Origin of the sequence: Rhodococcus sp. KB6 (genome assembly GCF_001445685.1) — a bacterium.
Lineage (GTDB): Bacteria > Actinomycetota > Actinomycetes > Mycobacteriales > Mycobacteriaceae > Rhodococcus_F > Rhodococcus_F qingshengii.
The window spans coordinates 114,689-155,589 of the sequence record NZ_LNAK01000006.1 but is presented as its reverse complement, the minus strand read 5'-3'; the positions used below and the strand labels follow the sequence as shown (position 1 = coordinate 155,589).

Annotated in this window: 38 protein-coding genes (1 of these 38 cut by a window edge); 17 read left to right on the top strand and 21 right to left on the bottom strand. The window is 62.7% G+C overall.

The features are described from left to right. Together ASU23_RS01410 and ASU23_RS01405 are read right to left on the bottom strand one after the other, a co-directional pair. On the bottom strand, nt 1-956 hold a 956-nt coding region (locus ASU23_RS01410; protein WP_156423045.1), incomplete at its 3' end, for an aldehyde dehydrogenase family protein. Nucleotides 957-1,034: 78 nt separating this feature from the next. Further along, a complete protein-coding gene (locus ASU23_RS01405; protein WP_030536659.1) occupies nt 1,035-2,351 on the bottom strand; it encodes an MFS transporter in 1,317 nt (438 codons plus the stop codon). 71 nt (nt 2,352-2,422) lie between these two features. On the opposite strand from ASU23_RS01405, the gene ASU23_RS01400 reads away from it, so the two are divergent. Both ASU23_RS01400 and ASU23_RS01395 read left to right on the top strand, forming a co-directional pair. Then, nucleotides 2,423-3,394, top strand: a complete 972-nt coding sequence (locus tag ASU23_RS01400) for a GlxA family transcriptional regulator (RefSeq protein WP_058037004.1) — start codon at nt 2,423-2,425, stop codon at nt 3,392-3,394. 30 nt (nt 3,395-3,424) lie between these two features. Then, a complete protein-coding gene (locus ASU23_RS01395; RefSeq protein WP_003943558.1) occupies nt 3,425-3,802 on the top strand; it encodes a DUF5313 family protein in 378 nt (125 codons plus the stop codon). Between the two features lie 7 nt (nt 3,803-3,809). Here ASU23_RS01395 and ASU23_RS01390 read toward each other — a convergent pair whose 3' ends face one another. Together ASU23_RS01390 and ASU23_RS01385 are read right to left on the bottom strand one after the other, a co-directional pair. Further along, nucleotides 3,810-5,537 (bottom strand): oleate hydratase, encoded by a 1,728-nt coding sequence (locus ASU23_RS01390; protein ID WP_082661277.1) that lies wholly within the window; start codon nt 5,535-5,537, stop codon nt 3,810-3,812. A 46-nt stretch (nt 5,538-5,583) separates the two neighbouring features. Further along, nucleotides 5,584-6,462 carry a TetR family transcriptional regulator gene (locus tag ASU23_RS01385; RefSeq protein ID WP_231782780.1) on the bottom strand — a complete coding sequence of 293 codons (879 nt, stop codon included), beginning with the start codon at nt 6,460-6,462 and terminating at the stop codon, nt 5,584-5,586. A gap of 163 nt (nt 6,463-6,625) precedes the next feature. Between ASU23_RS01385 and ASU23_RS01380 the strand changes: the two genes are divergently transcribed. The 3 genes from ASU23_RS01380 (at nt 6,626) to ASU23_RS01370 (ending at nt 11,052) form a co-directional block, all read left to right on the top strand. After that, complete coding sequence (locus tag ASU23_RS01380) at nt 6,626-7,579, top strand: cyclase family protein (RefSeq protein WP_007735859.1); 954 nt, start codon at nt 6,626-6,628, stop codon at nt 7,577-7,579. Next, entirely contained in the window at nt 7,576-9,225 is a 1,650-nt protein-coding gene (locus ASU23_RS01375) for a class I adenylate-forming enzyme family protein (protein WP_058037001.1), read from the top strand. Before ASU23_RS01380 ends, ASU23_RS01375 begins: the two co-directional genes overlap by 4 nt. Nucleotides 9,226-9,603: 378 nt before the next feature. Continuing rightward, on the top strand, nt 9,604-11,052 hold the full coding sequence (locus tag ASU23_RS01370; RefSeq protein ID WP_003943593.1) for a histidine-type phosphatase: 1,449 nt from the start codon (nt 9,604-9,606) through the stop codon (nt 11,050-11,052). On the opposite strand, the gene ASU23_RS35220 is transcribed toward ASU23_RS01370, so the two are convergent. Both ASU23_RS35220 and ASU23_RS01360 read right to left on the bottom strand, forming a co-directional pair. After that, nucleotides 10,998-11,276, bottom strand: a complete 279-nt coding sequence (locus ASU23_RS35220) for a helix-turn-helix transcriptional regulator (protein WP_216637108.1) — start codon at nt 11,274-11,276, stop codon at nt 10,998-11,000. The genes ASU23_RS01370 and ASU23_RS35220 overlap by 55 nt on opposite strands. Nucleotides 11,277-11,533: 257 nt before the next feature. After that, the gene (locus ASU23_RS01360) at nt 11,534-11,992 is read right to left on the bottom strand and encodes a hypothetical protein (protein ID WP_003943607.1); all 459 of its coding nucleotides are present in this window, start codon (nt 11,990-11,992) and stop codon (nt 11,534-11,536) included. A gap of 171 nt (nt 11,993-12,163) precedes the next feature. On the opposite strand from ASU23_RS01360, the gene ASU23_RS01355 reads away from it, so the two are divergent. Beyond that, complete coding sequence (locus tag ASU23_RS01355) at nt 12,164-13,060, top strand: oxygenase MpaB family protein (RefSeq protein WP_003943533.1); 897 nt, start codon at nt 12,164-12,166, stop codon at nt 13,058-13,060. Nucleotides 13,061-13,080: 20 nt separating this feature from the next. After that, nucleotides 13,081-13,578, top strand: coding sequence for a hypothetical protein (locus tag ASU23_RS01350; protein WP_058036999.1), 498 nt, complete (start codon nt 13,081-13,083; stop codon nt 13,576-13,578). A gap of 7 nt (nt 13,579-13,585) precedes the next feature. Here ASU23_RS01350 and ASU23_RS01345 read toward each other — a convergent pair whose 3' ends face one another. Together ASU23_RS01345 and ASU23_RS01340 are read right to left on the bottom strand one after the other, a co-directional pair. Then, nucleotides 13,586-14,194 (bottom strand): hypothetical protein, encoded by a 609-nt coding sequence (locus ASU23_RS01345; protein WP_003943589.1) that lies wholly within the window; start codon nt 14,192-14,194, stop codon nt 13,586-13,588. After that, nucleotides 14,191-14,655 carry a GNAT family N-acetyltransferase gene (locus ASU23_RS01340; protein WP_003943603.1) on the bottom strand — a complete coding sequence of 155 codons (465 nt, stop codon included), beginning with the start codon at nt 14,653-14,655 and terminating at the stop codon, nt 14,191-14,193. The genes ASU23_RS01345 and ASU23_RS01340 overlap by 4 nt, the downstream gene beginning before the upstream one ends. A gap of 148 nt (nt 14,656-14,803) precedes the next feature. Here ASU23_RS01340 and ASU23_RS01335 point away from each other — a divergent pair, with 148 nt between their 5' ends. Next, entirely contained in the window at nt 14,804-15,379 is a 576-nt protein-coding gene (locus ASU23_RS01335) for a hypothetical protein (RefSeq protein ID WP_064073637.1), read from the top strand. 10 nt (nt 15,380-15,389) lie between these two features. On the opposite strand, the gene ASU23_RS01330 is transcribed toward ASU23_RS01335, so the two are convergent. From ASU23_RS01330 to ASU23_RS01320, 3 genes are read right to left on the bottom strand one after another with little or no spacing between them, the layout of a single operon-like run. Next, on the bottom strand, nt 15,390-16,334 hold the full coding sequence (locus tag ASU23_RS01330; RefSeq protein WP_054780978.1) for a tyrosine-protein phosphatase: 945 nt from the start codon (nt 16,332-16,334) through the stop codon (nt 15,390-15,392). 51 nt (nt 16,335-16,385) lie between these two features. Further along, complete coding sequence (locus ASU23_RS01325) at nt 16,386-17,549, bottom strand: hypothetical protein (protein WP_003943541.1); 1,164 nt, start codon at nt 17,547-17,549, stop codon at nt 16,386-16,388. After that, nucleotides 17,546-18,754 carry a phosphotransferase family protein gene (locus ASU23_RS01320; protein WP_050656388.1) on the bottom strand — a complete coding sequence of 403 codons (1,209 nt, stop codon included), beginning with the start codon at nt 18,752-18,754 and terminating at the stop codon, nt 17,546-17,548. Before ASU23_RS01320 ends, ASU23_RS01325 begins: the two co-directional genes overlap by 4 nt. Before the next feature lie 124 nt (nt 18,755-18,878). Between ASU23_RS01320 and ASU23_RS01315 the strand changes: the two genes are divergently transcribed. Together ASU23_RS01315 and rraA are read left to right on the top strand one after the other, a co-directional pair. Beyond that, nucleotides 18,879-19,502 carry a TetR/AcrR family transcriptional regulator gene (locus tag ASU23_RS01315; RefSeq protein ID WP_003943532.1) on the top strand — a complete coding sequence of 208 codons (624 nt, stop codon included), beginning with the start codon at nt 18,879-18,881 and terminating at the stop codon, nt 19,500-19,502. Nucleotides 19,503-19,532: 30 nt separating this feature from the next. Then, on the top strand, nt 19,533-20,009 hold the full coding sequence (gene rraA, locus ASU23_RS01310) for a ribonuclease E activity regulator RraA (protein WP_003943552.1): 477 nt from the start codon (nt 19,533-19,535) through the stop codon (nt 20,007-20,009). 15 nt (nt 20,010-20,024) lie between these two features. Here rraA and ASU23_RS01305 read toward each other — a convergent pair whose 3' ends face one another. Next, nucleotides 20,025-20,252, bottom strand: coding sequence for an RNA-binding S4 domain-containing protein (locus ASU23_RS01305; protein WP_003943569.1), 228 nt, complete (start codon nt 20,250-20,252; stop codon nt 20,025-20,027). Between the two features lie 88 nt (nt 20,253-20,340). Between ASU23_RS01305 and lysX the strand changes: the two genes are divergently transcribed. The 4 genes from lysX (at nt 20,341) to ASU23_RS01285 (ending at nt 26,694) form a co-directional block, all read left to right on the top strand. Continuing rightward, a complete protein-coding gene (gene lysX / locus ASU23_RS01300; RefSeq protein WP_058036997.1) occupies nt 20,341-23,697 on the top strand; it encodes a bifunctional lysylphosphatidylglycerol synthetase/lysine--tRNA ligase LysX in 3,357 nt (1,118 codons plus the stop codon). A gap of 13 nt (nt 23,698-23,710) precedes the next feature. Continuing rightward, entirely contained in the window at nt 23,711-24,601 is an 891-nt protein-coding gene (locus ASU23_RS01295) for an alpha/beta fold hydrolase (protein ID WP_003943576.1), read from the top strand. A gap of 78 nt (nt 24,602-24,679) precedes the next feature. After that, nucleotides 24,680-26,089: a diguanylate cyclase gene (locus ASU23_RS01290; RefSeq protein ID WP_003943555.1), complete on the top strand. Its 1,410-nt coding sequence runs from the start codon at nt 24,680-24,682 to the stop codon at nt 26,087-26,089. Between the two features lie 5 nt (nt 26,090-26,094). After that, on the top strand, nt 26,095-26,694 hold the full coding sequence (locus ASU23_RS01285) for a histidine phosphatase family protein (protein WP_003943544.1): 600 nt from the start codon (nt 26,095-26,097) through the stop codon (nt 26,692-26,694). Here the strand turns inward: ASU23_RS01285 and ASU23_RS01280 are convergent, their stop codons facing one another. The 6 genes from ASU23_RS01280 to ASU23_RS01255 form a co-directional block, all read right to left on the bottom strand. After that, the gene (locus ASU23_RS01280; RefSeq protein WP_042453339.1) at nt 26,695-27,684 is read right to left on the bottom strand and encodes an ABC transporter ATP-binding protein; all 990 of its coding nucleotides are present in this window, start codon (nt 27,682-27,684) and stop codon (nt 26,695-26,697) included. It abuts the gene before it with no gap. Continuing rightward, on the bottom strand, nt 27,684-28,781 hold the full coding sequence (locus ASU23_RS01275) for an ABC transporter ATP-binding protein (protein ID WP_003943600.1): 1,098 nt from the start codon (nt 28,779-28,781) through the stop codon (nt 27,684-27,686). The genes ASU23_RS01280 and ASU23_RS01275 overlap by 1 nt, the downstream gene beginning before the upstream one ends. Next, on the bottom strand, nt 28,778-29,872 hold the full coding sequence (locus ASU23_RS01270; protein ID WP_230359944.1) for an ABC transporter permease: 1,095 nt from the start codon (nt 29,870-29,872) through the stop codon (nt 28,778-28,780). The genes ASU23_RS01275 and ASU23_RS01270 overlap by 4 nt, the downstream gene beginning before the upstream one ends. After that, nucleotides 29,865-30,821, bottom strand: coding sequence for an ABC transporter permease (locus ASU23_RS01265; RefSeq protein WP_058036996.1), 957 nt, complete (start codon nt 30,819-30,821; stop codon nt 29,865-29,867). The genes ASU23_RS01270 and ASU23_RS01265 overlap by 8 nt, the downstream gene beginning before the upstream one ends. A 127-nt stretch (nt 30,822-30,948) precedes the next feature. After that, a complete protein-coding gene (locus ASU23_RS01260; protein WP_058036995.1) occupies nt 30,949-32,568 on the bottom strand; it encodes an ABC transporter substrate-binding protein in 1,620 nt (539 codons plus the stop codon). Nucleotides 32,569-32,750: 182 nt separating this feature from the next. Next, nucleotides 32,751-34,346 carry a Na+/H+ antiporter gene (locus ASU23_RS01255; protein ID WP_030536674.1) on the bottom strand — a complete coding sequence of 532 codons (1,596 nt, stop codon included), beginning with the start codon at nt 34,344-34,346 and terminating at the stop codon, nt 32,751-32,753. Between the two features lie 26 nt (nt 34,347-34,372). Here ASU23_RS01255 and ASU23_RS01250 point away from each other — a divergent pair, with 26 nt between their 5' ends. After that, nucleotides 34,373-34,693 carry a UBP-type zinc finger domain-containing protein gene (locus tag ASU23_RS01250; protein WP_003943615.1) on the top strand — a complete coding sequence of 107 codons (321 nt, stop codon included), beginning with the start codon at nt 34,373-34,375 and terminating at the stop codon, nt 34,691-34,693. Nucleotides 34,694-34,985: 292 nt separating this feature from the next. Continuing rightward, nucleotides 34,986-37,298 (top strand): pyruvate dehydrogenase, encoded by a 2,313-nt coding sequence (locus ASU23_RS01245; protein WP_058036994.1) that lies wholly within the window; start codon nt 34,986-34,988, stop codon nt 37,296-37,298. Between the two features lie 73 nt (nt 37,299-37,371). On the opposite strand, the gene ASU23_RS01240 is transcribed toward ASU23_RS01245, so the two are convergent. Beyond that, the gene (locus tag ASU23_RS01240) at nt 37,372-38,991 is read right to left on the bottom strand and encodes an ABC transporter substrate-binding protein (RefSeq protein ID WP_003943604.1); all 1,620 of its coding nucleotides are present in this window, start codon (nt 38,989-38,991) and stop codon (nt 37,372-37,374) included. A gap of 174 nt (nt 38,992-39,165) precedes the next feature. After that, nucleotides 39,166-39,456 (bottom strand): putative quinol monooxygenase, encoded by a 291-nt coding sequence (locus ASU23_RS01235; protein ID WP_003943546.1) that lies wholly within the window; start codon nt 39,454-39,456, stop codon nt 39,166-39,168. 71 nt (nt 39,457-39,527) lie between these two features. Here ASU23_RS01235 and ASU23_RS01230 point away from each other — a divergent pair, with 71 nt between their 5' ends. Further along, on the top strand, nt 39,528-40,430 hold the full coding sequence (locus tag ASU23_RS01230) for an SDR family NAD(P)-dependent oxidoreductase (protein ID WP_003943614.1): 903 nt from the start codon (nt 39,528-39,530) through the stop codon (nt 40,428-40,430). Between the two features lies 1 nt (nt 40,431). Here ASU23_RS01230 and ASU23_RS01225 read toward each other — a convergent pair whose 3' ends face one another. Further along, nucleotides 40,432-40,901, bottom strand: the 3' portion of a protein-coding gene (locus ASU23_RS01225) for a hypothetical protein (RefSeq protein WP_058036993.1). 256 nt of this gene lie beyond the right edge of the window; only the last 470 of its 726 coding nucleotides appear in the window; its start codon lies beyond the right edge, outside the window — the gene reads right to left on this strand; its stop codon occupies nt 40,432-40,434.

Below are 40,901 nucleotides of genomic sequence, written 5' to 3'. Positions count from 1 at the left end.
GCGGCGAGGTTCATCTTCTTGACGCGGTCACCGAACATACGGATGAACTCGGGTGCGATGGACTCTTCGACGTAGATGCGCTCGATGGAGATGCACAGCTGACCGGAGTTGGAGAAGCACGCACGCACAGCGGCGTCGGTGACCTCGCGCAGGTCTGCGCCGGCGGCGACGATCATCGGGTTCTTGCCACCGAGTTCGGCGGAGAAGCCGATCAGTCGACGGCCGGCCTGCTCGGCGAGGAGCTGACCGGTCGCGGTAGAACCGGTGAACATGAGGTAATCGGTGTTCTCGACCAGCGCGGTGCCGACGACGGAGCCCGGCCCGGGAACCACGGCGAAGAGGTCGCGAGGCAGACCCGCCTTGTAGAGCAGTTCGACGCAGGCGAGCGCGCAGTACGGCGTCTGGCTGTCCGGCTTGAGGACAACGGCGTTACCGGCGAGCAGCGCGGCGATGGCGTCGGACACGGCCAGCGTCATCGGGTAGTTCCACGGCGAGATGACGCCGACGACACCCTTGGGCTGGTAGCGGACGACGGTCTTCGTCAGACCCGGGAGCATGCCGGAGACGCGACGCGGGCGCAGCAGCTTCGGCGCCACACGTGCGTAGTGACGCGACGTCATCGAGATGTCGAGGACTTCTTCCTGAGCTGCGGTACGCGACTTTCCGGTCTCGGCCTGAGCCATGTCCATGAGGGCGTCGCGGTTCTCGAGGATGAGATCGCGGTAGCGGTGGAAGACGGCGGCGCGATCGAGGACGGAGCGCTTGGCCCATTCCTTCTGGGCGACGCGGGCACGGGCGATGGCCGCAAGTGCGTCGTCGGCGGTGCCGACGGGGATGGTCGCCAGCTCCTTGCCGGTGAACACCTCGGTGATGGACTTCGTCGGGCGATCGGCAACATTGTCGATGGCGATCAGATCGGCGAGCCGCGAGAAGGTCGCAGCGGACGGAGCAGGCATTTCAGTACCCCTACTGGTGAGTAGTTCTTGGAGTTACACACAACTTACCCCGTCGGTGGTACCGATCACAGTGCCGAATCAGACAGAGTCAACCAATACTGCCTCTTTCGGACGTTTTGCGATCAACAACGACATGACTGCAGCGATCGCGCAGAGCGCGCCGGCCACCAAGAAGGCAGCGTCGTACGAGCCGATCTGATCACGAACGAGACCGGCCAAGAAGGCCACCAGACCCGCACCGATCTGGTGCGATGCCAGCACCCAACCGAACACGATGGGGGCGTCGGCGCCGAAGTGTTGACGGCACAGTGCGACGGTCGGCGGAACCGTCGCCACCCAATCGAGCCCGTAGAAGATGACAAACGCGATCATCGGCGGATTCACGGTGTTGGCGAGCAACAACGGCAGGAAGAGCAGCGAGATTCCGCGGAACAGGTAGTAGATGCCGAGAAGTTTTCGCGAGTCCATCCGGTCGGTGAACCAACCCGAAGCAATGGTGCCGACCATGTCGAGGATTCCGATCAACGCCAAGAGGGACGCGGCCGTGGTGATCGGCATTCCGTGGTCGTGCGACGCCGGGACGAAGTGCGTGCCGATCAGGCCGTTGGTGCTCGCGCCGCAGATCGCGAAGGTACCGGCGAGAAGCCAGAACACCTTGGTCTTCGACGCCATCACCAGCACCGAGATCGCCCGGCCTCCGGCACCGCCGCGCTGGTAGACAGGCTTGGCTGGTGGGGCGTAATCGGCGGGCGCTCCGTAAGGCGTCGTACCCACGTCTGACGGATAGTTACGCAGGAACAGCAGAACGAACGGCACAACGGCCAGTGCGGCAAACGAAACTGTGAAGGCGACGCTCTTCCAGTCGTACGTTTCGGCGATCTTCGCCAGGACCGGAAGGAACACCAGCTGACCGGCAGCACCACCGGCCGTCAGGATGCCGGTCACGAGACCACGCTTCTCGACGAACCAGCGATCGACGACGGTGGCGACAAACGCCAGCGCCATCGAACCGGTACCGAGACCGACGAAGACACCCCACAGCAGAATGAGCTGCCAACTCGAGGTCATGAAGATCGTGAGACCACTGCCGAGCGAGATGAGCGCCAACGCCGAGGTGACGACCGCCCGGATACCGAACCTCTCCATCAAGGCAGCAGCGAACGGCGAGGTCAACCCGTACAGAATCAGGTTGACCGAGACGGCCGCCGAGATGCTGGCGCGCGACCACCCGAAATCCTCGTGCAGCGGATCGATCAGCACCGATGGGGCAGCGCGGAAGCTCGCCGCACCGACCAACGCCAGGAATGCCACGATCGCGACGGACCAGGCGCGGTGAAAGCGCGGCGGGCTCACCTGCTGTTGGCCTGATTCGGGGAGAGCGGTCTCAGAAGTCACAGAGAGAATTCTGCAGTTCGGATTCGATCGAGAACAGTGGCCAGATTGCCAATATATGAAAGAATCAAGCCATGTCTGGTCCGCATCGCGTCGTCGTACTGGCTCTGAATGGAGTCATCCCCTTCGAACTCGGCATCCCGGCGCGCATCTTCGGACGTGCCCTCGACGTCGAGGATCGGCCGCTGTACGAGATCCTGACGTGCACAATCGACGGCAATCCCGTGCAGACCGACGCAGACTTCAGCATCTCGGTCGACCACGGGAGCGAGTTGCTCGCCACCGCCGACACCGTCGTCATACCCGCGTCGTACGAGTTGGGTCCGGCCTACGAAGACGGCTACCTCTCCCCCGAGTTGGCCGCGGCTTTCCAACACATCCGGCCGGGCACTCGGCTGGTCTCGATCTGCACCGGGTCGTACATCCTCGCCGCGGCGGGTTTGCTCGACGGACTCCGCGCCACGACGCACTGGCGCAACACCGACCATTTCCAGCGTGTCTATCCCAAGGTGAACGTGGATCCCGACGTGCTGTTCGTCGACGAAGGCCACATCCTGACCTCGGCCGGGGTGGCGTCGGGAGTCGACCTCTGCCTGCATATCGTCAGGCGTGACCACGGCATGGAAGTGGCGAACACCGTCGCGAGGCGTTGCGTCGTACCGCCGTGGCGCGACGGTGGCCAAGCTCAGTACATCCGACGCCCCCTGGCCGACAAACCTTCGGAATCGACTGCCGACGCTCGGCACTGGGCCCTCGAACATCTCGACGACCCGATCACCCTGGCGGACCTGGCGACGCGCGCCAACATGAGCGTCCGCACGTTCAGCCGTCGATTCCGCGACGAAGTCGGAACCACACCGAACCGCTGGTTGACCAGCAGACGCGTCGATCGGGCGCGGGAACTACTGGAGGAATCCGATCTGTCGATCGATGCGGTTGCTGCTCGAACCGGCTTCGGGACTGCGACATCCATGCGTCAACACATGAACGAGGCCCTCGGCGTTTCACCGAGCGCCTACCGACGCACGTTCAAGGCACCGGTGTAAGCGGCAGTACCAGGCACTATCCTGGATGCCATGGCCGAACAGACTCGCCCGAACTTTCCTCAGTACTGCGGATACCTCCTGGGGAAGACGCTCCCCGACCGGTATCAGGACTGGGTACGGAACGATCTGGTCGGCCCGGGCGCCCAGGCCCGCTACATCATCCGCTTCACCGTGCCGGCGACGCTGATCCTTCTGCTGTTCCTCTTGATCCCGGGACCGATCTGGATTCCCTTGGCCATGATGGCCTTGTTGCTCATCCCGCTCGCGTACTTCGTCGTGGCGCTCGGGACCATCTACCGCCGTCACCGCCTGCTGAGCCACGGACTCGATCCCGAACTGCTCGACGAGAAGGCCCAGCGCCGTGCCGATCGCACTCGCGAGGACTACGAGAAGCGGCACGGTCGCTGAGCACCCCTCAGCGGAACATCGTCACTGCGGCCTTGGCGAGGACCTTCGGATCCTTCTCGTAGTGATGCATCTTGGTGAGCTTGTCTTCCGGAATCCCCAGGAACTTGTAGACGGCTACCTGAGCGCAGCGCACCGAGTACTGCTCGGTGAACACCATGTCGAACGGCAGCTCCGCGAACTGACTGATGAACGCCAGGTTCTTGGAGTGCTTCGGCACCACCAGCGGCCGGTCGCCGACGGCGCGCCGATTGAACAGCGCACTGGCGTAAGGCATATGGCTGGGTATCGAATTCACGACGCTGTCCATAATCTCTTGTCGACGCGCGGCGAGCGCACCGCTCTCGTCGAGCGCCTCGAGGTGTCCGAGCGTCTCTTCCAGCATTTCCCGCCCGGTCATCTCGATGAACGGCTTCTTCACGTAGTCGCCGTCCTTGCGCGGGAACAGACAGTAACCCCAGAAGACTCCTTCGTTCTCCTTCTGCGCGTGGTAGTGCGGCTGATGGTGGACCACGATCGAGAGAAGCACGTTCGAGTCCACGAATGTGTTGAGCGCATTTCCGGGGAGTTGCTTGGTGATTCGGGAAATCTCGTTGATGAGCTCGTGTGACGAAGTGGTGACGGTGAAGCTGGTCCACTCACTCTGCGCCCGGTCCCCGAAGAACTTGTCGGGATTCCCGAGATCGTAGAAATGCTCGGTGGCCTGCTTCCACAGCAGCGCACTCGGTGCGTATCCCATGTCTTCGACGATCGGGGTGTCGAGATCGCCGATCGAAGAACTGTCGGTGATGCTGCCGTTGGTGTCGAAGACGAAATCGCCCTCCGCCACGTCGATTCGGCCCTTCTCACCGGTGCGGACGTTTTCGTAATCGAGTCCCGTCACGATGATCTCGTCTCGTAGCGGGGTGTCCTTGAACACGAACTCCGTGATCTTCAGTTCGTTGACGAACTTCACGCCCTTGCCTTCGAGGAAGGCCCGCATCGGCAAGATGATGCTCTCGTACTGGTTGTACGGGGATCTGGTGACACCGGCAAGAGTTTGAATGCGACTGAACTCGAGAATCATTCGGTTCATGTACCGGCGCAGCTCCATCGCCGAACTCACCCGCTTGAAAGCAAATGTGGTCTCCCACATGTACCAGAAGTTGGTGGTGAAGAAGTGCGGAGTGTCCTCGAACCACTGCTCGATACTGATGTCGTCGAGTTTTGCCTCGTCCGACTCCGGCATCGTCATCAGCTTCGTCAACAAGTACCGATCCTTGTTGTCGAATTGCATGTGCTTGTAGTCGTTTTCACCCTTGTTGCGAATGCCGTCGCGATCGATCAATCGTGCGACGTCGTGCGTTGGATGCGCGTGGTCGAAATCGAGAATGTCATCCGTCACCGATTTTCCCGGGTTGTCCAGCGACGGAACCACACTCAGCACGTCCCAGAGGTTCTCATAGGTCTCCTCGTTGAGCATGCGACCGCCACGATTGATGAAGCCCGCGTCGTTGCCCAGCTCGCGATGACCGTACTGGTGCTGGAAGGTAGCGGCAGATTCGCCGTCGTTCGCTCCATGCATGTCCAGCCCCATGATGGTGATGTCCTCACCGCTCCCCTCACCGTCTCGAATCAAATAGACGGCAGCCGAGAGGTTTCCGATGCCGGCACCGATCATGTAGGCCTTGTGAGACAGCTTGGAAGACATTGGGTTTCGTTCCTTACTCGAGTCGCGGTACGGATACCTTCCAAGCATGGACCCCTTTGCCCGCTGGCGCATCACCCGAACCGGATGACGTCCGTCACGGTCGCTGAAGGCGCACCAGATCCAGTGCAAAACGCGCGTAGTCGCGTGCAATTTCCTCGGGCGTTTGTGGTCCGCTCGGCCGATACCATTGCGCGACAGAGACACACATCACGACTATTGCACGCGCGGCCTGTCGCGGCCGATCCGTCCCGAACACACCGGCAGCGATTCCGTCGTCCACCTGCTTCGTCATCAACCATTGCTGGTAGTTGCGTGATTCCGTGATGCGCAACCTGTTCTCGGCTGTGAGACTGCGCATTTCGCTGGCGCCGAGGAATCCTTGATCACGCCGATAGATATGGAACAAGGTCACACATTCGACGAGGAAAGCCAGCCTTTCGGAGGGACTTTCGCCCTCGTCGATAGCCGCCAACGATCTCGTGTTCAGTTCAGCCATGGTGAGGTCGAGAATTTCGGCCAACATCTGTTGCTTGCTGGAATAGTGGTGATACAGACCCGGAACACTCATCTGCGCACGTTTGGCGATCTCACGCATCGCAGCGCCGTGATATCCGGTCTTCACCATCTCCGCGAGCGCTGCAGCCAACACCGGATCGAACGAACTCGGACCGAACCTTCGCCACTCGTTCGGGCGAAAATGTGCGTCCGGGTCGGCGTCGTCGCCTCCCCATCGCGGCTGTTCCGGCGGACGCACTATCGCAGCCGGGAGCAGAGCGTCGAAACGCACTCCGAGAATCCCGCCGATTGCCGCCAACCGGTCGACGCTGACTCTGGTCTTTCCGGTCTCGACAGCGCTGAGGGTAGCCGGGCTGACATCGAGACGCCTGGCCAATTCACGCAGCGAGAGCCCGCTGTGACGCCGCGCTTGCCGGATCGACGCTCCGATCAGGACGGCATTCTCGAATTCGGTCACAGTGTTCAGTATTCCCGAACATTGGATTTCCAACAATGCGATGACCACGGCAATCGGTGAACCTGTTGACTACTGATTATCGGCCTGAACATGATGTGGATCACAAAGACCCAGGTCCGCCCGAGCGATCGTTCGGTGTCGGTAGCGAGAGGATCGAATCACCATGACCGAGGCGCCATATCTTGGAGAACTCCTGCGCGACGCACCCAGCAACTGGGGCAAGTGGGGAGAGTCCGACGAGGTCGGTTCACTGAACTACCTCGACGCCGGACAGGTGCTTCGTGGCGTCGGAACCATCAAGCAGGGTTCCGTGTTCACACTCCAACGTCTTATCGGCGATCCCAAGGGTGATCCGGTCTGGCCGGGCCGGAGCCCCGCCGAGCGCACACAGATCTTCGACGAGAGCAGCTGGGACGGCGACGACGCACCCAACTTCCCCGGCGGCCTGCATTACGCGGACGACAAGATCGACGCGTTCCTGCAGGGTTCGACGCAGTACGACGCGCTCGGACACGTCTGGTACGACGGCGCCCTGTGGAACGGATACTCCGCTGACACGACAGTCGGCGGCCTCGAGAAGGCCAGCGTCGAACCGATTGCCGACCGTGGCGTCGTCGGACGCGCAGTACTTCTCGACATGGCAAAGTTCCGCGGCAAGGAAAACCTCGACAAGGCCGAAACATTCACGCACCATGATCTTTTGGCCTGTGCCGAAGCGCAGGGCGTCACCATCGAGAAGCGTGACATCCTCGTCATCCGCACCAACTTCCTCAAGCTGTTCTTCGACCAGGGCGAAGCCTTCTACGAGGGCTTCTGCGAGCCCGGCCTGATCTACAGCCCCGAACTCGTCCAGTGGTTCCAGGACATGGAGATCCCCAACCTTGTCACTGACACCATTGCCAACGAGGTCACCACCGACCCCGAAAACGGTGTGGCACTGGTTCTCCACAACGCATTGATGCGCAACCTCGGAGTGGTGTTCACCGAGATCTGCGATCTGGAGAAGTTGGCCGCGGACTGCGCGGCCGACGGCCAGTACACGTTCCTGTACGTCGCCGCGCCACTCAAGGTCGCAAAGGCCAGCGGCTCTCCCGTGAATCCGGTTGCCATCAAATGACATACGAAGATCGCCCTTGGTTGGCGTTGTACCGCAACGACGTTCCCCCCGACATCGACGTCGAGCACCCCACGATGCTCGAAATGTTGGCAGCGGCGGTCCGCTCTGATCCGGACGCCACGGCTGTGAAGTACTTCGACGGTCAACTCAGTTTCGCCGAACTGGATCAGCAGAGTGACGCCCTGGCCCGAGCACTCCGAGCCGGTGGACTGGTGAAGGGTGACCGCGTCGCTCTGTTCCTCCAGAACGTTCCGCAGTTCGTGCTTGCGCTCGCCGGAATCTGGAAAGCCGGCGGCGTCGCAGTCTCGATCAATCCCATGAGCCGTGAACGAGAACTGGGATACCAACTCGAAGATTCCGGAGCAGCGGTTCTGATCGCTCTCGAGGGGCTCTACGAGTCCGTCGGCCGCAATGTCGTCTCCGACTCGCCGGTCAGGCGAGTTATCACCACCTCGGAACTCGAGTACCAAAGTCGCAACGATCCGAGGATTTTCGACGGAATCGTCAAGAAGGATCTCGGTACCGACGATCTTGCGACGCTGATCGACGAACATCGTCTCGGCGATCCGATCACCACTGACGCTGCACCGGAAGACATTGCGGTACTGACGTATACGTCGGGAACCACGGGTCCGCCGAAGGGAGCGATGACCTCTCACGCGAATATGACCTTCAACGCCCAGGTCTACCGGGACTGGCTGGAGCTCACCCCGAAAGACACGGTTCTCGGAGTTGCACCGCTCTTCCACATCACGGGGTTGATCGGTCACATCGCGGTGTCCGTCCTGGCGAGAATGCCGCTGGTGCTTGCCTATCGCTTCCACCCCGAGGTGATGCTCGACGCGATTCGTGAGCACCAACCGACATTCACAGTCGGCGCCATCACTGCTTTTACGGCACTGCTCAACACTCCGGGTTGCGCGCCGGAAGACTTCACCTCCATACGGTTGCTCTACTCCGGCGGCGCACCCATCTCGCCGACTGCCGCCGAGGCCGTCCGCGCCATGACCGGTGCTGCGCTGCACAACATCTACGGGCTGACCGAGACCACGTCGCCGACCCATGCCGTTCCCGTTGGTGCGGATACGCCGGTCGACCCCACATCCGGAGCACTGTCTGTCGGCGTTCCCGTACCCAACACCGTGGTCCGCATCGAAGACGAGGGCGGTGCGATCCTGCCGATCGGAGAGATCGGCGAACTGGTCGTCCGAGGTCCACAGGTGGTGCGCGGTTACTGGAACAAGCCGGAGGAGAGTGCGTCGGCCATTCGCGACGGGTGGTTCCACACCGGCGACGTGGGGTTCATGGACGAAGCCGGCTGGTTCTACGTCGTCGACCGTAAGAAGGACATGATCATCGCGTCCGGCTACAAGGTGTGGCCACGCGAGGTCGAGGACGTTCTTGCCGAGCACCCCGCAGTCCGTGAGGCGGCAGTCGTCGGGATCGCCGACGAATACCGCGGTGAGACGGTGAAGGCGTTTGTCAGCCTCGTCGCGGGGGCGTCCGTCACCCCGGAAGATCTGATCGATCACTGCAAGCAGCGGATGGCGGCGTACAAGTACCCACGCTCCGTGGTGCTGGTGGAGGAACTGCCCAAGACCGTCACCGGCAAGATACTGCGACGGGAACTGCGCACGATCTCTTGATCGCGGGGCAGCGGGCGGACTTCGCGGTCCGCCTGCTGTCTGATCGCGCACAGTTTCCGGTCGACCGCGCCATTGGGGTAATGGAACAGTAATATGTGCTGAGTACCCACGGACAAACGGGAGACATCAGTGAGCAAGTTCGGACGTAAGAAGCAGCCCACGCCCAAGAGCTACCAGTGGCTGGCCATGACCCTCATCGCGTTGTCGCTCTCCGTGTCGATCGGGATTGCCGCCAAACCCTCCTGAGCTCCGCGAATCCGAAACTTGTAACCCCGCGTCCATCTGCACATGGGCAAATAGGTGCAATTCGGACGCTTAGCTGTTCTAACTTTCCTTCCGTCGTGTCACCTCGGCACCGACGGAGAGGATCAACTCACCATGCGAAGCTCACGCTTCGGCGTGCTGGCCGCTGCCGGCGCTGTCGGACTAGTGCTTGTCACCAGCAGCGTCCAGTCCATCGCCACGGCGTCACCGTTCGGTTCGCTCGACGCCGGTTCGAGCTCCGGTTCGACAGAGATACCAACCGTCAGCGACGGCGGCTTCACGTCCAAGACGCCCTACACTCCCGGCCAGCGCATCGCCGACTATCAGGCGCCGCCGACGGGATACTCCCCCGTGTACACGGAAAGTGTTGCGCGCCATGGTTCCAGAGCACTGTCGAGCCTGAAGTACGACGACCTGAGCCTGCAGCTGTGGGAAATCGCCGAAGCCGAGAACGCATTGACTCCCGTCGGCAAGGAATTCGGCCCGGCCCTCCGTGATCTCATGGCCGCCAACAAGAAGCTGGGGTACGGCAACCTCAGCGGACGCGGGATCACCGAACACAGACAGCTCGGCGCGCGGGTCACTGAACGCCTCCCCCAACTGTTCGACGCCATCGCAGCGCAACAGGGCACCATCACCTTGACCTCGTCGGGTGTGGACCGTGCCGTGGACAGCGCCGAGAACTTCGCGCAAGGGCTGACCGGTGCGTTTCCAGCCGTCGCCGGCGATGTTGCACCGGTGACCACGGATGCCGACCTTCTCTACTTCCACGACTCGGATGCAAACGCCGACTACAAGGACTACGAAGAGTCCGATCCTCGACTGAAAGCCGTCGACGACCAGATCGCCGATCTTCCCCGCACCCGCGAGGTCTCGCGGCACATGATGCTCAGGCTCTACTCGGAGGACTTCGTGAACCGGCTGAGTGCGGGCGAGTTCTCACTCGTCGACCGTGGCAAGGGTTCCAGCACGATCGACAACGAAGTCGACGCCGCGTACATGCTGTACAACACGTACATCATCACTCCGGGCATGGCCGAAGAAGGCAAGTGGAATTTCGAGCGGTTCATCGAACCTGCTGACGCGCAGTGGCTCGCATACACGAACGATGCCGAGGACTTCTACGCCAAGGGCCCGGGCTTCACCGGTGAAGACGTCACCTACCGGATGGCAACTGTCCTGCGCGACGAGTTCCTGCGCGGCCTGCAGAAACATACCGGCGACGACGCCGTCCCGGGAGCGGATTTCCGGTTTGCACACGCAGAAACGATCATCCCCTTCGCAGCACTCTTGAAACTGCCGGGAAGCACCGTCTCGCAGGCGGAGGGCGACCTCTACACCTATGCGAACAACCCCTGGCGCGGATCACAGGTCAGCCCGATGGCTGCGAACGTGCAGTGGGACGTCTACGCCGGACCGGAGGGTAAGCGTCTGGTCCGAATGCTCTACAACGAGCGCGAGACAGCATTTGCTGCCCCGTGCGCTCCGGTGAGCGCCGGGAGTTTCTTCTACACGCCGGACGAACTGGCCCGCTGCCTGCCGGAGATTTCACCGGCAGCCTGAGATCCGGCAACTCGGGATCCAGCCAGCGGTCGACGAGGGCGCGCCCATACCTGGTGCAATGCCAGCATGCGCGCCTTCTCGTCGTCTTCCATCAACAAGGCGTCGCAGATCCTCACGATAACCGGAGCCGAAACACCAACGGACGTACCCTGTTCCAGCCGCTGATAGTGATTGAAGCTGATGTCGGCAATCTGCGCGACATCGCGCCGACTGAGGCCGTGCATTCGGCGAGCACCCTCGCAGCGCATGCCGACCTTTTCGGGCGCAAGACTGTTTCATTTTTCGACGAGCATCTGGCTCATCAACTGACGCGCGCTCGACCCGTTCACGTCGCCACCTTTTCCATCCCTGAAATATGCTTTCACCTAACATGTTTCAGAATATGGGATGGGACGGACCCGGCGGTATCTCCGAGATGACAGATAATCACGCGATACCGCCAACCCTGTGCCCGTCCAGGCTGTGACGATCAGGCTCAAGATCAGGCTATGAACCTGCCGATCGTCGGATTCGACTGGCAGATGGGACTACTGCCCCAGTTGATCGAACCGAACGCCGTCGCAACGACATTGCCGACGCCGGTGTTCACCGTCGCGGACAGGTACGGATAGGTACCGACCAGGTCGACGATTCCGGACTTGCCCGTGTCGGTGTTGACCCACGCAACAGTCACCTGACCCGCCGCCGGGATGGGTGCAGCGGCCGGGAACGAATCGAAGCGAATGTCACCCTTGGCGATGGGCGGATTGGATTCTGGCCCGGACTGGCCGGTGAGCCCGGTCAACGAGGCCAGCGACCCCTGATTCGGACACCCGATAGTGACGGCGGCGCCGCCGAAAGGGTGGGGCGGATCAGCCGAGGCGACTCCGGCGAACATGACGCTCGCGGCAATCGGTAGTCCGATGGCCGCAAAAACCCCGGCCGTGCGTGTGACGCTCATAGCTGCTCCTCGGGTCGACAACACTTTCCGGATACCCCTGGTACAACGCCCGAAACGAAGGAAAGACGACTATTCACACCCCCTAGACAACGCGTGTTGTCAGAACTACAGTCGGTGGTGCAGCTCACACCTATCTCTGCCGCGCGCAGACCAGTCCCAGGGAGTGTTCAGATGAAGCGCTACGACCTCCGCAGTCGCACGGATCAACTCGATCCCGAAACCGATTACGAAGAGATGTCGCGCATTCTCGCGGCGCAAGAGTTTCCCTGGGACATCAATCAGGCGCTCAGCTTCGCACTGTTTCGTACATACGCTGTCCCCTCGATCGGCAAGCTCCTCTTCTCCACGGGCGAGTTCACCGACAAGGTTCAGAAGCGCTACGACGACACCAGCCTGATCCTCGACGCCATCCTCGAGCACGGCCTCAGCAGCACCGAAGGCCGCAAGAGCGTGCGTCGAATGAATCAGATGCACGGCTCGTACGACATCTCCAACGACGACATGCTCTATGTCCTGGCCACCTTCGTCGTCACGCCGGTCAGATGGCTCGACGAGTACGGCTGGCGGAAGATGACCGACAACGAGATCGTCGGGTCGACGAATTATTACCGCCACCTGGGTCGGTACATGAACATCAAAGACACGCCGGACACCTACGAGGGCTTCGTCAAACTTCTCGACGACTATGAGCGCGAACACTTTTCATTCGATCCCGGCGCCCGAGCCGTCGCTGATTCCACCCTCGACCTGATGTGCACCTTCCCGCCCAACAACCTGGCACCGAAGGCTCTGGTCAAGGGATTCGCCTTCGCTCTCATGGACGATCACCTACTCGACGCCTTCCACTACAGGCACCCGAGCACTGCGATGCGCGTCGTCTCACGCGGTGCGCTGAAGGTCCGCGCGCGCCTGCTGCGGTTCTTCCCCGTGCGTACGAAGCGGAAATTCGCCCGCGAGCTGCCCAACATCCGCAGCTACCCGAACGGTTACAAGGTCGAAGACCTCGGCACCTTCCCCACGGGATGCCCGGTCAAGCACCTGCAGGCAGACCAGCAGGCCCAAGCGTAAGCACCTGGGATACTTGCACGGTGGCGCAACTCTGGATGCTCGAGGATCTCGAACCGTGGCGCGACACCCCCATGCCTGGCGATACTTGCGAACCGACGACCTATTGGGCCAGTCCCGAAATGTTGGACCTTCCCGCCGAGGTCTGCTGCGAAATCGATGCACGCATCGCGACCGTGACAATCGACGGCCGCACTGAGCACATAGCCCATCTCGGAAACGGATTTACGACACTGATCGGCGACGATGTCGGAGCCGTCGGCAAGACGCGGTTGAGAGGCTGCCTGGTGTGGGATCGCTACCTCTGGACTCGATACCGCACTCAGCCCACCGGGCGCGTGCGGGTGAAAGAGCGGCCCGGCCACCTCGTTCAACACGAAACACTCTTGACGACAATTCATCCCGGTCTCTTCAACGTCGTCTTCGACGGGCCGACGGTGTACTGCGAGACGAGTTGGGTACCTACCGATTTCGGCGTCCGCTGGAACACGCTGGTAGTCGAACTCGAGACTTGGAAGTGATCGGGCGTCAGTGCCAATACGGCGGATCGATATCCGGGTCGTCGAGCACGGCGTCGATCCGCGAATCAGCCACAATTCGAATGATGGCCTCCTCGGGGGCCGCAATGGTCGCGAAATGTGGATCGACATCATTGGTTATGCACCAGGAATGATCAGCCGGCCAGATGAAGGCCGGATCAGGGGAAGAACCCCACGGCCAACGAGCTGAGTTTTCCACGCTCCAATCGGCGTAGTCGGCAAGCGTTCCACGAAAGAGCCAGTAGTCACGATTGGGGATCTCGAACCGCGGAACGTCATCACCGACTGCCGACCCCCACCCGGTCCACATGCAGAAATAGCACTCGTCGGGTGTGGTTGTGTAACTGGACAACACATCCAGGGCGAAGCCGATCAGCACTTTCTCTTCCGGCCCGGTTTGATCGAAGTCGACATCATTGGATTTCTGACCGGGAAAGCTCGGATCGGGGATGAACCGTAAGCGCGCATACTTCGGAAATCCGATCGGGCCGCGCCCCGCCAACTGATACCAAGGAAGATCCTGATCGACCAGCCAATCGGTAGCCGCCAGATCTGTGCACAATGTCAGGCCCGTGCTGGGCTGATCCGTAATTCTCATGCCTGGGAAAGGGAAGAGCCTCGACCCGCGCGACGCAGGGTGATCAATTCATGGTTCGTCTCGGCGTCGTGTCGACGCCCCTCTTCTTCGAACTCCATCAGCGCATAGAACCTGCGGGCGCGATCGTTGAGCGTGTAGACCTCCAGTGTCACCTCGCCGTGCATGGTTGTGGCGTGTTCGACCAACGCCCGCCCGACGCCCAACCCTTGTGACGCCGGCGCGACGAACAGTCCCCCGATTTCGGAGCCGATCATTCCCAACAGTCCAACGACAGCGGAGTTGTGCTCAGCGACCCAATTGTCGGCCTGAATCAGATAGACCTCTCGCATCTTCTGCTCGCGTTCGCCCGTCCCCTCACCCGCAAGGAACGGATGGGCTTCACGGGCAGCGCGTGACCACAGGTCGACGACCACGTCCTCATCCGAGGGCTGGTAGCGGCGAATGATCAGATCCTGGTTCACAATCCGACCATACCCTCAGACATTAGAGGACTGGCTGGCGCCGAAAATGTTCAATTCGCGGATCTACGCACGACGACCCCGACGTATATCAGTGGACGATTCCGTTCGTTGCCGCTCCGCAGTTACTGCGGTGTGCAAGGGTTGTCCGATGACTGACGGTGATCCGACAACTGAGCGTGGAGGTCCGGCATCTTGGTGGAAGGTGACAGCGATTGTCGCCGCAGTGCTTGTCGCCCTCACGTGCGGCGTCATCGTCTGGTCCTTCATGCCGCCGGTTGTGTACTTTCCGTTCTTTGCGCTCGCAGCCTCAGTACTGCTCGGTTTGGGCGGAGTGTGGTTGATACTCAGCCTGATTGGCTGGATGAAGTACAAAACTCTGCGTTTGAGCACGATCGCGCCGGTGATCGTGCTCGTCACCGGTGCGCTCGTGACCTTGTCCGTCCCTTCGCGTGCTGCGTTTGCATTGTCGAAAGATTCGCTCGAAGCAGTGGCCGCGGATTGCCAGAAGTCGATGGACAACCAAACAATTGGCGTCTACCGGGTCCTGCAGGTCTGGCCCGTCGGCAACGGGTGCCGCTTCCACATCGAGGGTGGTCTAATCGATTCGATCGGATTGGCGTACTTACCTGACGGCGCACCATATCTCGGCAAGCCCCGCCGCGACGGCGAGATCGGATACCAGGAGTTCGACGGCGACTGGTACTCGTTCGTTCAAGCGTTTTAGCAGCGAGAAACTAGCCGACCAGCTTGGCCTTCAGAAGCGCGATCGTGTCCGGAGTGAGTCCGAGACCTTCGGTGAGATAACCGTCGACGGTTCCGTAATCGCTGGCTACCTGCGCGAGTCCAGCTTCCAGGTACGAAGCGTCGACACCGAGGGCCGGCTCGAGATTGGTCGCCACCTGCGGGCTCAGGGCCTGAGAGATCTGCGCAAGGATCTTCTCGTTGGTCGCCTGAAGGTAGGTGTTGCTCAACAGATAGTCGTCCATGATCGTCTGGGCGGGGACACCGGCGATGGACTGCAGCAACATCGCGGTCCAACCCGTGCGGTCCTTGCCTGAGGTGCAATGGAACAACTGCACCCCGTCACTCGCAGCGATGTCCGAGAGGACCTGCTTGAAGCCGGCACGGCGAACGGGATCGGTGACAAAACTGCGGTTGGTGTCGACCAAGAACTGCTTGGCCTCCTCCGGCGACTTGATCGTCGTCGCGAGCTGGGTGAGATCCTTGAACTCGATGGGGATGTTCGTGTACGTCACACCGTCCGGGAGTTTGTCCGCGCCACCGATGAACGGGTTGGAGATCTCGGTTGCGCCGCGCAGGTCATAGGCGTCGGCAAGCCCGAGGCCGGTGAGTGTCGTCTTGTCTGCGTCGGTGGTAGCGGTCAGCGCATTGGACCGGTAGATGACGCCGCGCTTGAGGTGTGAGCCGTCGACGGTGGCGTATCCCCTACCGTCGTTGCCGGCAACGTCGCGAAAGTTGGCCACGGAGGCCAAATTCGGTGTCGGCGCGAGGACAGGATCGAGCGAGCCGAGATCGACCGCTCCAAGCGAGCCTGTGTTGAGAGAGCCCAGGTCGAGCGGGATTGCCGTGGCGGGAGCAGCAAACATCAGACCACCTGTAACAACTAATGCGGCGGCCTTTGCAGTGCGAGCGAACAACATTCGTGTGCGTGTGGACATGTGGCAGTGCCTTTCTCTGCAGTTTGGGATTTGTGGTGTGGTGATCTGGAGTTACGGAGCGACATCACCGATGCCGGTAAATCCGTATCGCTGGTGAGGTCCGATGACTGCTACCTCGAACAGGCCTGTCCCGGTGCGGGTTACGCCGTCCTCGACGAGGGTGAACCGAGCCAGGTTGTCGACCGGGCACAGCATCTTCTTCCACGATTCGATGTCCGAAACCTTTTCCCGCAGGCCTTGAACCACCAGTTCGCCCTGCCACATCCCGTGGCGCCAATCCTGCTCGAGTCCGTAGCCCGTGCCGACACCGATGTAGTTGGGCAGTATCGGTTCGCAGGTGATCTCCAGGATGTGGTCGGATTCGCCTGGTGCACCGGGGCGCCGGAAGTACAGAGTTCCGCTCTTCACCTCGCGAGTACCGGAAATGAACGTGAGCTGGTGGTCCGGTCGACCCAACCACTCCGGCTCGCGCGAGCGGTCCGCCCAGACGCGAGTCGCATCTTCGAGGATTCGGCGTCCCTGCTGATCTTCTTGAACGATCGTGACGATGGTGAAGTCGCCGAATTGCATGATCGAGTAAATCCAGAAGAAGTTCTGACTGCCGGCTATCGCCGGATCTGCCTTGCGTCCAGGCGGTTCCGCTTCGCCGACCGGTCGCACACCCCAGGACCGATCGCGATTACCCCGCCACGTCTCCGGGGTGACCGGGATGACGTCGCCGTCGACGGTCAGGGATCCGGACCATGTTCCGGTCTGCACGAATCGTTGCGTGTCGAAGGTGACTCGTTCGAGCTGGCGATGGAAATGTCTGGCCTCGAGATTGGCGGGGCCGTCGGACTCGAAGGTGAGGTCGAAGCTCAGGTCCGGCGCTTCGGGACTCGGGTCCAACACCACACGTAGGCGGTGCAGACCCTCGATGATTTCGATTCGCAGCGGGCCTACTGACAGGTCCATACGATCGTCACCCAAGGCTCGGGATGCCCGGAAGACAATATGGTCTTCGCCGCGCCGAAGAACCGCAAAGCCGTCGCATACACCAAGATTGGGGTACTGACCGAGACCGATGATGAGAAACAGCGGCTCGGTGTCGCCGTCGACGCCGGCATGGCAGTTGAAGTAGTAGCGGTCGTAGAAGTTTCGATCCGAGGTGCCCACGTGGCGGATGGTCTCGGCGATCTGATGTACCGGGTAGTCGTCGAGCGGGGACAGTGTCATCGTGCATCTCCTGTTGTGAGCGGGGATGTTGCGAGCGACTCCCAATAGGTGCCGTCGAGCATGGCTTCGAGTGTTTTGTGGTGCAGGATCATCTCGTCCGGGTTGTCGGGGAATTCGGCCTGACCGAAAGCCACTGCGCGGCTTTGGACTCGGAACATGATCACCGCGTGCCGCAGCGCGGCGTAAAGGATGTAGAAATCTAGATCCGCAACCTGGTGGCCGGAAAGCGAGCCGTAGGCCTCTGCCACGTCCTCGCGACGAAGGAAGTCCGGCATTCCGGGGAGTCCGGCCATGGCAGCGAGATCCTCGAAGAACCTGTGCTGGAAGATCATCCAGCCGAGGTCCAGCTCACGCGGCCCCAGTGTGGCCATCTCCCAATCGAGGACCGCCGCCGGCTCGAAGTCGCGGTAGATGACATTTCCGATCCGCGAGTCACCCCAGCAGAGCACTGCGGAACCGGAATCGACGGGAAAGTTCGCTTCGATCCAGTCGAAACCGCGCTCGATCAAAGGAGATCCTGGTCCGTCGGCTGTTGCCCACTCGTAATAGCGCCGCTGGTCCTCGAGGTGCGCGCGAAGTGCTTCTGCCCCAGTCGGTTCGGCACCATCGCGGCACAACTCGGGGAGTGCGAGGTGCGGATCGGCCATAGCGTGTAGCTCGGCGAGCACCCGGACCGATGACTGCTGGAGTCGAGAACAGTCGTCGGCCGAAGCTTCCGAGAGCCAGGATCCGAACGTGTACGGCATGACATCGGGCGGGATTTCGCCCTCACGCCGTTCCATCACGAAGAACTCGCCGCCGAGCGCGTCCGGGTTGCTCTCGGACCAGTACACCCGCGGGATCGGCACCGACGTGTGAGCGGCGACGGCGCTCATGACCCGAAACTGCTGGTCCAGGTTGTAAGACGGAAAGATCGGTACCGCACTGTCCCGCGGGGCGATACGGGCGACCAAGCGATGCTCGGCTCGAATCCCGTCCTCGATCCACGTCGCATCGAAAAGCACAGTTTCGTTGGACATGCCGTTCGCGGCCGGCACCTCGACCGAGGTCACGGAAGGTTTCGAACCTCGCCACAGCACGGTCGCGAGCCAGCCTTCGAGGCTGCGCCGCATCTCCGCCGGGTCGTTGCGGGATTCGCCGGGCCTGGCAAATTCGGCGTAGTCGGGATCTTCGCCGGAGGTTTCTGTTTCGGTTCGAAGGTTCATCACCACTCCTCGTGGTTCGGTGGCGCCGATGCGCACGTGCCGATTGTCGATACAATATGTATCGACTAAAGCCGTGACAGAATGTAACGGCCATCACAGCGATACCGCAAGGGATTTGCCCAAAATGTCCAAAGATTCCGAAACTCAGCACCGCCTGGGCCCGCAGCGAAACCCTGCAATCGACGACGCAGTACTGGACGCGACCAGGCAACTGTTGGAAGAAAAGGGGTACGCGGGCACGTCCATCGACGCCATAGCCACGCGTGCGGGAGTAGGACGTCCAGCCATCTACCGTCGGTGGCCGTCGAAGGCACACATCGTCAACGACGCGATCTACCCCGTACTCGACGTCGAACAGGGCGCGGACATCGACACCGAACTCGGCACCGAGGGCACGATCACGGATCAGATCCGCGCGCTGGTGCACGGCGCGGTTGCTCTGTTCGCAGCTCCCGCCACACGAGCCGCTGCTCCCGGATTGATGAGCGAAGTGCGAACAAACGCGGAATTACGCGACGTTCTCGTGGTGCGGCAACTGGCCGGAGTCCGCGTCGAGCTGAACCGTCGACTCGAGGCGGCGAGAGAGCGCGGCGACATCCGAAGCGGCGTCGACGCCGACGCTCTTCTCGACATCATGGCGGGCGCGGCCATCTTCGCGCTGTCGGTTCGTGACGTCTCGGACCCGGGACCGTTTGCTGATTCTCTTGCCGACATAGTGCTGAACGGAATACTCCCCGACGACAACTAGGCGCCAACCTCGCCGACTATCCTGTGGGGCATGACCGAGCCTGTAGCGACCGCTGACCTTGCCGACGAGATCGGACCCGACATTCGTAGCTGCGACACGCAGTTCACCCAGTTCGGTGGACGTGAAGTCTTTGCCGGCCCCATCACCACCATCAAGTGCTTCCAGGACAACCTGCTCGTTAAGCAGACCCTCAGCGAACCGGGCAACGGCGGAGTCCTCGTCGTCGACGGTGACGCGAGCATCCACACCGCGCTGGTCGGCGACATCATTGCCGGCCGCGGCGTCGACAACGGCTGGGCCGGCGTCATCGTCAACGGAGCCGTCCGCGACTCCGCGATCCTGCGCACCCTCGACATCGGCGTCAAGGCTTTGGGCACCAACCCGCGCAAGAGCACGCAAACCGGTTCGGGCGAGAAGAACGTGCCGATCGAAATCGGCGGAGTCACCTTCAACCCCGGCGAGATCGTCTACAGCGACCAGGACGGCGTCGTCGTTCGCGAAAGCTAGTCAGAAGTCGCGGGATCAGGCGGGGGCTTCCACTTTGGCGGCCATCCCGCCGATCTCGACGACATCGCCGTCACGAAGCTGGCGGCCCCGACGATCTTCGACCTCACCGTTGACCGAAACCATGCCGTCGGCGATCACTTCCTTCGCCTCCGCGCCCGATTCGATGAGGTTCGCGAGCTTGAGAAACTGACCGAGCCGAATCATTTCGTCGCGGATGGGTACTGCTGGAATGTTGTCGGTCATGTCAATCATCTTCCTCCTCCCACAAAACTGGACACGACAGACCACACTTAGCGTGAGGATCTGATCGACCGGTAGGAGAGGAAGCTCGATGGCACCATTGACCGAGGTATCGGACACCACTGCAGAGTTGGTGGAATCGCCACCCGAAAATCCGCGCCAGGCGCGTCGATTCCGCAAAGGGCGGTTCAGCCAGGTTCCCCATATCTCGGGACTGATCCTCGGAGTCTTCTCCGTACTGGTGTTCCTGTGGAGCATCTCGCCGGTACTGCGGCACATCCTCCGCGTCCCACGCGAATACATCGACAGCTACTACTTCGACGCACCGGATACGAGCCTGTCGTGGGCGCTCGTCGTCGCCCTGCTCGCCGCCGCCCTCGCGAGCCGCAAGCGCATCGCCTGGTGGCTGTTGACGATCTACCTGTCACTGATCACCCTCACCAACATCGCCTCCGCGATCGTCGACAAGAACCCGAACAACGCCGTGGCGGTTGTCGTTCTGCTTGTCGTGATCGGAATCCTCATCGCGGCGAGGCCCGAGTTCTACACACGCGTACGGCGCGGCGCCGGCTGGAAAGCACTCGGCGTACTGATCGGCGGCATGGCTGTAGCGACCGTGATCGGTTGGGGCCTTGTCGAACTCTTCCCAGGTGACCTACCGCAGAACCAGCGATTCCTCTGGGCCCTGAACCGCGTCACCGCTGCAGCTTCGGTCGACAACGAGGTGTTCGACGGCCACCCGCGTGTCTTCGTCAACACGGTCCTCGGTCTCCTCGGTGCCATCGCGCTACTCGCAGCCGTCATGACGCTCTTCCGCGCGCAACGCTCCAACAACGCGCTCACCGGAAACGACGAGTCCGCGATCCGCGGGTTGATCCAGAACTTCGGCGCCGACGATTCGCTCGCCTACTTCGCCACCCGCCGCGACAAGGCCGTCATCTTCGCACCGAGCGGCAAGGCCGCGATCACGTACCGCGTCGAGATCGGCGTCTGCCTCGCCAGTGGTGATCCCATCGGTGATCCTGAAGCGTGGCCGCACGCCATCGAAGCGTGGCAGGGGCTCGCATCGCAGTACGGCTGGGCGACGGCCGTCATGGGCGCCAGCGAAACCGGGGCGACGGCATACAAGAAGGCGGGCCTGAGCGTCCTGCAGCTCGGCGACGAAGCGATCCTGCGCACCCGCGAATTCAATCTCAACGGACGCGACATGCGCCCGGTGCGCCAGGCCGTCACTCGCGTGAGGCGTCACGGCGTCACCGTGCGGATGCGACGCCATCGCGACATCCCGCCCGAGGACATGGCAGCCGTCATCATCCGCGCCGACGACTGGCGCGACACCGACACCGAGCGCGGCTTCTCCATGGCGCTCGGCCGACTGGGCGATCACCTCGACGGCGATTGCCTCCTCGTCGAAGCCGTCATGGGTGAAGGCACCGAGGACGAAAGCGTCGTCGGCATGCTCTCGCTCGTGCCGTGGGGACCGAACGGTGTTTCGCTCGACCTGATGCGCCGTAAGCCGACGGCGCCCAACGGTGTCGTCGAATTGATGGTCTCGGAGTTGGCCACACGTTCGGACGAGATCGGCGTCGTGCGAGTTTCGCTCAACTTCGCCGTGTTCCGCTCGGTGTTCGAGGAAGGTTCGCGCATCGGCGCGGGCCCGATCCTCCGCATCTGGCGCTCGGTGCTCGTCTTCTTCTCCCGCTGGTGGCAGCTCGAAGCGCTGTACCGCTCGAACGTGAAATACCAGCCGGATTGGGCGCCGCGCTTCCTCTGCTTCGAGGACAACCGCGAACTGCCGCGCGTCGGATTCGCGTCGGCCATCGCCGAAGGCTTTGTGGTGCTGCCCAGTTTCGGGCGCAAGTCCAGCCAGGTCGTCAAGCACACCGGCACGCATGCGGCGGTGCCGGCAGCTCTGGTGACTTCCGAAGGACTGCATGCCGACGGCAGCCCGCCGGACTCGGCTCCGACGTTCACGACCAACGGTCCGCGTCGACCCGAGCAGGTCCGCGTGCGCATGAACAAGCTCGCGCAACTGGCCGACGAAGGGATCGCCGCCTACCCCGTCGCCTATCCACCGACGCACACGATCGCGGCCGCAGCGAAGTCACCGGAGGGCACCCGCGTGCGAATCGCGGGACGCCTCCTGCGGGTCCGCGACTACGGCGGAGTGGTGTTCACGGACGTGCGCGACTGGTCCGGCGACATCCAGGTTCTGGTCGACCAGGACAACGTCGGCCGCGAGAAGTTGGCGGAGTTCGCTGCCGAGTTCGATCTCGGTGACCTGATCGAAGTCAGCGGAACCATCGGGCGCAGCCGCAAGGGCGAGCTGTCGCTCATCGCCGTCGAGTGGCGCATGAACGGCAAGTGCCTGCACCCGCTGCCGGACAAGTGGAAGGGCCTCTCGGATCCCGAGACCCGTGTCCGCCAGCGGTACCTCGACATCGCCCTCAACCCGAAGGCCCGCGAACTTCTCGAGGCTAGAAGCGCCGTCGTGAAGTCGCTGCGCGATTCACTCGGTGGTCGCGGATACCTCGAAGTCGAGACCCCGATTCTGCAGCAGGTGCACGGCGGAGCGAATGCCGCTCCGTTCCTGACACACATCAACGCGTACAACCTCGACCTCTATCTCCGCATCGCACCCGAGCTGTACCTGAAGCGGTTGTGCGTCGCCGGTATGGAGAAGGTGTTCGAGATCGGCCGCGTGTTCCGCAACGAGGGCGTCGACTTCAAACACAATCCCGAATTCACGATCCTCGAGGCCTACGAAGCCCACAGCGACTACGAGGGCATGATGCAGATGTGCCGCGAGCTGATCCAGGCGGCGGCCGTCGCAGCATTCGGTCGCGAGATCATCATGCGTCCCGGCCCGGACGGCGAACTGGTCGAGGTCGACATCTCCGGTGAGTGGCCGGTGAAGACGATGCACGGCGCCGTCGCCGAAAAACTTGGTGTCGACGTCTCCCCCGAGACAAGTCTCGAAGACCTGCAGAAGTTGTGCGACGCCAACGAGATCCCGTACCAGTCCAGCTGGGATACCGGCGCCATCGCGCAGGAAATGTACGAGCACCTGGTCGAGGACTACACGGAGTTCCCGACGTTCTACACCAACTTCCCCACCTCGATGTCGCCGCTCACCCGGCCGCACCGCAGCATCCCCGGCGTCGCCGAGAAGTGGGACCTGGTGGCGTGGGGCGTCGAACTCGGAACCGCATACAGCGAGCTGACCGACCCTGTGGATCAGCGCAACCGGCTCACCGAGCAGTCGATGCTCGCGGCCGGCGGCGACCCGGAAGCGATGGAATTGGACGAAGACTTCCTCCAAGCCCTCGAACACGCGATGCCGCCGACGGGTGGTCTCGGGATGGGCGTCGACCGAATCGTCATGCTGATCACGGGTGGCAGCATCCGCGAGACGCTGGCCTTCCCCCTCGCGAAACCGCGTCAGTAGTCCGGATTCTCGCGTGCCGGAATTGTTCCACGTGAAACCACCGGGCGAGATCTTGCAGGTCGGCGAGAGCCGACTGCATGTTCTTGCCGAGGGCGACGGCCCCGTCGTCGTCCTGTGCGGTGGGCTGGCGGGCAATTGGTTCGACTGGGATGACTGCGCGCGTCATCTTCAGTCGGACCACACCGTCGTCCGCTTCGATCGCCCGGGCTTCGGGCTCAGCGAGCCTACTTCCGAAGTTCCGACCGTCCGCGGCGAAGCTGAGCGGATCCGCGACGTGCTCGACATTCTGGGACTGAGTGGTCCGGCCGTGGTGGTCGGCCACTCCATCGCCGGCTTCTACGTCGAAGGCTTCGCGCGCCTGTTCCCCGATCGGGCGGCGGGGATGCTCCTCCTCGATTCCAGTGCCGAGAAGGAGCCGAAACGTCTTTTCCCCCGCGACCTGCTGCTGATCGCCTCCCGAGCCGCCGCGGCTTCGTTCAGCACCACCGGGCTCCAACGACTCCTCGGTACGACGACGCGCAAAATCCTCAACCAGTCCGTGCCGCCGAGCGGGTCGTCCGAAGCCACTCTCGAATGGGTGCGGAAGATCTACCGCGAGCCTCATTATCTGGAAGCGGCGATGATCGAATACGTCGCGTACACCGATATGGCGCTGGAGCTCACCGCTTTACGACGCTCGAGCAAGCATCCACTGCCCGACATCGACCTCAGCGTCGTTGCTGCACACACTGGCCACACCACTCCCTGGTCCATCGCCTGGATGGCAAAGCAGCAGAAACTCGCCACCTACCTCGGCGGGAGTTTTCACGTCCTGCGCCCGGCGCATCACCACGCGATGATCGATCAACCCGAGGAGTTGGCGAACTTGATTCGGCGCCTCACGCAGCCGAACCGTCGGGGATGACACTTAAAGTTACAACTCGGACAGTAGCCGGATCATTGCTAGTCTCGGACAGCTTCTGCTTTCTACGACAGGCTGACCATGGACCGTTCGACACGTCGGGTGCGCTCGTGCCTGATTTTCGTGGCGATCCTCGTTGTCGCCCTGGCGGGCATCGCCGCCCGTCCGCCCGGTTTTCTGTCGACCTTCTGGCCCGCCAACGCGATCCTTCTGGGCATTCTCCTCCGTAACCCACGCTCGTTTGCGCCGATCGGACTCGCTGTCGGCGGCGCAGCGCTGCTGACGGCGGATCTTGCGACCGGAAGCCCCGTGCAGAGGGCCTTCGAACTGAATGCGATCAATCTGGTCGGCGTCACGACAGGATTGATCGCCGCGAACTTGCTCGGCTGCTTTCCACGGCGAATCTCCGAGACGAAGTACACGGCCAGAATCTTCCTCATCTCGGTTCTGGCGTCGTTCACGGCCGGGTCCGCCAGCGCACTACGCACTCAACTCCACGAAGGAAGCGGTGCGGCAACGGAATTGGTGGGGTGGTTCTTCGCCGACCTGTGTACGTATCTGATCGTGCTGCCGATCGTTCTGTCGGCACCGACGCTCGAACACATTCGAAGAACCTGCGGGCCGTCCGTGCGGCAGAGTCTGCGCTTGAGGCGGCTCGCACAGATCCTGGCACCTCTGGCCGCTCTCCTGGCCTGTCTGCCACTCGCCCTGGAGGTCCAGGGAGCCCTTGCGCTGCTGCTGCCGATGCCGGCGCTCCTGTGGTGCGCAATGCGTGTCTCACTGTTCAGCACTTCGCTCCTGGCAGCCGGATGGAGCGCGTGGGCACTGGTCATGGCGGGTAAGGGACGTCTGGCACTGGCAGATCCGGTGCACCTACTCAGTGAGGGGGTGACCACCCGGATCTCCGTCATCTTGATGGCACTCTCCCCCATCGCCGTAGCCGTCGCCACTGGCGCACAGCGGCGCGCTGAGCGAGAACTCCAACGCATCGCCGAATGCGACGCCCTCACCGGAACGCTGAGTCGCCACGCGTTCTGGACCCAATCGCAGGAACTCCTCGACGCCCAGCACGCGGCGCAACGACCGATCGCCGTCATGATGCTCGATCTCGACCACTTCAAATCGATCAACGACAACCTCGGCCACCTCACCGGCGATTCCGTCCTCGAACAGTTCGGAAACACCCTCCTCGCCGCTACCGAAGGGCTGGGACTCTCCGGCCGACTGGGTGGTGAAGAATTTGCCGTCGCCGCCGCCGACTGCACCTTCGAGGAAGCCATCCAGCTCGCGGAGCGCATCAGAGAGGCGCAAGAGGCCCACGCGCGATCCATTCGCGGTTTCGCGGGAACGGTCAGTATCGGCGTCGCCTGGGCCGATCGCGCGATGCCGGGCATGGAGACTCTGCTCGATATCGCCGACAACGCGATGTACCAGGCAAAACGCGACGGCCGAAACCTCGTGGTGGCGTTCGATCTCTACATGGCAAGGTGACGTAGGTGCAACTACTCCTGATCCGACACGCGCTCCCCGAACTGGCCGAGGTCACCGAAGGCCGCGCAGATCCCTCGCTGACCGACGAAGGTCGTGCCCAGGCACTACGGCTGCCCGCAGCACTGGCGCCGTACCGGATCACCGGACTCTTCAGCAGCCCGCAAAAGCGCGCACTCGAGACCGCAGCCCCGGTAGCGCAGATATTGGGCCTTCCGGTCACCCAGCGCGAGGGTCTGGCGGAATACGACTACGAGCAGCCGCACTACATCCCGATGCACGAGGTCCTGGAGCGGGCGCCGGAAACCTATGCGCGCATCAAAGCCGGCTGGCTCCCCGAGTCGGTGGACGGCGACGCCTTTCGTGCGCGAGTCCTCGGTGCGATCGACGAGATAGTCGCGGCAACGGACAACGACGCCACCGTGGCGATCTTCTGCCACGGCGGCGTCGTCAACATCGTTCTGCAGGAACTGCTCGGACTGGAGCGCCCGTTGACCTTCCCGATCGAGTACGTGTCCGTCACGCGCATTCTCGTGTCGCGAAACGGAAGCCGCAGGGTCGGGTCGATCAACGAAACCGGTCACGTACGCAACATGCTTCGCGTGTAGTCACACGTGGTGGCACGCCACCTGATGGCCGCCCTCGACGAGACGCAGCTCGGGAACTACCTCGGCGCAGAGATCAGTAGCCAGCGGGCACCGCGTGCGGAAGCGGCAGCCACTGGGCGGATTGAGCGGCGAGGGCAGTTCGATGACCTTCTGCTCGACGTTCTGCGCCGCGGTGACGGTGGCGTCGGGATCGGGAATCGACGCCAGCAGTAGCTGCGTGTACGGGTGAAGCGCGCGGTTCTGCATGTCTTCTGCGGGAACGATTTCGCAGACGCGGCCCAAGTACATGATCATCACGCGGTCGCTGATGTTCTTCACTACGGCCATGTTGTGCGCGATGAACAGCAAAGACAGCCCGTGACGCTTCTTCGCATCCTCGAGCAGGTTCAGAATCTGCGCCTGCACGGACACGTCGAGGCTCGAGACCGGCTCGTCACAGATCAGGACCTTGGGGTCGAGCATCAATGCGCGGGCGATGCACACGCGCTGGCACTGACCACCCGAGAGTTCGCGTGGGGTTCGATCCCACACCATGTCCGGGTCCAGCCCGACCTCGGCAAGAACCTCGCGCGCCCGAGCTTCGATGGCGGCCTTGTCTTTTCCACCCCAGATCGACGGACCCTCGGTGATGAGAGCCTTGACCTTGCGACGGGGATTCAGGGAGGAGATGGGATCCTGAAAGATCATCTGCAACTGAGTGCGGCTGCGACGCAATTCTTCCGCGCCCAGTGCCGTCATTTCCGTCTCTCCGAGGCGGATCGAGCCCGACGTCGGTGAGGGCAACTGCATGATCGCCCGGCCCGCCGTGGACTTGCCACAGCCGGATTCACCGACCACGCCCAAGGTTTCGCCCGGCGCGACGGTGAAGCTGATTCCGGACACGGCGTGAACGGTCTGGCCCTTGCCGACGTTGAATTCGACGACCAAGTCCTCGACCGTCAGGGCCGCGTCCACCGTCTCGGGCTTCCTGGTATCGGTTGCTGCAGTCATCAGACCATCTCCTTCACCGCGAGCGTCAGGCCCGCTGCGGTAGTGCCGGCCTTCTCGTTGGCGACCAATGCCGTTGTGCCTTCGGGGGTGTCGACCGGGTAGTGGCACGCGAACGTGTGGCTTTCGGTTGTGTTGTCCCCCGGTCCGCCGGGAGCCAGGGCCGGGTCGCCGGTCAGGCAGTCGTCCTGGGCGTAACGGCAGCGGGCGGCGAAGCGGCAGCCGGTGATCGGCTTCGTCATGTCCGGGAGACCGCCCGGAATTGTCTGCAGCACTGTGTGCGTCGGTGACTCGAGTCGCGGAATCGCGGCCATCAGCGCTTCGGTGTACGGGTGGCGAGGACGAGTGAACAACTCTTCGGTCGCCGACGTTTCCACGACGGAACCGGCGTACATGACCGCAACACGGTCCGATCGACCCGAGACCACACCGAGGTCGTGGCTGATCAGAATGACGGCCATGTTGAGCTTGTCGTTGAGTGAGGCGAGCAGATCGAGAATCTGCTTCTGCACCGTCACGTCGAGAGCGGTGGTCGGCTCGTCGGCGATCAGCAGTTTCGGCTCGCAAGCCAGCGCCATCGCGATGACCACGCGCTGTCGCATACCTCCCGAAAGTTCGTGGGGGTACTGGTCGAGCCGACGCTTGGGCTCGGGGATACCCACCATCGACAGGAGTTCCGCTGCGCGATCGCGGGCCGCGTCCTTCTTCAGACCCAGGTGGAACTTCAAGGATTCGGTGATGTGGGTACCGATGCGCTTGAACGGATTGAGCGAGGTCATCGGATCCTGGAAGACCATGGCGATCTCGGGTCCCCAGAAGTGCTTCATCTCCGACTTCTTCATCGTCGACATGTCGCGGCCGGCAAACGTCACCGTCCCGCTGATGTCGAGAGCCGGGCCCTTCTGGAGCAGTCCCATGATAGTGCGCCCGAGAACCGACTTGCCGGAACCGGATTCACCCACGATGCCGAGAGTTTCGCCGGCGGAGACGTGGATCGAGACACCGTCGACTGCTCGCAACTGGCCACGGGGAGTGGCGAATACGGTTCTGATATTGTCCGCCTGCAGCAGCGGAACGCCGTTCTGAGCTGAAGTGGTCACAGCTTACTCCGATACTTCTCGCCGATGAGGTTGAAGGAGAACACCGTAAGGAAGAGGAAGACGCCTGGTACCAGGACGATGAACGGATGCTTCTCCACGATCCCGCCCTGACCTTCCGCAATCATGTTGCCCCAGGTCGGATCAGGTTGTGCGATACCGAGTCCGAGGAAGCTCAGTGATGCTTCCGCGACGATCAGGCCGGAAACGGCCACCAGTCCGAGCGCGGCGACGGGAACGAGGACGTTGGGAACCAACTCGCGCCAGATGACGCGCCATTTGGTGGCGCCCATGGCTCTCGCGGCAAGCACGAACTCCCGTTGGGCGACGACGATGGTGTTTGCCCTGGCGATTCGAACCATGCTGGGAATGCAGAGAATCGACAGTGCGAGGGTGATGTTGCGCAGGTTCGACGTGAGCACCGCGGCCAGTGCGATGAGCAGCACCAGAGAAGGAATGGCCAGCAGCGAGTTGGTCAGGATTCCGACCACGGCGTCGACCTTGCCACGGAAATAGCCGGCCATGACGCCGATGGTGCCACCGATGATCATGCCGATCAGCACGGCGCAGATGGCGACAGTCAAGGAGGCGCGAGCACCGAACAGGGCGCGGGCGAGGAGGTCGAGACCGAAGTTGTTGGTACCCAACGGATGATCGGAGAGCAGGCTCGGCGAGGCGAAGCCCGGCTCGGCCAAGGTCTTGACCGTGTCCTTGTACTCACCGAGTGGCAGCAGCGGCGCGAAGATCGCGGCCAGGATCAGCGCGCCCAGCCAGATGCACGCCAACCAGTACGAGAGATCGAACTGACTGCCCCACTTGGACGTACCGAGTTTGCCGAGACCCTTGAAGAGGAAAACCAGGGCAACGAGCGCGAGCACGATGCGGACGGTCATCATGATCGCTGAACCGAAGAGTGCGGTGCCGAGCAGCGCAACGCCGACCACTGTGAGAATCGATCCGATCAGGACCAGATTCTTGGGCTGTTCCAGCGTCTCGACGGGACCGGGAGCCAGCAGGACTGTCTGCTGCCGGTATGTCATCACCTCGGACGGGGCCGGCGACGGGGCCGCTCCGTCTGGCGTCACTTCAGACATGGACACGACGACTCCTCGGGTCAAGATAGGTGTACAGAACATCGATCGCACTGTTGACGAGGACGTAGATGACCGCGATCACGACCACCGCGCCCAGCAGCATCGGCGAATCACCCTGCTGCGCTGCGCGGACGATGAGCGTGCCCATTCCGGGCAGTGAGAACAGCGTCTCGACGATCACGGTGCTGCCGATCATGCCGCCGAGAGCCAGACCCATCATCGTGATGAGCGAGAACGACGACGGGCGGAGCGCGTCGCTGAAAAGCACTCGCAGCGTGGGCATTCCCTTGGCCTTCGACGCGAGGATGTAATCCTCACGGAGCGTCGTCACCAGGTCGGATCGGAGAACGCGAGTGAACATCGCCATCTCGAGGAGGCTGATGGTGATCGCGGGAAGTACTGCGTGTGAGAGGTTTCCGGACAGGCTGTCGCCGATGCGCACCCACTGTGATCGCGGGAACCAGCCGAGCCAGTTGACGGTGACCATGATCAGCAACAGACCGGCGAGGAAGCTCGGGACGGAAAGAACACCGAACGTCGCGGCGCTGATGACGCGGTCGATGACGCCGCCTTCGTGGTGCGCCGACCAGAGTGCGAGCGGAACTGCGACGACGAGTGCGATGACCAGACCCATCACTGCCAACTGAACGCTGACGGGGAGAGCGGAACTGATCGCGGTGAGGACGTCCTGCTGCGGGGGAACGAGCGAGTTGCCGAGGTCGCCCTGGAGAGCGCTGGTCAGCCAGTCCCAATAGCGAACCAGGAGTGGATCGTTGAGTCCGAGCTGCTGCCGAACTTCCTCGTACTCGGCAGGCGTTCGGCCTTCACCGAGAACGGAGACAGCGGGATCGCCGGGGATCAGTGATGCCAGCACGAAGGTTCCGAAGCTGACGATCAGGATCACAATGACGAGCTGGCCCAATTTCTTACCTATTGCGCCGATGTTCATCGATTTCGTCTCCTTCGGACAGCGAGCTCGCAATACACAGCAGTTCCTCTGATTTCATTTCTTCGTTCGCAGCCGGCCCCGATCCGCTGCAATACGGGCGCGGGGCCGGCTGTGAACTTCAGGCTCTCTAGGACTTCCAAGCTCCGTCGAAGAGCACGATTCCGTCGAGGCTCTGCTCGAGTCCGTGAACGTTCTGGTTCCACACGTCGAGTGCGGCGACGTTGCCCCACACCTGCCACGGGACGGTCTCGTTGGCGCGTTCCTGGATCTGGGCCAGGACTGCCTTCTTGTCCTCGTCGGTGGTTGCGACGCCCAACTTGTCCAGGAGAGCATCCATTTCGGCGTCGGAGTAGCCGGTCGCGTTGTTACGGCCACCGGACTTGATGCCCGTGTACAGACGCTCGTAGGGATCGGCCTCGGCGAGGCTCAGTGCTGCGGTGCTCATGTCGTAGTCGTGATCGGCGTACATCCGCTTGACCAGATCACCTGCACCGGTGACGTATTCGATCTGAGCGTCGAAGCCGACTGCGTTGAGCATCGCCTGGATGGCCAGAGCCGTTGCCTGTGCGGACGGTTCCTGGATGGAGAGGAAGGTGATCTTTCCGTCGTAGCCGTCGGCCTTGGCCTGATCGAGCAGTTCCTTCGCCTTGGCGGGATCGACGCCGATCGGTGCGACGTCGTTGTGCCAGCGCGAGGTGTCCTGGAAGATCTCCTGGCCGGGCAGTCCCTTGCCGTTGTTGACGCGGGTGTTGAGCGTCTCCGGATCGACGGCCAGCGCCATCGCCTGGCGGACACGGACATCCGAGCCCGGGCGGCCCGGGGCCATGTTCACGTTGGCGATGTAACCGAGCGACGGGATGTCGACGAAGCCGGGGTAACCCGACTCGATCAGATCCAGGATCGGGGTGAGCGTACGCATGTACGCGGCGTCGATGCCGCCCGTCTTGAGTGCTTCGGCGGTGGGCTGAGCGCCGACGATGCTGATCAGCTTGAGCTTGTCGATGTTCGGTGCGCCGTCGTAGTAGTCGGGGCGAGCAGCCAACAGCAGTTCCTCGTTGGGAGCGAACTTCTCGAGGGTGAAGGCGCCGGCGCCGATCGGGGTGAACTGGTCACCCTGCTGGGCGCTCGGGGCGACGATCATGCCGGGTCCGGTGGCGAGCATCGACTGGATGCCTGTCCACGGATCAACGAGGTTGAAGACTACGGTCGTCGCGTCGGGGGTGTCGATCGAGGCAACCTTGGAAGCCCACAGGCTCGACTGAGGTCCCTTGTTGGTGACGTAGCGGTTGATGCTGTCGGCGACGGCCTTCGCGTCGAGAGCTGTGCCATCGCTGAACTTCACACCGTCGCGGAGCTTCAGCGTCCAGGTCTTGCTGTCCGAACTCGCTTCCAGCGACTGAGCGAGCTTGGGCTCGAACCTCTGCCCGATGGGGTCGTAACGCATGAGCACGTCGTAGATGGCGCTGAGCTCGCTGCCACCGGTGGCGCCGGCAACCTGAGCCTTCGCGGGATCGAGAGTCGTGACCGCCGAGTAACCGCTGAACGTCAGCGTGCCGCCCTTGGTGGGAGTGCCGGGATCGGCCTGCTCGTTGACCATGCCGATCTTCAGTGAGGAACCGGAATCAGCGGATTCGCCGCCGCCATTGCTCGAGCCGTTGTCGGCGCACGACGCCAGGAACATACTTGCGGTGATCGCCAGCGCAGCCGCAGCCAATCTGCGACTTCCGCGGCGGGAACTACGACTCATTCGAATGCCTCCAAGGCGGGGTAAGACCGTGACGTGATGTTGAACACGAAACAGTCTGTGATGGGAGGCACAGAAAATTGGATCGAGTCTCGCTCAGTGGAATCGGTTAAGTTGCAGGCCTCAACAGTCAGGTAAACCGACCCTGGCCAGCGGTTACCTTCGTGGACAGCAGACCAGCCGGTCTAGTCCCGGTCGAGCGTCGCTTCCTCGAGATCGAGCTCGCGAAGCACCTTCCGGAGGACCTCGTCGTCGATCCGGCCGGCATCGCGTTCGGCGATGAAGACGCCTCGCTCGGCATCGATCATCTCGAGGCGCAGCGAGCGGAAGGCGTTCGACGGGCTCTCCCCCAGATCCTCGTCGCTGCGTCCCAGTCGCTCCCACGCCGAGTTCGCGCGGTGGGTGTTCCAGCTTCGCAAGATGTCCGCGGCACGATTGCGGACCTGAGGGACGTCGTCGGCGTCGGCTCCGACCAATTCGTCCAGCCGCGCCGCAGCGGCCCGTGCAGCCTTGTCCTGGGCTGCCGCCTCGGCGCGGGCGTCGGACTGCTCTTCGTCCCCCTGCACGCCGAGGACACGGATCACCCACGGCAACGTCAGGCCGTGCAGCAACAGTGTGCCGACCACGACGACAAACGTCAGGAAGAGGATCAGCGAACGGCCCGGGAAGTCCTCCCCACTGTTGACCGTCAGCGGAATGGCGAAGGCAGCTGCCAGCGACACGACCCCTCGCATACCGGCCCACGACACGACGAACACCGCCCGCGCCGAAATCTCCGGCTCCCTCGCTCGAATACGCGGCGACAGCCAGCGCGGTACGTACGTGAACGGGAACACCCAGGCGATTCGGACCACCACGACGGTCACGAGAACGGCAACCGACGCCCAGACGACGATCGAAGTGCTGTACCCCTGCAATCCGTTGACGACACTGGGCAATTGGAGACCGATCAACAGGAAGACGAACGACTCCAGGATCAGGTCGACGGCCCTCCACACTGCCGTGTCCTGCAAACGCGTCGCATAACTCGCGCGAGTGGAGCGCTGGCCGAGGAACAATCCGGCTACGACGACCGCGATGACGCCCGACGCGTGGACCTCTTCCGCAGCGAGGTAGGTAAAGAACGGCACCACCAATCCGATTCCGCTCTCCATCACCGGATCCTGGAGCTTGCCGCGAACCTTCGAGATGACGAACCCCACCGCGAGGCCGATCACCGTTCCACCGACCGCCGCGACGAGGAAGGTCTCGAAGCCGCCGATCAGCGTCGCACCCGTACCGACGGCAGCCGCGAGAGCGACCTTGTACGCCGTCAGAGCGGTGGCGTCGTTGAGCAGGCTCTCCCCGCCCAGCAGGGTCATGATTCGGCGCGGCAGGCCGAGCTTGCGTCCGATTGCGCTCGCGGACACCGCGTCCGGCGGCGCCACGATGGCGCCGAGAACCAGAGCAGCCGCTATCGAGAACTCCGGCACGATCAGGTAGGCGACAAAGCCCACCGCAGCCGTCGTCGCCAGGGGAAGCCCCACCGCGAGAAATCCGATCGGACGCAGATTCGAGCGCAAAGCCAGGTATGAACTGTCCAGTGCTGCCGAGTACAGAAGTGGAGGCAACACGACGAACAGGACGAGGTCGGGATCGAGTTCCAATTCCGGAACACCCGGTATCTGACAGGCGATCAAACCGACCAGGACGAGGATCAGCGGCGAAGACAGCCCGAACCTTCGCGCGACCGCCGCCACCAGCAACGCCGCTACTACAACCCCCAGTAATATGCCGTTCACCCTGGCAGCATGCAGTATGGAAGGCGATGAAGAAAATCCTGAAGCGAGCAGCAGCTCGCACACAGCAGCCCGCACCCGCTCCCACCGGTTGCGAGGAACTAACCAACGCGCCCGAAACGGACCCGGCGGCGCTGACGCCCGGCGTCTGCCAGGAGTGCGCCGAGTTGGGCGAGGATAACTGGTCTCACCTGCGCATGTGCCTGTCCTGCGGCCACGTCGGATGCTGCGATTCCAGCCCTCATCAGCACGCCACCAACCACTACCGCGAAACCGGGCACCCGGTCATGCGCTCACACGAGCCCGGCGAATCCTGGCGCTGGTGCTACGTCCACGACCTGATGGACTGACCGCGCGCGACTGGCGGTGCACTGCGCATAGTGCCCACCTGTCACGGCGCACAGGCCTCGGTGTTGCGCACATTGCTCAATCCACCGGGTAGCTATTGCCCAATCTGTATGCCGATGATGGACTTTGACGCAGAATCTGCACAACAGATCGACAGGTGCGGCTGGACTTTGCCGCACCGAACGGTTCGGCCTCAGGAAGTCCTGCCAAACATCACAACCACATCGTCGGCCCCACGATCTGGGGTACAGGCGGTGCGGTGATCGATGTCCACTACTGAAGGCAGGACCGGCCGTGAACAGCCCCAACATCGACCAGAACGCTCCCGAGTCACTGGCGGAGATCGAGAAGCGCGTTCTGTGGTTGTCGACCGCGATGATCCATCACGCCAACCGTGTTCGACCGAACCCCAGCGGGCTCAAGGTCGGCGGCCATCAGGCCTCGTGCGCGTCGATGGTCTCGATCATGACGTCCCTGTGGTTCGGCCAACTTCGTTCCGGCGACCGGGTTTCCGTCAAGCCGCATGCGGCGCCGGTGCTCCACGGCATCAACTATCTGCTTGGTGAACTCGACGAGTCCTACCTGACGACTCTGCGCGAATTCGGGGGCCTGCAGAGCTACCCGAGTCGATCGAAAGATCCTGATCCGGTGGATTATTCGACCGGTTCGGTGGGCATCGGCGCGACGGCTCCCATCTGGGGCGCCATCGCTCGCCGATACGTCGACGCCTCCCTCGGCGGCGCCGGAACCGGGCGCCAGTACTCCCTGGTCGGTGACGCCGAACTCGACGAGGGCGCTGTGTGGGAAGCAGTTCTCGATCATTCGGTTGCCGAACTGGGTGAGATCGTGTGGATAGTCGACCTCAACCGCCAATCACTCGACCGGGTGGTGCCGAACATCGCGGCAACCCGCCTGGAGCGCATGTTCTCGGGTGCCGGCTGGCAGGTCATCACCGTGAAGTTCGGTGCGCTGCTGGAATCACTGTTCACCCGGCCGGGCGGCACCGCGTTGCGCGAACGAATCCTGGACATGCCGAATCCGGAGTACCAGCGCCTGCTGCGATGCACGGCCGACGAGGTACGTCTGAGACTGCCCGGCGACGCGGCGGACGCCGACGCGATCACGGCGCTGATCGACGACCTCGACGACGCCACGGTGCTCGAGGCCATCCGCAATCTCGGTGGCCACGACCTCGACGCTCTGCGAGAGGCGTACGCACAGATCGACGACACCCGTCCCACCGTGATCATCGCGTACACGATCAAGGGTCGGGGTCTGCCGACGCAGGGTCATCCGCAGAACCACTCGTCGCTGCTCACCGCCGAGCAGTTCGAGCACCTGGCGGCGGAACTCGGCATGGATCCGTCGAAGCCCTGGGAACGGTTCGAGACCGACAGCCCGTCCGGCCGCATCTGCGCCGAAACCGCTGGGCGCCTGACTCGCCCGAAGGTGGAGCATCTGGTGCCCCCGGCAGTTCCGAAAGACATCGGCCGTACGCCCTCCGGCACGTCCACCACTCAGGCAGCTCTCGGCCGGGTACTACTCGACCTCAGCCGCGAAGCGCCGGACGCCGCGAAACGTGTTGTCACACTGAGCCCGGACGTCAGTTCCACCACCAACCTCGCAGGCTGGCTGAACAAGGTCGGGGTCTGGTCCCCCGACGAGCGGCACAACTGGTTTGCCGACGACGCCGAAACGATCATGCACTGGCGTGAGAAGCCCACCGGTCAGCACATGGAACTCGGTATCGCCGAGACCAACCTGGTCGGACTGATGGGCGAACTCGGTGCAACCTGGAGTCGTTGGGGCCAGCCACTCTTCCCTATCGGCGTGATGTACGACCCCTTCATCGAGCGGGCTCTCGAACCGTGGTCGTACGGCATCTACGCCGGTGGACAGTCGATCATGGTCGGCACTCCGTCGGGCGTCACCTTGGCCGCCGAAGGTGGTGCGCACCAGTCGATCAAGACCCCATCCATCGGACTGGAACAGCCGGGATGCGTCAGTTTCGAACCGGCATTCGCCGTCGACGTCGAGTGGACGCTCCTCGACAGCATCGGACGCCTGGGCCGACCAGACGGCAGCTCGTCGTACCTGCGTCTGTCGACCCGTCCGGTCGACCAGGCCCTGGCCGCGGTACCGACCGATCCGGCTGCGCGAGAACGCCGTCGACGTCAGGTGGTGGCCGGCGCGTACACACTGCGGCACAACCCTGATCCGGCCGTCACCCTGGTCGGCATGGGTGCCACCGTCACCGAAACACTGGTCGCAGCCGAAAGACTGGGCGAGCAAGGTATTTCCGCCGACGTCGTGTGCGTGACCAGCCCCGGCTTGCTCTTCGAAGCACTCCAGTCTCGGCGCGGTCTCGCGGACGGTCCGTCGTGGATCCTGGATCAGGTCTTTCCGAGCAGCCGGTCCGCGCCGATGGTCACCGTTCTCGACGGGCACCCGCACACCCTCGCGTTCCTGACGGGAATCAACAACGTTCCGGGTGCTGCGCTCGGAGTGAGCCGGTTCGGTCAGGTCGGTTCGCTCGAGGACGTCTACCGGTACCACGGCCTCGACTCCGACAGCATCGTCCGCGCCGCCCTCGATCTCACTTCTTGATCTATCACACTCTCTGATGCCGAGAAGCGTCCCCGCGGGGACGCTTCTCGGGTCCAGTCAGTTCTTCAGCTGTCTAGTTCTTCCAGGCCTTGTCGAAGAACATGATTCCGTCCAGGCTCTGCTGAATGCCGTGGACGTTCTGTCCCCACACACCGAGCCACGGGGTGTTGCCGTAAACCTGCCACGGCACAACCTCGTTGGCCCGCTCTTGAATCTTGGCGAGCACCTCGATCTTCGCGTCGGTCGACGTCGCGACACCCAACTGGTCGAGAAGCGAATCGATCTCGGGGTCGGAGAAGCTCGTGGCGTTGTTTCGTCCACCCGACTTGAGATTGGAGTACAGACGCTCGAACGGATCGGCTTCCGCGAGGTTGGCGGAACCTGTTGCCATGTCGAAGTCGCGGTCGGCGTACAAACGCTTGACGACGTCGGCAACCGAGTTGACGTACTCGATCTGGAAATCGAAACCGACGGCGTTGGCCATCGACTGCAGTGCCAGAGCCATCGCCTGCGCCGAATTCTCCTGCAGCGTCAGGTATGTGATCTTGCCGTCGTAACCGTCGGCCTTGGCCTCGTCGAGAAGCTGCTTCGCCTTGGCGGTGTCGACGCCGATCGGAGCGACGTCGTTGTGCCAGCGGGAGGTGTCCTGGAAGATGACCTGCCCGGGCAGACCCTTGCCCTCGTTGAGTCGGTTGTCGAGTGCGACAGGATCGGTTGCGAGCGCCAATGCCTGACGGATGCGCACGTCGGCACCGGGACGACCGGGTGCCGTGTTCACCAGCGACAGGTACGACAGCGACGGAATGTCGACGAAGCCCGGGTAGCCGGAGTCGATCAGATCCAGCACGTTCGGTAGCGACCGCATGTACGCGACGTCCGTGCCGCCGCTCTTGAGCGATTCGGTGGTGGACTGCGAACCGACGATGCTGATCAACCGCAGCTTGTCCACGTTCGGGGCACCGTCGAAGTAGTCCTCCCGAGCGTCGAGGATCAATTCCTCGTTGGGAGCGAACTTCTCGAGGGTGAAGGCACCCGCGCCGATCGGGGTGAACTGATCACCTTGCTGGGCGCTCGGCGCGACAATCATGCCGGGGCCGGTGGAGAGCAGTGACTCGATACCGGTCCACGGGTCGACGAGATTGAAGACGACCGTCGACGGATCCGGAGTGTCTACCGACGCGACCTTCGACGCGTACAGACTCGACTGCGGTCCCTTGTTGGTGACGTAGCGATTGAGGCTCGCCGAGACGGCCGCCGAATCCACCGGCGTCCCGTCGCTGAACTTCACACCGTCACGCAGTTCGAGGGTCCACGTCTTGAAGTCGGAACTCGGCTCCATCGACTCTGCGAGCTTCGGAACGAATTCCTTGGATGCCGGGTCGTACCGCAGGAGCGTGTCGTAGATCGCGCCCAACTCCGAACCGGCGACCGAACCGGCGATCTGAGTCTTCGCCGGATCGAGATTGGTGACGGCGGAGTACCCGCTGAACGTGAGGGTGCCGCCCTTGACCGGATCGCCCTCGCCGGACTGCTCGTTGACCGGGCCGATGGACAATCCCGAACCGGAGTCCGGTGCGTCGCCGCTCCCACCCCCGTTCCCGCTGTCAGCGCACGACGAGACGAACAGGCCGGCGGAGACTGCCAGCGCGACGGCGGCAACCTTGCGGTGACCGCGCCGAGAACTGCGACTCATTCAAAACCTCCAGGTCAGAAACTGTGATGTGAAGCATTGTCGAGACAGTTTGTGACTTAAGGCACAGGTATTAGTCGCAGGTCCCGCTCAGTGGAATGGAGCGCGACGATTGGTCAGTTTTCGAGCGACATTCGCAGGTCAGACCCTTAGCGAAGGTCAGGAATTCATTCTGATTCAGGCGCCTTTCAACGGATGAATCGCCGGAGCGCCGTCGAGAAGTGGTCCGGCGGCGGCCAGCGCGGCCTGCAGATGCGGGGACTGCATGTGAGCGTCCAACTCCTCCTGCCCGCGCCAAGTTTCGATCGTGACGAACGTGCCGGGCGCAGCCGCTGACTCGAACAACTCGTACGACACACAGCCGTCCTCGGACCGACTCGCCTCCGCGAGAGTTGTCAGAGCCGATCGGACGTCGTCCTCGGAACCGGACTTGGCCGGGATGGTTGCAACTACACGAAGCTCGCTCATCGGATACCTTTCGCAGAGGGGAAGTCAGCTAGAGACACACGCCACAAACGTACACACGAAAAGGGCAACCAATGGGGCTACTCAAGGACGTCACCGGCTGGCGACGCGGAACGAAGTTGCAGCGTCGACTGCGCGATCTCACCGGCACGCTGGTGGTGATCACCGGTGCGGGCAGCGGCATCGGGCGTGAAACGGCCCTCGCCTTCGCCGCCCAGGGAGCTATCGTCGTGGTCTCCGACATCAATCTCGAAAGCGCGCAGGACACTGCGGCACTTGTAAACATCCCTTCGCAAGCGGGCGGCGCCGAAGCAGTGTTCGGTGGCGGCGCCCACGCCTATCAGGTGGACGTGTCCGACGAACAGGCCGTGATTCGGTTCGCGGAGACCGTCGCGGCACATCACGGCGTACCGGACATCGTCGTCAACAACGCCGGAATCGGGTTCTCGGGAACGTTCGCCGACACCGAGCAGCGCCAGTTCGAGCGCGTCATGGACATCAACTTCTGGGGAGTTGTCTACGGCTGCCGGGCATTCACCCCGATGATGATCGACCGCGGAACAGGTGGGCACGTCGTCAACCTGTCCTCGGCCGCCGCGTACACACCACAGAAGGCCCTCACCGCGTATTCGACAAGCAAAGCAGCGGTATTCATGCTCTCGGATTGCCTACGGGCAGAGCTGCTTCCACACGGCATCGGCGTCAGCACCATCTGTCCCGGCCTCGTTCACACGAACATCCTCAAGACCACCGAGTTCGCCGGCACGACCGCCGAGGAGCAGCTCGAGAACCAGACCAAGGTCGACAACTTCTACCGCAAGCGGAACTTCACTCCTGATCGAGTGGCCAGTGCCATCGTGAAAGCCGTTCGCACGAACAAGGCCGTCGTACCCGTGACCGTCGAAGCCAAGCTCGGACGCACGATCAGCCGGTTGTCTCCCGGGTCGATGCGCGTCGGAGCTCGGTTCGAGATCTAGGTCAGCTTCCGAAACTCAGGCTGCCCGTGAAACCCTGCTGCACATCGGCTTCCGAGCGGGGAAGAACCTCGTAGGTGCTGGCGTACTGGCCACTGAAACCGGTGACGGTGATCGGGCGTCCGACGGCGACGGCATCGAGGTCGATTCCGGTCTGTGTGTTGACGAAGATGACGGTGTTTCCCTCGGCGCCCGAGACCAGGATCTTGTGGCCGTACGGCAGATCGTCGACGACGGGTCCGCTCACGATTCCGGACACCGTCACGAGACGACCTTCGCTGCCCTCACCGATTGCATTGAGGGGCAGTCGCGCCGGGCTGATCTGGGTAGTCGTGCCGATTACCTCGACGGCAGTCGGGCGGACGACGAGCAGGCCTTCCTGATCCGCGAGGACTCCGGTGACCTGAACCTGATCGCCGAGAGCAATCCCGGAGTTGTTCGGATCGCTGATGTAAATGCCCGAATTGCCACTCT

Coding starts and splice junctions, on each gene's coding strand:
- ASU23_RS01265 (WP_058036996.1), bottom strand. CDS start 30,821: ATGAACATCGGCGCAATAGGTAAGAAATTGGGCCAGCTCGTCATTGTG.
- rraA (WP_003943552.1), top strand. CDS start 19,533: ATGACCGAGCCTGTAGCGACCGCTGACCTTGCCGACGAGATCGGACCC.
- ASU23_RS01380 (WP_007735859.1), top strand. CDS start 6,626: ATGACCGAGGCGCCATATCTTGGAGAACTCCTGCGCGACGCACCCAGC.
- ASU23_RS01345 (WP_003943589.1), bottom strand. CDS start 14,194: ATGAGAATTACGGATCAGCCCAGCACGGGCCTGACATTGTGCACAGAT.
- ASU23_RS01375 (WP_058037001.1), top strand. CDS start 7,576: ATGACATACGAAGATCGCCCTTGGTTGGCGTTGTACCGCAACGACGTT.
- ASU23_RS01400 (WP_058037004.1), top strand. CDS start 2,423: ATGTCTGGTCCGCATCGCGTCGTCGTACTGGCTCTGAATGGAGTCATC.
- ASU23_RS01290 (WP_003943555.1), top strand. CDS start 24,680: ATGGACCGTTCGACACGTCGGGTGCGCTCGTGCCTGATTTTCGTGGCG.
- ASU23_RS01240 (WP_003943604.1), bottom strand. CDS start 38,991: ATGAGTCGCAGTTCTCGGCGCGGTCACCGCAAGGTTGCCGCCGTCGCG.
- ASU23_RS01270 (WP_230359944.1), bottom strand. CDS start 29,872: ATGTCTGAAGTGACGCCAGACGGAGCGGCCCCGTCGCCGGCCCCGTCC.
- ASU23_RS01330 (WP_054780978.1), bottom strand. CDS start 16,334: ATGTCCACACGCACACGAATGTTGTTCGCTCGCACTGCAAAGGCCGCC.
- ASU23_RS01315 (WP_003943532.1), top strand. CDS start 18,879: ATGTCCAAAGATTCCGAAACTCAGCACCGCCTGGGCCCGCAGCGAAAC.
- ASU23_RS01325 (WP_003943541.1), bottom strand. CDS start 17,549: ATGACACTGTCCCCGCTCGACGACTACCCGGTACATCAGATCGCCGAG.
- ASU23_RS01280 (WP_042453339.1), bottom strand. CDS start 27,684: ATGACTGCAGCAACCGATACCAGGAAGCCCGAGACGGTGGACGCGGCC.
- ASU23_RS01355 (WP_003943533.1), top strand. CDS start 12,164: ATGAAGCGCTACGACCTCCGCAGTCGCACGGATCAACTCGATCCCGAA.
- ASU23_RS01360 (WP_003943607.1), bottom strand. CDS start 11,992: ATGAGCGTCACACGCACGGCCGGGGTTTTTGCGGCCATCGGACTACCG.
- ASU23_RS01320 (WP_050656388.1), bottom strand. CDS start 18,754: ATGAACCTTCGAACCGAAACAGAAACCTCCGGCGAAGATCCCGACTAC.
- ASU23_RS01390 (WP_082661277.1), bottom strand. CDS start 5,537: ATGCTTGGAAGGTATCCGTACCGCGACTCGAGTAAGGAACGAAACCCA.
- ASU23_RS01250 (WP_003943615.1), top strand. CDS start 34,373: ATGAAGAAAATCCTGAAGCGAGCAGCAGCTCGCACACAGCAGCCCGCA.
- ASU23_RS01370 (WP_003943593.1), top strand. CDS start 9,604: ATGCGAAGCTCACGCTTCGGCGTGCTGGCCGCTGCCGGCGCTGTCGGA.
- ASU23_RS01305 (WP_003943569.1), bottom strand. CDS start 20,252: ATGACCGACAACATTCCAGCAGTACCCATCCGCGACGAAATGATTCGG.
- lysX (WP_058036997.1), top strand. CDS start 20,341: ATGGCACCATTGACCGAGGTATCGGACACCACTGCAGAGTTGGTGGAA.
- ASU23_RS35220 (WP_216637108.1), bottom strand. CDS start 11,276: ATGCACGGCCTCAGTCGGCGCGATGTCGCGCAGATTGCCGACATCAGC.
- ASU23_RS01395 (WP_003943558.1), top strand. CDS start 3,425: ATGGCCGAACAGACTCGCCCGAACTTTCCTCAGTACTGCGGATACCTC.
- ASU23_RS01235 (WP_003943546.1), bottom strand. CDS start 39,456: ATGAGCGAGCTTCGTGTAGTTGCAACCATCCCGGCCAAGTCCGGTTCC.
- ASU23_RS01335 (WP_064073637.1), top strand. CDS start 14,804: ATGACTGACGGTGATCCGACAACTGAGCGTGGAGGTCCGGCATCTTGG.
- ASU23_RS01260 (WP_058036995.1), bottom strand. CDS start 32,568: ATGAGTCGTAGTTCCCGCCGCGGAAGTCGCAGATTGGCTGCGGCTGCG.
- ASU23_RS01230 (WP_003943614.1), top strand. CDS start 39,528: ATGGGGCTACTCAAGGACGTCACCGGCTGGCGACGCGGAACGAAGTTG.